The sequence below is a fragment of the Burkholderia reimsis genome, assembly GCF_003294055.1.
Classification (GTDB): domain Bacteria; phylum Pseudomonadota; class Gammaproteobacteria; order Burkholderiales; family Burkholderiaceae; genus Burkholderia; species Burkholderia cepacia.
The window spans coordinates 1-49,802 of the sequence record NZ_QMFZ01000051.1 but is presented as its reverse complement, the minus strand read 5'-3'; the positions used below and the strand labels follow the sequence as shown (position 1 = coordinate 49,802).

Genomic DNA, 49,802 nt, shown 5'->3' with positions numbered 1-49,802 from the left:
CCCCCGCCTCGCCCGCCCTGAACCGGCCGATGCTGACCCTGTCGATCATGCTCGCCACGCTGATCCAGACTCTCGACAGCACGATCGCGAACGTCGCGCTGCCGCACATGCAAGGCACGCTGTCCGCGTCGCAGGACGAGATCACGTGGGTGCTGACCTCCTACATCGTCGCGGCGGCGATCGCGACACCGCTCACCGGTTGGTTGTCCGACCGGCTCAGCGTGAAGCGGCTGCTGATCGTGTCGATCGCGGGCTTCACGGTCGCATCCGCGCTGTGCGGGCTGTCCGAGACACTCGTGCAGATCGTCGGCGCCCGCCTGCTGCAGGGTGTGTTCGGCGCCGCGCTGGTGCCGCTGTCGCAGTCGATCCTGCTCGACATCAACCCGCGCGAGAAGCAAGGCCAGGCGATGGCGATCTGGGGGATGGGCGTGATGGTCGGCCCGATCCTCGGCCCGACGCTCGGCGGCTGGCTCACCGACAGCTACAACTGGCGCTGGGTGTTCTTCATCAACGTGCCGATCGGCGCATTTGCGCTGGCCGGCGTGATGACCTTCCTGCCCGCCCGCGCGCCGCGCCCGCACGTGAAATTCGACGCGTTCGGCTTCGCGACGCTGGCGCTCGCGATCGGCGCGTTCCAGGCGATGCTCGACCGCGGCGAACAGCTCGACTGGTTCGGCTCGTACGAGATCCGCATCGAGGCGATCGTCGCGGCGCTCAGCTTCGCGTTCTTCCTCGTGCATACCGCGACCGTCGGCAAGGCGTCGTTCTTCAAGTCGGAACTGCTGCGCGACCCGAACTTCGCGACGGGCACGCTGTTCATCTTCGTGGTCGGCGCGGTGCTGTACGCGACGCGCGCGCTGCTGCCGCCGATGCTGCAGAACCTGATGGGCTATCCGGTCGCGACGACGGGCCTCGTCACCGCGCCGAGCGGCGCCGGCACGATGATCGCGATGCTGTTCGTCGGCAGGCTGCTGAAATACGTGGATGCGCGGATGCTGCTGCTCGCGGGGCTGTCGATTTCCGCGCTCGCGCTATGGCAGATGATGCAGTACACGGTCGTGCTGTCCGAAGCGGACATCGTGTGGCCGGGCGTGGTGCAGGGCTTCGGGCTGGGGCTCGTGTTCGTGCCGCTGAGCGCGCTGTCGTTCTCGACGTTGCCGCCCGACCTGCGTGCGGACGGCACGGCCACCTACAGCCTGATGCGCAACATCGGCAGCAGTATCGGCATCTCGATCGTGCAGACGCTGATGACGCGCAACACGCAGGTGTCGCACGCCGATCTCGCCGCGCAGATCACGCCGTTCAACCCGGCCGTGCAGGCGATGGCCGGCAGCCGTCTCGACATCGCGCTGCTCGACCGCACGATCAACCAGCAGGCATCGATGATCGCCTACCTGAACGACTTCAAGCTGATGTTCGTCGCGACGCTGCTGATGATTCCGCTGTTGCTGCTGATCCGCCCGCCGCAGAAAACGGCGAGCGTGGAGATCGCGCACGCGGCGATGGATTGACGATGCGACGGGCGCGCGCCCGTCGCAGGCCGAACCGTCAGGCCTTCATCGTTCCCGTACGCACGTAACGCTCGTGCCACGACAGCGCCTCGGCGAGCAGGTGCGGCGTGTGCTTGCCGAAGCTCTCGCGCGACGCACGCTCGAAGTAATCCTCGAGCATCGGCCGGTAGTCGGGATGCGCGCAGGTCGCGATGACCTTGCGTGCACGCTGCTTCGGCGACAGGCCGCGCAGGTCGGCGAGGCCCTGCTCGGTGACGACCACCGCGACGTCGTGCTCGGTATGGTCGACGTGGCTCGCCATCGGCACGATCCGCGAGATCGCGCCGCCCTTCGCGGTACTCGCCGACATGAAGCACGACAGGTAGCCGTTGCGCGCGAAGTCGCCCGAGCCGCCGATGCCGTTCTGGATCTTCGTGCCCATCACGTGCGTCGAGTTCACGTTGCCGTAGATGTCGGCCTCGATCATCCCGTTCATCGCGATGCAGCCGAGACGGCGCACGAGTTCCGGATGGTTGCTGATCTCCTGCGGGCGCAGCACGATCTTCTCGCGGAACGTCGCGATTTCGTCGGCGAAGCGCTGCACGGCGGCCGGGCTCAGCGACAGCGCGGTGGCCGACGCGAAGCTCAGCGTGCCGTCCTGGAGCAGGTCGAGCATGCCGTCCTGGATCACCTCGGTGTACGCGGTCAGGTTCGAGAAGCCGGCCGAGCTGAGCTCCGCGAGCACCGCGTTCGTGATGTTGCCGACGCCCGACTGCAGCGGCAGCAGGTTTTCCGGCAGGCGGCCGCGCTTCACTTCGTGGCGCAGGAAATCGATCAGCTGGTGCGCAATCTGCTTCGACGTCGCGTCCGGCGCGGAGAACGCGTTGCTGCGATCCGGCGCGTCGGTCTCGACGATCGCGACGATCTTCTCGGCTGGGCAGCGCAGGTACGGCTCGCCGATCCGGTCGTCGCTTTTCGTCAGCGGAATCGGCTTGCGGTGCGGCGGCAGCGCGGTGCCGTAATAGACGTCGTGCATCCCGTCGAGGCCGAGCGGCTGGCGCGAGTTGACTTCGAGGATCACGTGCTTCGCGCGTTCGAGCCATGTCTTGTTGTTGCCGATCGAGGCGGACGGAATCAGCAGCCCGTCCTCGCGGATGCCCGCGACTTCGACGATCGCGACATCGAGATCGCCGTACAGCCCGAACCATGCGTATTGCGCGACGTGGCTCAGGTGGACGTCCTGGTAGTCGACTTCGCCGCCGTTGATCTTGTCGCGCAGCGTCGGGTCGGACTGGTACGGCAGGCGCATCGAGATGCCGTTGGTGCGGGCAAGCGCGCCGTCGAGTTCCGGTGCGGTCGACGCGCCCGTCAGCACGTTGATCCGGAAGTCCTCGCCGCGCGCGTGGGCCGCGTCGATGTGGGCGGCGAGCGCGGCCGGAACGGCCTTCGGATAGCCCGACCCCGTGAAGCCGCTCATGGCGACGGTCATGCCGGGACGGATCAGCGCGGCGGCTTCGTCGGCGGTGCGGACGAGCGAACGCAGGGCGGGAGCGAGGATGCGTGATGAAGACATGGCTGGATTTCTGATGCTCTGGTCTGTCGTTGACGTCGCTGGGGGTGTCTCCTGAGCGACATGAAGCCCTTGTGGCCGCGACGGGCGGCCGGCACCACGGGCATGGTCGGAGTATCTCAGAGGCGGTCGCCGCGAAATGTCCACCGTATGAAAAAGATCGTTGCCGGATTTGCCGCGTATCGAACGGCCGTTCTGTGACAGGCGCCCCGTTCAATTCGAATGCACATGAAAGGTGCACGAAAGCATCAGACACAACGACCGGTCGACGATCACCAATCCGCACACGTCAATCGACGGATTTCCATTGCGATTCATCGCCTGTCGATCGGCAATGGTCGATGCCGTATCCGGCGCGGCCAATTGTCACCTGATGCCGGTTGTGCCGGACTGACGCACGTCAAGCTCGCACGCGCCGCGCATCCCCCGCCGGGATGCGCGAAAAACACCGCCGCACCGGCCTCCGAGGCCCGTCCGTCCTTGACAGGCACGCCATGCGAACCACACTGGAATACGGATCCCGCAGCCCCGTTCGGCCGCCCTTTCGCGCACGCGTTTTTCGGTCGGCCGATCGTCGCAAGACGCGGTAACACTCGCTCATGTCAGGACATTGATCGAATAAAAAGCAACAAATTACAATTCCGTATATATTTCGCCGATGGACCAAAGAAAAACCGCCACACGTTCCGAACCGCCCCTGCCACGCACCTGGGATGCGCGGCTCGCGCGCTCGCTTGTCCGACCGCTCGTCGACACGCCCGTCACCCCGAATCACCTCACCACCGTTCGTCTGCTGATCGGCCTCGCCGGCGCCTGGTGCCTCGCGCACGGCGGCTTCGGCTGGAGCAATGCAGGCGCGTTCCTGATCGTGCTGTCGAACTTCGTCGACCACACCGACGGCGAGCTCGCCCGCATCAGCGGGAAATCCAGCAAGATCGGTCATTTTTACGACCTCGCGGCGGACGCGCTCGTCACGATCGCGCTGTTCGTCAGCATGGGCCTCGGCATCGTCGCCCAGGGCGGCCAGATGGCCGCGTCGCCGGTGCTGCTCGGCGCGGTGGCCGGCGCCGCCGTCGCGCTGATCTTCTTCCTGCGCATGCGGATCGAATCGATCGCCGGCAAGGCCGGCACCAAGCAGGCGTTCGCCGGCGGCTTCGAAACCGAAGACGTGCTGTACCTGCTGCCGCTCGTGACGCTCTTCGACGGCGTCGAGCCGTTCCTGCTCGCGGCGTCGATCGGCGCCCCGCTCTTCGCCGCATGGGTCGTGATCGACTGGTGGCGCATCGTCCGGCGCGGCAACGTCGCGCAGAATCCAACTGAAATCCAGGCTTCCAAATGACTCCTAGCACGCGCGACGACTCCGTGCTGAGCCCGGCACGCCCCGCGCCTGCGCGCGCGGCCGCCGCCGATCCCGATCGCACCGTGGCCGACTGCGTCGGTTCGCTCGACCTCGACCGCCTGCGCGGCGACTACACGCGCCAGGGCTCGTTCCTGTACCTCGACGCCTTCCTGCCGGCCGACGCGCACGCGAAGCTCGCGGCGGCCGCCCGCGCGATGCAGGCCGGCCTGAACCGCAATTACCTGCCCGGCCACAAGCAGGGCGGCAGCGTCAGCCGCCATACGATCGACGAGCAGGCGCCGTACATCGCCGAACTGTATCGCTCGAAGGCACTCATCTCCTTCCTCGAGAAGATCACCGGCGACAAGCTGATGCTGTCGCCGGACGACGATCCGCACGCGTATGCGCTGTATTACTACACGAAGCCCGGCGACCACATCGGCTGGCACTACGACACGTCGTACTACGACGGCCGCCGCTATACGCTGCTGATCGGCGTGATCGACGAATCGTCGTGCCGGCTCGACTACGAACTGCACACGCGCAATCCGGACGTGGCCGACGAACCGGGCTCCGTCCAGATCGCCGACGGCGGCATCGTGCTGTTCGACGGCGACAAGCTGCGGCACCGCATCACGCCGCTGGGCCAGAACGAGATGCGTGTGTCGCTCACCTTCGAATACGTGACGAACCCCGGCATGCGCCCGTGGAAGCGCTTCATCTCGAACATGAAGGACGCGATCGCGTATTTCGGCTTCCGCCAGGTGTTCAAGCAACTGGCGACGCGACGCCCGACCGGGTCATGACACGCGCCGGCCTGATCCTGCTGTCCCTCGGGACCGCACTCTTCGTCGCGCTCCTGGCCTGGCAGGGCGTCGGCGCGGTCGCGTCCACGTTCCTCGCGGCCGGCTGGGGGCTCGCGCTCGTCGCGGCGTTCCACGTCGTGCCGCTCGTGATCGACGCGATGGCGATCTCCGTGATGTTCCGCCACGGCCAGCCCGGCGCCGAACTCGGCAATGCGCTGCGTGCGCGCTGGGTCGGCGAATCGGTGAACAGCCTGCTGCCCGCCGGGCAGATTGGCGGCCCCGTGCTGATGGTGCGCCACCTCGCGCAGCGCGGCACGCGGATGGCCGACGCGGCGGCCGCCGTCACCGTCAGCACGACGATGCAGGCGCTCTCGCAAATGGCGTTCGCGCTGATCGGCATCGCCGCGTTCAGCCTGTACGCCACGCACGAATCGGTCGCGCACCTGCGCACGCCCGCGCTGATCGCCACCGGCGTGCTCGGCGCCCTCGCCGCGCTGTTCTACGTCGCGCAGCGGCGCGGGCTGTTCGGCCGCGGCCTGCGCCTCGCGTCGAAGCTGCTCGGCCCGCGCGACTGGTCGTCGCTGGCGACCCGCGCCGACGCGATCGACGACGCGGTCGGCGCGCTGTACCGCGATCGTGCGAAGGTCGCGAAGACGTTCGCATTGAGTCTCGTCGGCTGGATCGTCGGCACCGCGGAAGTGTGGCTCGCGCTGCACTTCCTCGGGCACCCGGTGAGCTGGCTCGACGCGCTGCTGCTCGAGAGCGTCGGCCAGGCCATTCGTGGCGCGGCCTTCGCGATCCCGGGCTCGCTCGGCGCGCAGGAAGGCGGCTACCTGCTGCTCGCGCCGCTGGTCGGACTGCCGCCCGACGCGGCGCTCGCGCTGTCGCTCGCGAAGCGCGCGCGCGAACTCGCGCTCGGCCTGCCCGGCCTGCTCTACCTGCATTTCAGTGAAAGAAACTGGCAGCGGCGCCGTGCGCCGCAGCCGCTCGCCGACTGATCGTTCAGATCCGCCGGCTTTTTGGTTGGAGAACCCATGCGAGCCATCATTCTTGCGGCAGGCCTCGGCTTGCGCCTGCAACAACCGCCCGAGGCACAGTTCCCGAAGTGCCTGCTGCGCTTCGACGACGTGTCGCTGCTCGAGCGCCATCTGCGCGTGCTCGATGCCGCGGGCGTCGACGAAATCGTGCTCGGGCTCGGCTTCCAGGCCGAGAAGGTCGAGCAGGAATTGAAGCGCCTCGGCCGCCAGGCCGAGATCGTGGTCAACGAACGCTACGACCTCGGCAGCGTGCTGACCGTGCATACCGTCGCCGACGCGATGACGCGCGGCGGCGACGTGCTGCTGATGGACGCCGACGTGCTGTATGACGAGAACATCCTGCACGCGCTGGTGGCCGATGCCGACAAGGCGGTCGATCGCCTGTTGATCGACCGCGACTTCGAGGCCGGCGACGAACCCGTCAAGCTGTGCCTGAAGAACGGCGTGCCGGTCGAGCTGCGCAAGCAGCTCGCGGTCGATCTCGAATACGACACGATCGGCGAATCGGTCGGCTTCTTCCGCTTCACCGAAGGCACCGCGCGCCGCCTCGCGACGATCGTCGCGGGCTACGTCGACAGCGGCCGCGCGAACATGCCGCACGAGGAAGCCGTGCGCGACCTGCTGCTCGAAGGCGGTCATTCGTTCGACGTCGCCGACGTCACCGGCTCGCCGTGGATCGAGATCGACTTCCCGAACGACGTCGCCCGCGCCACCCAAGAAATCCTCCCCCTGATTCAACGCACCACCGCAGGAGTCGCACGATGAACGCACGCGAACCCAACTTCACCGAATCGCGCAGCGCCCGCCTGCGCCGAATGCTCGTCAGCAGCGATCTCGAATTCCTGATGGAAGCGCACAACGGCCTGTCCGCGCGGATCGTCCGCGAGGCCGGCTTCAAGGGCATCTGGGCATCGGGCCTCGCGATCTCCGCGCAGTTCGGCGTGCGCGACAACAACGAAGCGAGCTGGACGCAGGTCGTCGACGTGCTCGAATTCATGGCCGACGCAAGCGACCTGCCGATCCTGCTCGACGGCGACACCGGCTACGGCAACTTCAACAACGTGCGCCGCCTCGTGAAGAAGCTCGAGCAGCGCGGCATCGCCGGCGTCTGTATCGAAGACAAGCAGTTCCCGAAGACCAACAGCTTCATCGGCGGCGAGCGCCAGCCGCTCGCGGAAATCGACGAGTTCTGCGGCAAGATCAAGGCCGGCAAGGATTCGCAGACCGATCCCGACTTCTCGATCGTCGCGCGTGTCGAGGCGCTGATCGCAGGCTGGGGGATGGACGAGGCACTGCGTCGCGCGAACGCGTACGCGGAAGCCGGCGCCGACGCGATTCTGATCCACAGCAAGCTGTCGCGCCCGGACGAGATCCTGCAGTTCGCGCGCGAATGGAGCGGCAAGGCGCCGCTCGTGATCGTGCCGACCAAGTACTACAGCACGCCGACCGACGTGTTCCGCCAGGCCGGCATCAGCACCGTGATCTGGGCGAACCACCTGATCCGCGCGTCGGCATCCGCGATGCAGGCGACCGCGCGCGAGATCCACGAGAGCGAAACGCTGATCAACGTCGAGGACCGCGTGGCATCGGTAAACGAGATCTTCCGCCTGCAGGACGCTGACGAATACTCGGCGGCCGAGCGCATCTACCTGTCGTCGTCGTCGCGCGCGTCGAACGCGGCGATCGTGCTCGCCGCGAGCCGCGGCAAGGGCCTCGAAGCCGTGACCGAAGACAAGCCGAAGGTCATGCTGCCGGTCGCCGGCAAGCCGCTGCTGCGCTGGCTCGTCGACGGCTTCAAGACGCACGGCGTCAACGACATCACCGTGGTCGGCGGTTATCGCGCCGACGCGATCGACACGTCGGGCATCAAGCTCGTGGTCAACGAGCGCCATGCGCAGACGGGCGAACTCGCATCGCTCGCATGCGCGGCCGAACGCCTGACCGGCGACACCGTGATCTCGTACGGCGACCTGCTGTTCCGCAGCTACATCGTGCGCGACCTCGCGGAGAGCGAGGCCGAGTTCAGCGTGGTGGTCGATTCGTCGCTGACGGAAACCAACCAGAGCGTGCGCGATTTCGCGCTGTGCTCGGCGGCCGACGATCGCGGCCTGTTCGGCCAGAAGACCTACCTGCAACGCGTATCGAGCGACGTCGCCACGGGCACGCCGCACGGCCGCTGGATCGGCCTGCTGAACGTGCGCGGTGCCGGTGTCGAGCGGCTGAAGGCGATGCTCGCGACGCTGCAGGCGCGCGACGATTTCGACACGCTCGACATCCCGTCGCTGCTCAACGAACTGATCGCCGCCGGCGAGAAGATCGAGGTGCAGTACGTGCACGGCCACTGGCGCGGTGTGAACGACCTCGAAGACTTCCGCCGCGCGGGCGACTTCGCGCACGGCCAGACGCCGCTGTCCGAACCGGGCACCGGCAACGGGGGCGCGCAATGATCGAAGCGGCACAGTTCGTCGAGGCCGCGCGCGAGCGCGGTTTCGACTGGTACGCGGGGGTGCCCTGCTCGTACCTGACGCCGTTCATCAATTACGTGCTGCAGGACCCGACGCTGAATTACGTGTCGGCCGCGAACGAAGGCGACGCGGTCGCGCTGATCGCGGGCGCGACGCTCGGCGGCAAGCGCGGCATCGCGATGATGCAGAACTCGGGGCTCGGCAACGCGGTGAGCCCGCTCACGTCGCTGACCTGGACGTTCCGCCTGCCGCAGCTGCTGATCGTCACGTGGCGCGGCCAGCCGGGCGTATCCGACGAGCCCCAGCACGCGCTGATGGGCCCGATCACGCCCGCGATGCTCGACACGATGGAGATCCCGTGGGAGACGTTCCCGACCGACCCCGAACAGGTCGGCCCGGCACTCGACCGCGCGATCGCGCACATGGACGCGACGGGCCGCCCGTACGCGCTCGTGATGCAGAAAGGCAGCGTCGCGCCGTATGAGCTGAAGGCAAACCCGGCGGCCAAGCCGCGCGCGCATGTCGCCGCGCAATCGTCGTCGCGCGCCGCGTCGGCCGAAGCCTGGCCGACCCGCCAGGACGCGCTGCAGCGCGTGATCGCGCACACGCCGGTCGATTCGACCGTCGTGCTCGCATCGACCGGCTTCTGCGGCCGCGAACTCTACGCAATCGACGATCGCCCGAACCAGTTGTACATGGTCGGTTCGATGGGCTGCGTGACGCCGCTCGCGCTCGGCCTCGCGCTCGCGCGCCCCGACCTGAAGGTCGTTGCGGTCGACGGCGACGGCGCCGCGCTGATGCGCATGGGCGCGTTCGCGACGCTCGGCACCTACGGCCCGGCGAACCTCACGCACGTGCTGCTCGACAACGGCGCGCACGAATCGACGGGCGGCCAGGCAACGGTGTCGCAGCACGTGTCGTTCGCGGGTGTCGCGGCGGCATGCGGCTACGCGTCGGCGGTCGAAGGCGACACGCTCGACGTGCTCGATACGGCGCTGGCCGGGTCGAGCGACGGTGCGCAGTTCGTGCGCCTGGCGATCCGCACCGGCGTACCCGACGGCCTGCCCCGCCCGACCGTCACGCCGGTCGAGGTCAAGACCCGTCTGATGCGGCACATCGGCGCCGCGCAGACCGAAGCCCACGTTGAAGGAGCCCATTGATGCTGCTGCTGAACCCCGGCCCGGTCACGCTCACCGAACGCGTGCGCCGCAGCCTGCTGCAACCTGACCTGTGCCATCGCGAAAGCGAATTCTTCGATCTGCAGGACGAAGCACGTGCGCGCCTCGTTGCCGCGTACGAGCTCGATCCGGCCGAATGGGCCGCCGTGCTGATGACGGGTTCGGGCACGGCCGCCGTGGAAAGCATGATCGCGGCACTCGTGCCGCAGGACGGCAAGCTGCTGGTGATCGAGAACGGCGTGTACGGCGAGCGGATCACGCAGATCGCGACGCAGTACGGGATCGCGCATGAGGTGCTGAGGCATGAGTGGATGCAGGCGCCCGATCTCGCGCAGATCGCCGCACGGCTCGATGCGGGTGGGTACTCGCATGTCGCCGTGATTCATCACGAAACGACGACGGGCCGGCTGAACGATCTCGGCGCGATTGCCGGGGTGTGCCGTTCGCGCGGCGTGAAGATGCTCGTCGATGGCGTCAGCAGCTTCGGCGCGGAAGCGATCGACTTCGCCGGCGGCGACATCGACGCGGTTGCCGCGACCGCGAACAAGTGCCTGCACGGCGTGCCGGGCGCGGCGTTCGTGATCGTGCGCCGCAGCGCGCTCGCGAAGGCTGCAAGCCGCACTTACTACCTCGATCTCGGTCGCCTGGCAAAGCTGCAGGATCAGCGCAATACGCCGTTCACGCCTTCCGTGCACGCGTATTACGCGCTCGTCGAGGCGCTGCGCGAGTTCGATGAAGCTGGCGGCTGGCGTGCGCGTCATGCGCATTACAAGGCGCTCGCCGATCAGGCTCAGGCCGGGCTGGCGGCGCGCGGGATGCCGCTCGTGCTGCCGGAAGGTGAATCGTCGGTCGTGCTGCGCGCGTATCGGCTGCCGCAGGGTGTGACGTACGAGACGTTGCATGATGGCTTGAAGGCGCGTGGTTTCGTGATCTACGCAGGGCAAGGCGGGCTGTCGAAGGAACTGTTCCGGATTTCGACGATGGGCGCGATTCAGGCGGCTGATGTCGAGCGGTTGCTGGAAGGGTTCACGGCGCTGACGCGGTAAGCGTTGGTCGTAGCTTCGTCCATGAAAGGCCCTTCTCGGAAGGGCCTTTTTTATTCTTTGCGGATTTTTCGGAAACGCTGGACGGTTGAGTCCGCAACCATTACGAGGCTTGAGCCGAGCGACTGCCTCAAAGGCGCACGCGCGGTAAAAACCCGACCTCGACGCAGAGGATTGTCCGCCGACGTTCTGTCAAAATACCCGCTTGATCCTCCTGACCGAGCGCGGAATGGAACTCAGACAACTACGCTATTTTCTCAGCGTCGTGGAACATGGAAGCATGGGCAAGGCAGCGCTGGAACTCGGCGTGGTGACTTCGGCATTGAGTCAGCAGATCAGCCGTCTCGAAGGCGAGCTGTCCACGCGCCTGCTGCAACGCACCTCGTCGGGCGTCGTCCCGACCGACGCAGGTTTGGCGTTCTGGCGTCAGGCGCAACTCGCGCTGCGTCATATCGACGACGCCGCGCTTGCTGCACGCTCAGCCCGCCTGTCGGGCCATGTCAGCGTCGGCATGGCACCGAGCACGGCGAGCGTGATGGGTGTCGCATTCATGCAGGCCATGCGCGCGCGCTATCCCGACGTACGGCTGCACATGGTCGAAAGTCTCTCCGGCTATCTGGCGTCCATGTTGAGCGCGCGTCAGATCGATCTCGCCGTGCTGTTCCGCGAGGAGTCCGCGCAACGCTGGAGCGTGATGCCGCTGCTGGACGAGCGGCTGTTCCTGATCGGCGCGGGCGATCTCGATGGCATGCCGACGAGCGCATCCGTCCGGCTGAAAAATCTCGGCAGGCTTCCGCTGATTCTCCCCAGCGGCACGCACGGGCTGCGTTCGCTGTTGTTGTCCGCATTCAGGCGCGCCGAGTACGAGCCGAACATCGTCGCCGAAGTCGACGGCCTCGCGCTCCTGATGGACTTCGTCCGCGCCGGCATCGGCGCGACGATACAGCCGGGCGCGGCGCTCGCAAGGCCCGAGAACGTGATACTGACGAGCGTGCCCGTCGCCGAGAAATACGCCACGCGGCCCAACATGCTCGCCAGCATCTCCGATGACGAACTGTCTCCCGCCGGTCTCGCCGCGCGCGTGGTGCTCGCCGATGTCGCCCGTCAACTGGTGCGGGAAGGCCGCTGGCCCGGCGCACGGCTGCGGGAACCCCAGCCTTCACAAAAAGTGAACACCCGTTGACGGCTGGCTGGTAGCGGCGCGGACACGAGGCCTTTACGATTTGCCCAAAAGGAGGCAAGTCTGATGGTCGATGTGCTCGTAATCGGAGGAGGCAATGCCGCGCTGTGTGCCGCATTGATGGCGCGCGAAGCAGGCGCCTCGGTCCTGCTTCTCGAATCCGCGCCGCGCGAATGGCGCGGCGGCAACTCGCAACACACGCGCAATCTGCGCTGCATGCACGATGCGCCCCAGGACGTTCTCGTCGAGGCCTATCCGGAAGAGGAATTCTGGCAGGACCTGTTGAAAGTCACCGGCGGCATCACGAACGAACATCTCGCGCGGCTGACGATCCGCGCGTCGTCGTCATGCCGGCCGTGGATGCGGAAGCACGGCGTGCGCTTCCAGCCGCCGCTGTCCGGTGCGCTGCACGTGGCACGCACCAATGCGTTCTTCATGGGCGGCGGCAAGGCGCTCGTCAACGCGTATTACCGCAGCGCCGAAGCACTCGGCGTCGATATCCGCTATGAAACACCCGTCGATTCGCTTGAACTCGACGGCAGCCGCTTCATCGCAGCGCGCAGCGGCCGCCAGCGCTTCGAGGCGCGCGCCTGCGTGCTGGCGGCAGGCGGCTTTGAATCAAATCGCGAATGGCTGCGCGAAGCGTGGGGGCAAAACGAGCGCGGCGAATGGCCCGCCGACAACTTCCTGATTCGCGGCACGCGCTTCAACCAGGGTGTGCTCATCAAGCATATGGCCGACGCCGGTGCCGACATGATCGGCGACCCGTCGCAGTCGCATTGCGTCGCCATCGATGCACGCGCCCCGCTGTATGACGGCGGCATCTGCACGCGCATCGACTGCGTGTCGCTGGGCGTCGTGGTGAATCGCGACGCCGAGCGCTTCTACGACGAAGGCGAGGATTTCTGGCCGAAGCGCTATGCAATCTGGGGACGGCTCGTTGCGCACCAGCCGGGGCAGATCGGCTATTCGATCATCGACTCGAAAGCAATCGGCCGCTTCATGCCGCCGGTGTTTCCGGGCGAAAAGGCCGACACGCTGCCGGAACTCGCGCGCAAGCTCGGGCTGCCGGAAGCGCGCTTCATGGAAACGCTCACGCGCTACAACGATTCGTGCCGCGACGGCACCTTCGATCACACCGCACTCGACGACTGCCACACCGAAGGTCTCGAGCCGCCCAAGACGCACTGGGCGCGTCGCGTCGAGACGCCGCCGTTCTACGGTTATGCGTTGCGGCCAGGCATCACGTTCACGTATCTCGGACTGAAGACCAACGACCGCGCACAGGTTCACTTCGGCGGCACCGCCAGTGAGAACCTGTTCGTGGCCGGCGAAATGATGGCCGGCAACGTGCTCGGCAAGGGCTATACAGCGGGCGTCGGCATGTCGATCGGCACGGCCTTCGGGCGCATTGCCGGGACGCAGGCCGCGCGCGCCGCACTCAAAACAACGGAGGCAACCCGTGCAGCAGTCTGACCCGCTCGCGCCCGAACACACGCGCACGGCCTTTTCGGTCGATACGAAAAAAACGCCACGCGACAGCACGGCGCGCGTGATTCCCATTGTGCCGATGAGCGCCAGCGAAACCGAAGTCGCCCGGCAGATGCAGATCTGCAACGCCTGCCGCTATTGCGAGGGCTTCTGCGCCGTGTTCCCTGCCATGACGCGCCGCCTGGAATTCGGCAAGGCGGACGTCAACTATCTGGCGAATCTCTGCCACAACTGCGGAGCGTGCTATCACGCGTGCCAATACGCGCCGCCGCACGAGTTCGGCGTGAACGTGCCGAAAGCGATGGCCGAAGTCCGGCTCGAAACCTACACCGGGTACGCGTTTCCCGCGTCGTTCGGCGCGCTGTACAAGCGCAACGGCTTGACTGTGTCGGTCGCGCTGGCGGCCGGACTCGCGCTGTTTCTGCTGCTCGGTACGGCATTGCACGGCGGCTTGTCCGGCGATGTCGCGCCCGCGAACTTCTACGCGATCTTCCCGCACAACCTGCTCGCGGCGATGTTCGGCATCGTTTTCCTGTTCGCCATTCTCGCGCTCGGTATCGGCGTCACGCGCTTCTGGCGCGACGTGTCGGCAGGAACGGCGAGCGCGAGCGCGCCGGCCGTCGCGGAAGCGGCCAGGAACGCGCTGACGCTCAAGTACCTGGACGGCGGCCACGGCGACGGCTGCAACGAAGAGAACGATACGTTCACGCTGGCGCGGCGCCGTTTCCATCACCTGACGTTCTACGGCTTCGTACTGTGCTTTGCGGCGACCGCCGTCGCGACGCTCTATCACTACGCCTTCGGCCTGGAAGCGCCGTATCCGTTTCTGAGCGTGCCGGTGCTGCTGGGAACCGCAGGCGGCATCGGACTGATCGCGGGGCCGGCGGGACTGCTGTGGCTGAACCTGAAACGCGTTCCGGAGCGCGGCGATGCCCGTCAGCGTCCGATGGACCGCGGCTTCATCGCGCTCCTGCTTCTGACGAGCACATCCGGTCTCGCGCTGCTCGCGCTCCGCACGACCTCGGCGATGCCGTCGCTGCTCGCCATTCATCTCGGCATCGTGATGGCGCTGTTCGCCACGCTGCCTTACGGCAAGTTCGCGCACGGCATCTTCCGATCGGCGGCGCTGCTCAAATCGTCGATCGAGAAGCGTCAACGCAACACACTGAGCCTCGGTTCGGATTAGCCCGTTACCCGGGTGCGCGTGCGCGCCCATCACTATAGACAAGAAGCAGGAGACGCAATGAACCGTACCGAACCGATCGCCGCTACGCCCGGCGTTTCGCGCACGACAAGGGCCGCCGCCGTGTTGCGTGTGACGAGCGGCAATTTCATCGAACAGTTCGATTTCTTTCTGTTCGGTTTCTACGCGACCTCGATCTCGAAGATCTTCTTTCCGTCTACCAGCGAGTTCGCGTCGCTGATGCTGACCTTCGCCGTGTTCGGCGCGGGCTTTCTGATGCGTCCGCTCGGTGCGATCTTTCTCGGCGCGTATATCGACAAGGTCGGACGGCGCACCGGGCTGATCGTTACGCTGTCGATCATGGCGAGCGGTACGATTCTGATTGCCTGTGTGCCCGGGTACGCGACCATCGGCCTGCTCGCGCCGGCGCTCGTGCTGCTCGGGCGTCTGTTGCAGGGTTTTTCCGCAGGAGCCGAACTCGGCGGCGTATCCGTCTATCTCGCGGAAATGGCAACGCCCGGCAACAAAGGTTTCTACACGAGCTGGCAGTCGGCGAGCCAGCAGGTGGCGATCGTCGTGGCGGCGGCCATCGGTTACAGCCTGAACGAATGGTTGTCCGCACAGCAGATCGCCGCATGGGGCTGGCGCGTACCGTTCTTTATCGGCTGTGCGATCGTGCCGTTCCTGTTCGTGTTGCGTCGCTCGCTGCAGGAAACCGCAGCGTTCGAAGCGCGGCGGCATCATCCGCAGGCACGCGAAATTCTTGCGATGCTGCTCGGCAACTGGCGCACCGTGATCGGCGGCATGCTGCTGACCGCCATGACCACCACCACCTTCTATCTCATCACGGTCTATACGCCGACCTTCGGCAAGTCAGTACTGAAGCTGTCCACCTCGGACAGCTTGATCGTGACGCTGCTGGTGGCCGCCTCGAATTTCATCTGGCTTCCGATCGGCGGCACGATCTCCGACCGCATCGGCCGCAAGCCGTTGCTGCTCGCCATTTCCGTACTGGCGATCTTCACCGCTTATCCGGCGCTGTCCTGGCTTGCCGATGCGCCGAGCTTTGCGCGCATGCTGATCGTGCTGCTGTGGTTCTCGTTCTTCTTCGGCATGTATAACGGCGCGATGGTCGCCGCGCTCACCGAAGTGATGCCGGTCGAAGTGCGCGTCGCGGGTTTCTCGCTGGCGTTCAGTCTCGCGACGGCGCTGTTCGGCGGCTTTACGCCGGCGGTATCGACGTATCTGATTCAGGTTCTGCACGACAAGGCCGCACCCGGCTACTGGCTGAGCTTCGCCGCGCTTTGCGGCTTGTGCGCGACGCTCGGGCTGTACCGTCGCCGCGCGGACAGCAACGCGTCGGCGGCATCGTCGGCCTGATAGCGATTGCATCGGCGCGAGTCGGTCACCCCGGCTTCGCGCCGGACTTTCGTTTTTCCAGCGGCGGCAAGAACGGGTGACGCGGGCCGGCTTGCGCAGCAACACAGGCCACTCCGTCTTGCCGTAAGAGCGGCGCCGGTCAAACGTCCGAATCCCCGCTCTCGTACTGATGCGGGGGGCTATTTCCGAGGGTCCAGTGCTCGTCCGTCAACGGCGCTGGTTCGAATACGCCGAGGTCTTCGAGCACGGCCGCCAGGCGGCTCGCATTCGGCGGGTTTTTTCGGGTCGCCTCAAAGTAAGCGGTACCCAGGCCGAAAGGCACTGTTTTTTTACGAACGCCCGTCGCGCTATTGGACAACGGAAACGGACCCGTGCCGAAATGGGCTGCCAGTCTCCGCAGGGTTTCGTCAATTTCGGAATGCGGAAAACGGATGACGCTCCCTCCACCCGGTTTCCGGGTATCGATGGCATCCTGCCCGAGGCGATACTCGAATTGACGCCCTCGCTTCCGCGTCTCACATTCAATCCATTCATACACCTCTCCGCCCCCCGGCCGCCGGGTCTGTGGGCCGACGGGTTCGTGCCGCTGCGGCGCTCTGCCCCCCGCGTCGCTGTCGCCGCCCAGGTCATAGCCGATCATGAACAATGCTGCCTCCAGGGCGCGCAGACGCCGCGTTCTGGATTCGATCCGCGCCACGAATGCACTCCTGCGTGTGCATTCGTGATCGGCAATTGCCGTCAGCAGCCAACTCGCGAGCATGTTCCATTTTGCGTAGACTCGCCCGCTGGCCAGCCGAGGGAAAGTCAATCGAGCTTGACCCGCGTAGCGCTCGGGCGGGCTTATTGCGTTCGGTGCGCTTTTGGCCGGCGCCCACGCAAGGTCCAGCCCTTCCGGCACATCCGTCAGGCCCTTCGCCTGGCAGAACTGCACGACCGCTCGCCCCAGCGCAGCCGCCACGCGGCTGTCATAGATTACGAAGTCGTCGCATACCAGTGAATAGACCTTGCTCATACCCGACGTGAAGCGCAAATCCCCGTCTGCAAGCAACGGATTCTCCGTGTCGCCCGCGTTGATCGCGTCACGCGTTCTGCTGACGATGTGACACAGCTCGCTTTTATGGTCGTTGAGCCATTTCCTGTTGCCGTTCGTGACACCACCCCAAATCATCACACCGAGCGCCGCGCGGTGAACACGCTCGTTGTTGCCGACGGCCAGCCCCGCATTGAGTTCCTTTTGCAGTGTCTCGAGCGCATGCAGGCTCGAATCGAACGAACTGCCGGCAGGAATGCCATACCCGGACAGGTCGCCATACGTCCAGTGATAGCGCTCGTACGCATCAAACAGGTTTTCACAGGCCCAGTGCGTCCTGGTACGGCGCGATGTATAAGCGTGCTTAAAGGTGTCGTCGTCCAGACGCCTACTCATCCACGTCACGAATTTCCCGACTTGCCCCCGGATGTAATCGTTTTGTTTCATCTTGTTGGTCCTGTTGAGTGATGGCTGCCGCCGCCCACGGCGCGATTCGAGTGTGCAAAAAAAACCCTTCGGTAATAACGGCAGCGGATACGCGATCCTGAATACGTCATCGCGCAACGGTCCGCACGTCGCCGTCCACGTGAAAGGGTCTGCGCTACACTTGCGAAGCTTTCGGCGGAACGCAGAAAAATGACAATCCAGAATCACCCGCCAGCCATACTGACCTATGTCGATGATCCGGAGGACAAGCAGCGAGCGGCCTCCAGATTGGCGATATCCACGCTCGGATTTGCGCACGTCTGAACGCGCAGTCGCCGCGCCGCAGTGTCCGCCGCGCGATGAGCAAGAAGCCGGACTACGTCGAGCACGTGGGCCACACGCAGGGCGCCCGCTGGTTCAAAGTCCGAGATACGGTCATGCTGTGCAGCGAGGAACGCATGTATGTCAACACCGCGATTGCCCTGTGCGCATTGCAGCGCGTTGCGGCACATCAGTTGCCGGACGTCGTCTTCGCAGAATTGGAGCACAAGTTCGCGCAGGCCCGAACGACGCTCGACCTCAGCACCGACGACCTTGCGCGGCAAGGAGGGTCATGGGAAGCGAAGTCCATGAAGATCGAGAGCACGCAGCCGTTGATTTTTCCGTCGATCGGCCCCGAAATCCATCGATGTCTGACGGACGCCCTGCTGCATGACAGGAAGGACCGCCACCCCATTCCCAAATAAAGGAAACCATGGAAGCCAGGCGCATATTTGAAGGCAAGACTCTGCCTACCGTGGAGCAGGGTGTTGGCATGATCTCGATCGACACCATTGAACGCCAGTGGGATCTTGTCCACTGCGAACCGGAGACTAACCGTATGGTTTTAGTCTCCCGTTCCAGGGAGGTCGGGATCGTCGGCAAAATGGCCATCCGCGATGACGGGAAGTTCTGTCTTGTGTTTGAAATCTGGGCGACGATTGATCCCAATTTCGGTCTCTGCGAGATACAACAGTGGCATATCGATCGTTCCGAATATCAGGCACGCTTGGCCGAGCTGCAGCACGCACTCAAGGCCAACGGTTATCTGGCCTGTTCGCAGGCCAAGCTCAACGCTGTAGCCAGGCGGTTCAACGAGCCGTCCGCGGGACGCTAGACTTCGATACACCGGCTGAGCGAGTTCATATTCGTTGCATCGACGGGTTGAATCCGCCGTCGGTAAGCGACATCCACGACATCAATGAAGAACCTCTTTCCATCGTGACCGTGAGAATCCTCCATTTCGCCCCGTTGCTGGCGCTCGCCGCCTCCCCCATCGTTCACGCCGCCGGCAGCCAGCCTTGCGACGACGACACCGTAACTGCCGTCGCCCGCTGGGCCGGTATCGCGAGCGCCCGCATCGCGACGCGCGATGCAGACCGGCTGGTCGTCGCGGCGGCCTGCAAGGTCATGCCGAATGCGCCCGGAACGACGATCGCGGCCGTCGCGTTCGATTCGCTGCCGAAGAGCAGGAACCCGGACGAAAGCAGGAAGTTGCAGGTCGTCGCGCTCGTTGAAGGCGGCAAGGTTGCGGCGGCCGAAAAATCGCAAATCGAAGAAGATGCCGCGACGGAGGTCGGCGAGAACAGCTATCGCATCGATACGGCACCGTACCGGCTGTCGCCCGATGTGCGGGCGTTTGGTGTCGTGTTCAGCAGCACCGCGCACGGACCGAGCTGCCCGGATGCCTACATGGAGAACGAACTGACCCTGTGGATTCGCGAAGGCGCTCGCATCCGCCCCGTGTTTGGCACCAATCTCAATGGCTGGGTCGCTACCACAGGTACCGCGTGCGGCCCCGATACCAGTGACCTGCGCAGCGAGTCCGCCCGCATGACGATTGCGGTCGAGAAGACGTCGCACAACGGCTTTGCGGACCTGTCGATTACGGCACACGTGATGAACGCGGAAAGCAACGACGATAAGCAACCGGACGCGGGAAAACGCACCGTGCGCACGGTCGTCAAATACGACGGCAAATCATACGGAAGCGATATGTACCGGGACTTCTGGTATTCGCCTGCCTCAAAGAAGCGATTCAAATAACGGTAAGCGGGGCCGCAGTAACACCGCCCCACCCATCTACTCCACCACCTTCGCCCCGATCGCCTCGCCCGACGCCGGCATCCGCCGCACATCCTCCCGCCCCCGCCGCATCTCACGCGCCGTATACCGATCCTTCAGCCGCAGGAACGGTTTCTCGACGAGGAAATAACTGGCCGTCGCCGCCATCAGCGCCCACACGATCCCAAGCGGAAACGCATGCGCAACCGGCAAATCCGGATTCGCGAACGGCTGCTGCCACAGATAGAGGCTGAACGAGATCGTGCCGACGAACACGACAGGCTGCGCACGCAACCATCGCGCGCACCAGAATTCGCTGCTGAAATTCAGCACGACGATCACGATCGCGATCAGCGCGGCCTCGAGCGTCACGCCGTACGTCGCATTCCAGAAGCCACCGAACCGATGTTCGGCGAGCGGCCCGCCGATCAGCACGACCACGATGATCGCCGTCACGATGCGCGTCCCGCCGCGCCACGAGCGAATCCACGCTTCGAGCCGTTCGCGGTTGAGCGACGCATAACAACCGATCAGGATCGGATCGACGCCCGTGTGAAGCATCATCCCGAGTTGCCCGCGCAGCGCGGGCGCCACGAAGTACGTGACGGCGCGCACGAGCGGCACGACCAGGATCAGCGCGGCCAGCCAGCGCGTTCCGCTGCGGCGCATGCCGTACACGAACAGCAGCGGCCAGAACCAGTAGAACTGTTCCTCGAGCGCGAGCGACCAGAAATGGCCGAGATACCACGCACCGTCCGGATGCAGCGTGTTGTCGCCGGTCAGCCCGAACCACGCCGAGTAGTTCCACAGGTGCAGCGCCGCATACAGCCATTGCCGGCGGTCGACGTCGAACCAGCCGGCGAAGGCCACGATCGCGACCGCAGCGAGATAGACGTAGCAGGCCGGCCAGATCCGCAGCGCGCGACGCACGTAGAACGACGTCAGCGCGATGCCGCCCGTGCGCGCGAATTCGGCGCGCAACACGTTGGTGATCAGGAAGCCGCTGAGGACGAAGAAGATCAGCACGCCGAGCCGGCCGTCGGCGATCAGCCGCAACGGCGCGTACCAGCCCGTGTAGCCGCCGGGCAGCACGTGCTCGGCGTGTCCGACCACGACCATCGCCACCGCGACGGCGCGCAATCCGGTCAACTGCGTGACGCGATGGTTCATCGGCTGGTTTCCGTCGGCACGGTGGATGGGCAGCAGACCGGCGCCGCCCCCGCTTCGGCACGCCGATATGCCGCCGGGATTTTGTATGAAAAATATCGGAATGAAATTGCTTCAAAAATCCGGGGGCACCACGCTGCCTGAACGCCGTTCCATCACCCGGCCGCCCACCGCCCGAAAACCGGGCGGTTGAACGTTCTGCTCCAGCAATGGCTGCGCAACCTCGAAATGCCGCTTCTCTCCCCAAAGCACACGATCACCGACGACATAAAGGTATTTCTTCGCGCGCGTAACGGCGACGTTCAACAAGTTCGCCTCCGCCGATGCCCAGTTCATCGCACCTTCGTGCCGCGAATCGCAACCGAGCACGAAAAAGACCACTTCGCTTTCCTTCCCCTGAAACGTGTGTACCGTTCCCACACACTTCCTGATCCATTCCGCCAGGTCGGTCGGCACGGGTTTTCTGGTGCCTGCCAGCGCACGCTCCCAACGTTCGCGGTCGCTCAATAGATCAACGAGCCCGTGCTTGACCTGCCTGAACGGGGTGATGATGAACACGTCGGGCATCGTACTCGCACCCGCTTCATCCATCGCTTGCCGGTAAAGTCGCGTCAGCGCGTCGAATACCCGCTCGCCCTGTTCCGCGACGTACTTCGATCCCGCCTCCGCCGCGCCACGCACGTCCCACCAGGCGCTGGCGCCCAGTACGGGATGCGGCGCAGGCAGATACGCATCGGTCGACCACGTCTTCTGCTCATGCAACATGCGCCCGCCATATGCGATCGCATTCGCGATGTTGAACATAGGATCGTGGCAGCGCCGATGGATAATCAACGGCACACCGATGAACTGTTCGGGTATCGTCGGATTTCTCACGCCGAATGCACACACACGGTCCGCCAGTGTCTGGACGGAATGATGGTCAACCGCGTAGCGCGCGCGGCGCGTGCCGAGCCAGTGGTCGCCGAGGTTCGCGAGTAATTGCGTCGACTGCGTGACGACCGGCGGAATTTGCTGCGGATCGCCAACGACCACGACCCGTTGCGCGCGCATCAACGCCCCTACGGCAGCCTGTGGCACCGCTTGCCCGGCCTCGTCGATCACCAGCCAGCCCAGCCCTTCAGGCCCGACACCGGCAAATTGCTTGCGAATCGACGCGAACGTGCTTGACACGACTGGCGTCAGCATGAAAAACCACTGCCATAGTGTGCTCGCACCGCTTATTGGCGGACGCGACAGCAGGTTCGACAATGCGTAAACGAGTTCATTGAAGCGTGGCTGTTCCGCGTGAACGGTCAGGAAAAACGCCTCGTGCAATGCCATCGCCGAAGCAAATAGTTCGTTTCTCAGTGCATTGAGGGCTTCCGTTTGCCAGAACGCACGTTTCTGACTACGGGCCCGCTCGATTTCCGCGCCGAATGCGAGGTCTTCACCGCTCCAGAGCGGAACATCGTATTTCGCTTGTATCTGCTCGGCTTCCCTGAAATCGTCGCTGACCCTGCGCAATACGGTCGCGGCTTGGGTCGCCGCGATCCAGCCGCGATACGCGTCGCGCCGGAGCCATTTTGACGCCCAGCGCAGCCACGACGGGCCAAGCCGACGCTCGAACTGCCGCGCATCCTCGTGGAACCGATCGATGTGCGTGTCGAGCATCCGGCGCTGCCGCTCCAGCCCGCACCGGCTGAACGGCGCGATGGCCGGGCAGCATTCAACGACCTGCGGCCACGCCTCTTCAATCGCGTTCAGATACGCATCAAGCTGATCGAGCTCATGCTGTGCGAACTCGAATTGTTTCAGCGCAGCGTCGAAATTGCGCTGGGCAGTCTGGAACGGAACGCGTTCGACGCCCCCCTTGCGCCAGTGATGCAAGTAGCGCCAGTAAGTCGTCGCACCGACCGCATCCCAACTCGAAAAATCGACGTCGCTGTTGGAAAGGAACAAGTCGCCAGGCTTGTCGTCGGGCGTTGCCGCATAGTTGTTGAAGATGTTGCTGAACAACCAGCGATTGGCGCGCTTGCCGAGCGCAGCCGCAACCAGCCCCCACACCGGCTCCTTGAGCTTCCACGGCTTCGACGTGTGACTGCCCGCGTATTTCGTCGCAACCGGGCCGAAGTAGGACAGCCGGCTTCGCAAGCCCGCATCGACGTGACGGCTCTGCGGCAATTCGAGCGACAGATTCTCGACCGCCCCGTTGTTGGTGGATGCAACGACGATTTCAAAGCCCGTCAACGCGGGCAAAAGCGCGGGAACCTGATAGGCTTTCCCGCCGAAATCGACTGTGACGCTTTCCCCCGACAGGCCGGCCCGCCAATCCGGCAATGCGGCCAGCGCGGACGCGCGCTCGACGACCAGATGCGCGATCAGATCGCGCAACAGCGTTGTCTTGCCGGTTCCAGGCGGACCGTTGACGGCAAGGATGTCGCCGACGCGCAGCATCTTCATCTTGTTCAGCGAATACTGCTGCATCAGCGACTGCACGTGTGCGGGCGCCGACGGCCAGCGCCCGGCGATACCATGCATTGGACGCAGTGAATCGGCGATTTCCCGCTGGCCGGCCGGATACGCATCGAGGTCCGTCTTCGATGAATCTCGAGCAGCCAAATAAGCAAGCAACGCACGCGGCGGCGATTCGGAATCGAGCGTTCGCCGCGCGTCTGCCAGATCCCGCACGTAAAAACTGTTCAGGATAGGCAGGACGTCGCCCGGGTCGTCCTCTTGCGCATCGCCCTCTGCCGCATCCGGCTCGTCGGGCACGGCTTGCGGTACCGCGCAGTCCGTGCGAGGCACCGCAAGCCGCTCTCGCACCGGCCTGCCGTGGTTGCCAGCCTTGATCGCCATCCATGCGACCAGCCCGTCGCCCGGCTCCAAGCCGGCCCATGTTTGCAGACGCCGCGCCATCTCGATCAGCATGTCGCAGTCGATCTCGGTCATACCGCCACCGAGCAGCATGTCGAACTCCCGCTTGAGCATTGCGGCGTCCGCGTCGAATGCGACCGCGGTGAGATCCGTCAATTCGCCCTCACGCAGCCGTCCGAGGGCCCACGGCAACGCAGAGACGCTCAACGCGTCGCCGCTCGATCTCCCGCCTGCTCCGATCGATAATTTGGCGAAGCATGTCAGCCCCTCGGGCGCCATCTCTTCGTCGCGGATCCGTTCGATGACAGTCCGCGCCGTCGCGCGCTCGGCCACATGCGCTTCGATCAGACGTGTCGCGAGCGATACGTCGAACGGCACGAGGTACAGTTCACCTGGTTGTCCGATCGCGGCGTCCCAGCACTCGCGCGCGGTCTCGTCGGCATGTATGCAGATCGTATCCTGGCGACGCCTGCGTGCCTGTTCAAGTTGATCGTCGAGATCGTAGCTATTGAAAAATTCGACGCTATGCCAGTAGTCGAGCACCGCCTCCATTTCGCGAATCATTTCGGCCCTGTTATGTATTTTTTTGACAGAACCCGCAGATTAGCGCAAACGCTCGGATCCACGCACGGCGCCGGCCAGCATGCAATCCGGCGCCAGCGCATCGCCCCGCCTGTCGCCGCGGCACCGCATCAAAACGACGAAACGACCGGTATGCCGCATCACCCGCAGAATATTTCGCGCATAATTCCTGCCACCCTTCCTTACGGTCCCCTCCCATGTACCCACCGATCGAACCCTACGCCCACGGCCATCTCGACACCGGCGACGGCCACCGCATCTACTGGGAGCGCTGCGGCAACCCCGCCGGCAAGCCCGCCGTGTTCCTGCACGGCGGCCCCGGCGCCGGCTGCAGCGCCGACCATCGCCGCCTGTTCGATCCGGAGCGCTACGACATCCTGCTGTTCGACCAGCGCGGCTGCGGGCGCTCGACGCCGCATGCGAGCCTCGAGAACAACACGACGTGGCATCTGGTTGCCGACATCGAGCGCCTGCGCGAGATGGTCGGCGCGGAAAAGTGGCTCGTGTTCGGCGGCTCGTGGGGCAGCGCACTGTCGATCGCGTATGCGGAAACGCACCCGGAGCGCGTGAGTGCTCTGGTCGTGCGCGGCATCTTCACGATGCGCCGCGCGGAAGTGCTGTGGTACTACCAGGAAGGCGCGTCGTGGCTGTTCCCCGACCTGTGGGAAGCCTTCCTTGCACCGATTCCGGAAGCGGAGCGCGGCGACCTGGTGGCCGCCTACCATCGCCGGCTGACCGGCAACGACGAAGCCGCGAAGCTCGAAGCCGCGCGCGCATGGAGCATCTGGGAAGGCCGCACGATCACGCTGCTGCCCGACCCCGCACTCGCCGCGCACTTCGCGGACGGCCACTACGCACTCGCGTTCGCGCGCATCGAGAATCATTACTTCGTGAACCAGGGCTTCGTCGAGGAAGGCCAGCTGCTGCGTGACGCGCATCGCCTCGCCGGCATTCCGGGCGTGATCGTGCAGGGCCGCTATGACGTCGCGACGCCTGCTCGCACCGCATGGGAGCTGTCGAAGGCCTGGCCGGATGCGACGTTCGAGATCGTGCCCGGCGCCGGGCATGCGTACAACGAACCGGGGATCCTGGAGGCGCTGATCGCGGCCACGGACCGGTTCGCGGACTAAGGCACGCCATCGGGCAACGTCGCGCGCGCGCCGATTGATCCGCGTCGAGCCTCCAACCATTGCGCGGGCCGGATGTCTGCCGGCCGAGAAGTTGGAGGCCGTTCCGTCATCGCGAGTCGCTGCGGTTTGCCGGATGGCACGCACACCGGCCACTCTTTCCACTTCGAAGGCTGATTCATGGCGTTGACCCCGACCGAACCCCGTTCCGAGCGTCTCGACCTCCCTGCGGTCAAGTCGCTTGCCGTCCGCGTGAACGGCTTGCGCATTCACACGAAAGTGGCCGGAGCCGGCCGGGCCGTCGTGCTGCTGCACGGCTGGCCGCAAACGTCGTATGCGTGGCGGAAGCTGGTGCCGTTGCTTTCGCCTCACTGCATGGTCATCGCCCCCGACCTGCGCGGATTCGGCCACTCCAGCAAGCCCGCGGCAGGCTATGACAAGAAGACCGTCGCAGGCGACATCGCCGCGTTGCTGCATGCGCTGCAGATCGAAAAGGCCTGCATCGTCGGACACGACATGGGCGGCCAGGTGGGCTACGCGTTCGCGGCGCTGTATCCGCAACTCACGGAGCGGTTCGTGTTCATCGAGAGCGGCTTGCCGGGCTTCGGCCAGGAAAAGGCGATGAACGTGGCCACGGGCGGCAGCTGGCACTTCGGCTTCAACATGGCGGGGGATATTTCGGAAGAGCTGGTGCGCGGCCGTGAAGCACTGTTCGTGCGTCACTTCATCCGGCGCGACACGGTAGGCACCGTCGATCCCGAGTCCATCACCGAAGCGGACATCGACGTCTACGCGACCGCGCTCACGCAGCCCGGCGCCCTGCGTGCGAGCTTCAGCTACTACCGCACCCTGTTCGTGGATCTCGACGACAACAAGACGTTCGGCACGAAGAAACTCGACATGCCTGTCCTCGCCATCGGATGCGAATTCGGGTACGGCGAAGGATCGAAGGCCACCATGGCGCAGGTCGCGTCCGATGTGCACGGGATCGTGCTGCGCGACTCCGGCCACTATCCCGCCGAAGAGCAGCCGGAACAGCTTGCGTCCGTCCTTCTCGACTTTCTCGCGCGATGATCTCCGCCGGTTGCCGACGATCGCCGCAAGCCGCCGGGATGTGCCGTCAGCAGCTTGATCCTGCCCGGGGGTTCACAGTGCGGTTTCGACGATCGCCCTGCCGCTGATCGCCCGCTCGACGAGCTGCTCGTCGCCGACCTTGCGGATCGCGTCGTCGAGCAGCCCCTCCGGCGCTTCGGTCGCCACCTTCAGCAAGCCCGACAGGCCGCGCGCGTCGAGCACCACCAGCGTCTCCATCGAATCCGCACGGCTCACGAGCACGCGGCGCCACGCCGGCCCCGCGCCGAAGCTCGCACAAAGCGCAATCGTCTCGCTGCCGAGCGTGTAGTCGAAAGTCTTGATCATGATCCGCCGCCGTTGCAAGGGAATGGCGCTACGCGACGGTGCGGCGCCGTGACGCCGACGCACCCGCGCGTGCCGCCGGCGCCCGAATCAACCAAGATCCGTTCGCCGGCATGGCCATGCTAGGCGTGCAGTATTAACGAAGACTTAAGCCGCCATGCGCGCGGGCACGCGGCATCGGGCGACATTACGGCGTGTCGAGCGGCTCCACCGTCACACCGACCTTCAGCTCCTGATCCGCACCACCGCCGCGGATCACACCGCGCAGCGGCGTCACGTCCGCGTAGTCGCGGCCGATCGACAGCATCACGTAGTCGTCGCCCGGCGCGCGATCGTTGGTCGGATCGAGCTGCAGCCAGCCGTTGTCCTCGGGCCATGCCGGGTCGTACACCTCGACCCACGCATGCGACGCATCGGCGCCGATCAGCCGCGGCTGCCCGGGGGGCGGCTGCGTCAGCAGGTAGCCGCTCACGTAACGCGCGGCCAGCCCGAGCGAGCGCAGCGCGCCGATCATCACATGCGCGAAATCCTGGCACACGCCCTTGCGCAAGCGCAGCGCATCGAGCGCCGACGTCGTGATGTCGGTGCTGTTCGGCGTATAGGCGAAATCGGCATGCACGCGCCGCATCAGGTCCCAGGCAGCCTGCACGAGCGGCCGTTGCGGCGTGAAGCTCGCGGCCGCATACGCGGCGAGTTCGGCGTCGCACGCGACATGCGGCGACGTGAACACGAATTCGCTCGCGGCATCGTAAGGCTGCCCTGCGCGAAACCGCAGGCGGTCGCGCACGGCTTCCCACGCAGTCGCCTGTTTCGCGTCGGGATGCGCGATGGCGGGCGGTGGCGCGCCGCGCGCACCGCGCGACCACACGGGCGGCGTCACGCGTACCGTGCTGCGGCTGCGCACGAGCAGCGCGTCATGTGGCAGGTTCAACGCAAACGATGCGCGCGCGTTGCCGAATGCATCGATCTCGGTACAGACCGATTCCGGCGCGGGATCGATGTCGAGCGCGAACGACAGCACTTGCTGGCGCGGCGTCGCGAGCGGTTGCAGCCGTGCCTGGTGCTGCGCCGATTCGACGCGCGCCGCGTAACGGTATTCGGTGTCGTGCGTGACGCGCAGCAACCGGCCCGGCGCGACCTCGGCGGTCGTTGCTTTAGCGGCCGATGCCGATGCCGATGCGTTCCGTGCATCGCCGGAACCGGGTGGCGCTTTCCCCGCGCCCTTCGTCGTCACCATAACGTCCTGCCCGCCTCGCGTACGTGGCTGAAATAGCGCTCGCCGATCCGGTTCGACAGTTCCCAGACCGCCTTCGCCGTCGTGTCGAGCGCTTCGAGCAGCTTGCCGTGCCGGCCACCGTCGGTGGTTTCGCACAGCTCGTGCAGCGACCACGCGGGCACGTCCGGAACCGTCTCGGCCAGTTCGGACAGCGCATAACCTTCGCTGCGCTCGACCTTCGTCAGCCGGCCCCGCAGCGCCTGCACGACCCAGCCGAGCGAGCGCGGATTGTCGGTATCGAGCACGACGAGCGACAGCAGCGGCGCGACATCGAAGCCGCGCTGGAAACGCGAACGGAACGTGATCGTGCTGTCAAACAGCTCCAGCACAAGCTCGAAGCCGTCCTGCCGGTGCACCGCGCCTTCGTCGAACGCGCACTTCAGCACGCTGCACAGGAAGTCCAGCCGGTCGATCTGCCGGCCGATCGACAGCAGCCGCCAGCCGTCGTCGCGCGTCATGTTGTCGGTCTGCGCGCCCGTGATCGCGCCGAGCAGCAGGCCGAGGCGCTCCAGCAACTGCAGCGCGTCGTTGCCGATCTGCTCCTCGGCTTCCGGCTGGCCCGCGCTGTCCGCGAACAGCTGGGTCGCATCGTCGATCAGGCGCCACTGGTCGCTCGACAGGCGTTCGCGAATCGCGGCAGCCGCGCCACGCATCCCGAACAGGCACGACGCAATGCCCGACGTGCGATCCGCGCCGCGCGTGAGCGACGTCGCGAGCGCATGCTGGAACGCACGCGGCGCATCGACGGCGTTCGGTGCATCGGCCGCGATCAGGCCCGTGTCGCGGCACAGCGTGTCGAGCAGCTCCAGGTGCGCGGGGCTGTCGACGTCGTCCTCGCCGCGCAGCCGTTCGAGCGCCGCGCGCGCGAGCCGCATCAGGTTGGTCGCGCGCTCGGTGTAACGGCCCAGCCAGAACAGGTTCTCGGCCGCGCGGCTCGCGATCGCGCGCGGCCGTTCGACGAGGTCGTCGGGGCCGAGATGCGTCTGCAGCAGCGTCGTCGAATCGACAATGCCTTCGGTCATCACCCATGTATCGACGGTGCTGCCGCCGCGCGGCATCGGCGCATTGAACAGCGTGTCGCGCGTGCCGACCCGGGACAGCCCGCCCGGCAGGAGCCGCCAGCGCTGCGCACCGTCGGCGAGCGCGAAGACGCGCAGCAGCACCGGCTTCGGCACGATGCGCGCGCCGCCGTGGCCGTCGGGCGCGTCCTGACGCGGCCAGGTCGGCGCCTGCGACAGCGGCAGGTCGGCCTGCACCGTGTAGTGTTCGGGCCGCGCGAGGATCCGCGCGCGCCACTCGGCCAGCTGCGCCTGCGTGAGCCGCGCGCCGATCACCGGCTCGAGCGGGCCGCCGGGCTGCACCTCGGGTGGATAGGATGCCTTCACGATGGCGCGCGCGAGTTGCGGCAACGCGTCGTCGCACGCGGCCGCCTCGCCGCACCACCACGAATGCACGGCCGGCAGCGTCAGCGTTTCGCCGAGCAGCCCTTCCGCGAGACGCGGCATGAAGCCGAGCATCGCCGGCGATTCGAGGAAGCCCGAGCCCGGCGCGTTCGCGAGCAGCACGTTGCCCGCGCGCACGGCCTGCAGCAGCCCCGGCACGCCGAGCATCGAATCGGGCCGCAGCTCGAGCGGATCGAGCCAGGCGTCGTCGACACGCCGCAGGATGCCGTGCACGGGTTCGAGGCCGCTCAGCGTCTTCAGGAATACGCGGTTGTCTCGCGCGGTCAGGTCGCCGCCCTCGACGAGCGTGAGGCCGAGGTAACGCGCGAGATACGCGTGCTCGAAATACGTAGCGCTGTGCGGCCCCGGCGTCAGCAGCACGATCCGCGAGTTCTTGCGGGCCGGGCTGAGCGCCTGCATGCTCTGCAGCAGCGCGCGGTACGCGGACGCGAGCCGCTGCACGCGCAGCCCGCGAAACCCGCGCGGAAAGAGCCGCGACACGATCAGCCGGTTTTCGAGCAGGTAGCCGAGGCCGGCCGCGCCCTGCGTGTGCTGCGCGACGATCCGCCACTGCCCGTCCGGGCCACGCGCGAGATCGAACGCGACCACGTGCAGCCAGGTGTCGCCCGGCACGCTCGCGCCGCGCATCGCGCGCAGGTAGCCGGGGTGCCCGGTGACGAGCGCGGGCGGCAGCAGCCCGCGCTCGAGGATCGTCTGCGGCCCGTACAGGTCGGCCAGCGTCGCGTTGAGCAGCCGCACGCGCTGCAGCACGCCGCGCTCGATCGCGACCCAATCCTCGGGCGTGACGATCAGCGGCAGCAGGTCGAGCGACCACGGGCCGGCCGCGCCGTCGCCGGCACGCTGCTCGTGCAGCTGGTAGAACAGGCCGTTCTCGCGCATGCGCCGGTGCAGCGCGTCGGCGCGGCGATCGAGGTCGGCCACGCCGTCGCTGCCGATCGATGTGAAGAAACTGCGCCACGCGGGCGCGAGCGCAGGCGCGTTCAGGCCGGCCGCGCTGCCACGCAGTTCGTCGTAGCGGCCGGCGGCCGCCGGCGCCGCGAGCGCGGCGGCCAGTTCCGCGGCATCCGGCTGCGCGCCGGTATCGAAAAGCGTGGGCATCGCGTCGAGGGCGGCGAGATGGTCGATGTTTATGGGCGGCACGGTGTCGTTCCGTCTTCAGGGTGCAACCGGGCATGCGCACGGCCGCACCAGCGGCAGGCTGCTGCGGCGCGTGGCCGCGATCTGCCCGCATCCTAGCATTCCGGCGGGGCGGCCATCACCCCATTCGCCGGGAGACCGCCCACCGCGCCTCGTCGTCCGCCTCGTCATCGTCCGGTCACGGCCGCCGCAAATCGAGCGTGAACGGGAACTCGCGGCTCGGCGCGGCGGACGCGACCTCCATCCGCCCCGGCGTATGCCCCATCTCGACGAAGCGTGCGAGCCGGCGGCTCTCCGCTTCATAGGCATTGACCGGGAACGTCGCGTAGTTGCGTCCGCCCGGATGCGCGACGTGGTAGCGGCAACCGCCGAGCGAGCGCTGCAGCCACGTATCGACGATGTCGAACGTGAGCGGCGCGTGCACGCCGATGGTCGGATGCAGCGCAGACGGCGGCGACCACGCCTTGTAGCGCACGCCCGCGACGTATTCGCCGACGGTGCCGGTAGGCTGCAGCGGCAACGCGCGGCCGTTGACGGTCACGACGTGGCGGTTGTCGTTCAGCCCCGTCACGCGCACTTCGAGCCGTTCGACCGACGAATCGACGTAGCGCACCGTGCCGCCGGGCGCCCCCTCCTCGCCCATCACGTGCCACGGTTCCAGCGCGCCGCGCAGCGACAGCTGCATGCCGTTCACCGCGATCTGGCCGAACAGCGGGAAGCGGAATTCGAAGTGCGGCGCGAACCACGCCGGATCGAACGCGAAACCGGCGTCGCGCAGTTCGGCCAGCACGTCGTCGAAATCCATCTGAAGAAACTCGGGCAGCATGAAGCGGTCGTGCAGCGCGGTGCCCCAGCGCGTGAGCGGCGTCGTGTACGGCGCGGCCCAGAAACGCGCGACCAGCGCGCGCAGCAGCAATTGCTGCACGATGCTCATCCGCGCATGCGGCGGCATCTCGAACGCACGCAGTTCGAGCAGGCCGAGCCGGCCGGTCGACGAGTCGGGCGAATACAGCTTGTCGATACAGAATTCGCTGCGGTGCGTGTTGCCTGTCACGTCGATCAGCAGGTTGCGCAGCACGCGGTCGACCAGCCAAGGCGGCATGTCCTGCCCGAACAGCAGCTTGTTGCGCTGGATCTCGGCGAACGCGATGTCGAGCTCGTAGAGCTGGTCGTTGCGCGCCTCGTCGACGCGCGGCGCCTGGCTGGTCGGCCCGATGAACAGCCCGGAGAACAGGTAGGACAGCGACGGATGGTTGTGCCAGTACGCGATCAGGCTCGCGAGCAGGTCCGGGCGGCGCAGGAACGGGCTGTCGGCCGGCGTCGCGCCGCCGAGCACGAAGTGGTTGCCGCCGCCGGTGCCGACGTGGCGGCCGTCGACCATGAATTTCTCGCTGCACAGCCGCGACTGCCACGCGGCGTCGTACAGGAATTCGGTGTGGTCGACGAGCTCGTCGAAGTTGGCGGCCGGATGGATGTTCACCTCGATCACGCCGGGATCGGGCGTGACCTGCAGCAGCTTCAGCCGCGCGTCGCGCGGCGGCGGATAGCCTTCGAGCACGAGCTTCACGCCCAGCGCGTGCGCGGTCAGCTCGATCGCGCCGAGCAGGTCGAGATAATCCTCGAGCGCGGCAAGCGGCGGCATGAACAGGTACAGGATGCCGTTGCGCACTTCGACGCACAGCGCGGTACGCGTGATCCACGCGGCCGATTCGAAGCGCTCGGGTACGCGACCCGGGTCGCGCGCGGCAGGCCGACCGTTCCCGGCCGTACCGTCGTCGCGCCACTGCATCACGGTATGCGCGGACGCCTCGCGATGCACGCCGGACAGGTAGCGCGGCGCATCGGCGGGCCCCGCGTAGCGCGCGCGGATCGCGGCGGCTTCCGGCAGCGCGTCGCGCGGCGCGAACGGATCGCGCTCGACGAGATACGGATAGTCGGCACGGCTGGCCCACGGCAGCGAATCGAGCGGCAGCCGATAACCCATCGGCGAATCGCCGGGCACGAGGTACATCCGCTCGTCGCGGAAGAACCACGGCCCCGTCTGCCAGCGCGGCCCGTCGAGGCCCGGCGCCGTGTCCACGCGCTTGACCGGCAGCACGTAGCCGACCACGCTGTCGAGCTGCTGCTCGAACACCTTGCGCAGCCGCGCGCGTTCGAGCTCGTCGTCGAGGCGCGAGTCGAACGGGTCGACGTTGACCGGCAGCCGGCGCTCGCGCCACAGGTAGTACCAGACGTCCTCGTAGCCGGGCCGGATGAATTCGCCGGTCAGGTTCAGCCGCGCGGCCAGCGCATCGATGAAGCGCTTCGCGTCGTCGGTCGTATACGCGGACGGCTCGCGCTCGTCGGCGAACAGCGACGGGTCGTGCCACACGGGCTGGCCGTCGGCACGCCAGAAGATCGACAGCGCCCAGCGCGGCAGCTGCTCGCCCGGATACCACTTGCCCTGCCCGAAATGCAGGAAGCCGCCGTCGCCGTACTCGGCGCGCAGCCGCTGCACGAGTTCGGTCGCGTAACCGCGCTTGGTCGGGCCGAGCGCGTCGGTGTTCCACTCGGCACCGTCGCGATCGTCGATCGACACGAAGGTCGGCTCGCCGCCCTGGGTGAGCCGCACGTCGCCAGCCGCGAGTGCGCCGTCGACCTGCGAACCGAGCGTCAGCACGGCGTCCCATTGCGAATCCGTATACGGCTTCGTCACGCGCGGCGATTCGTACACGCGCGTCACGGTCATCTCGTGCTCGAACGACACCTCGCACTCGTCGATCAGCCCCTCGACCGGCGCGGCGCTCGTCGGCTGCGGCGTGCAGGCCAGCGGAATGTGGCCCTCGCCCGCGAGCAGGCCCGAGGTCGGGTCGAAGCCGATCCAGCCGGCGCCCGGCAGGTACACCTCGCACCATGCGTGGAGGTCGGTGAAGTCGACCGACGTGCCGCTCGGGCCGTCGAGCGACTTCACGTCGGGCGTGAGCTGGATCAGGTAGCCCGACACGAAACGCGCGGCGATGCCGAGATGGCGGCACAGCTGCACGAGCAGCCACGCGCTGTCGCGGCACGAGCCGGACGCCAGCTCGAGCGTCTGCTCGGGCGTCTGCACGCCCGGCTCCATCCGCACGAGATAACCGATGTCGCGTTGCAGCTCCTGGTTCAGCGCGACGAGGAAGTTCACGGTGCCGGCCGGCGTGCGATCGACGCCTTCGACGTACGCGCGGAACAGCGGCGCCGCGCTCGTCTGCGGGTCGCACACGAGATACGGCGCGAGTTCGGTCTTCAGCGCATCGTCATAGCTGAACGGGAATTGCTCCGCGCTCGCCTCCAGAAAGAAGTCGAACGGGTTGTACACCGACATCTCGGCGACGAGATCGATCGTGATCTCGAAGTGCTCGGTGCGCTCCGGAAACACGAGCCGCGCGAGATAGTTCGAGAACGGGTCCTGCTGCCAGTTGATGAAGTGCTGCGCGGGCTCGACCGTCATCGAATACGCGAGGATCGGCGTCCGGCAGTGCGGCGCGGGCCGCAGCCGCACGACCTGCGGGCCGAGGTTGACGAGCCGGTCGTAGCGATAGCGGGTGGTGTGATGCAGCGCGACGTGGATGGACATGGGAGCTCGGTTCGGGTTGGGCCGGCCGCGCGCCGCGTCGCGTTCAACGCGACGCGGCGGCCCGGCCTGGCGGATTCGGCGAAAGCGCGCGTCGGGTCAGACGAGCTCGGGTGTCTGCACGACGCTGATCTCCACGCCGACGGCCGTCGCGCCGAGCCCCGTCACCGGCTGCGCGTCGCGAAAGTCGAGGCCGACCGCGATGCGCACGTAGCGCTCGTCCGGGCAGCGATTCATGAACGGATCGAACCCGACCCAGCCGAGCCCTTCGACATAGGCCTCGGCCCACGCATGGCCGGCCGGCTGCTGCATCAGCCCGGCCGCTTGCGGCTGCGCACCGAGCGACGGCTGCGGCAGCCCCTGCGATTGCGCGGCGTGCGACGCGCCGAGCACCTGCTGCATGCCCTCGCCGCTCTGCAGCGCGAGCGCTTCTTCCGCCTCGTCGTCACCCAGGTTCTGCTTCGCGTCGGCGATGCGCTGCATCGCGCTGTCCGCCAGCACGTAGCCCGAGATATAGCGGGCGGGAATCTTCAGCACGCGTGCGGCCGCGATGAACGCATGCGCATGGTCTCGGCTCGTGCCCTCGCCGCTTTGCAGCGCGGTTTCCGCGTCGACGGGCGCGTCGGCGGCCAGGTTCGGCGCATACGCGATGCGGTCATGCACTTCCGTCATCAGCCAGTGCAATGCGTCGAGGCCGCGCGGGTCGATGGGCAGCGCTTCCGTGAGCTCGCGCACGGTGTCGCCGGCCTTCGTGAGCGCGGTCTCGCGCTCGAAGATCCACGGCGGCGCATAGCCTTCGGGATTGCCGAGAATGCCGGCGCGGTCCTGCGTCTCGACGACGCCGGCCGCGATGACGACGATCTCGGCCTTCGCGCCGCGCTCGTGCCGCACGAGGTCGATGCGGTTGCCGAGCCCGTCGGCATAGGACAGCGACGGCTCGACGCCGTCGATCGTGACCTGCCATGCGCGCACCGTCTGCCCGGGGCCTGATTGCGGGCGCAGCCGCAGCCGTTGCAGCGCATGGGTGGCTTGATCGTCGAACTGATAACGCGAGATGTGTCGAATGGCGAGTCGCATGGCAAGTCTCAGTCGAAGTTGTAAGCCTGGGCGATTTCGATCCCGAGGCTGTTGTTGCGGCCGATGAAGTCGGTCAGGAATTCGTGCAGGCCGCTCTTGAAGATCCGCTCGACCGACGTATCGGACAGCATCTGCAGGATCTTCGTGGCCGTGTCGTGACACGGGTGTGTCACGCCGTAATCCTTTGCGAGCAGGTTCAGGCTCGACACGACGCGCCCGTAGCAATAACGCAGCGAACGCGGCATGCGGCCGTTCAGGATCAGGTAGTCGGCGATGTTCATCGGCTTGTACTGCACGTCGTACACCCAGCGGTACGAACGGTGCGCGGCGACGCAGCGCAGGATCGTCTCCCACTGGTAGTTGTCGAGGATCGTGCCGACGTGCGACACCGACGGCAGCAGCAGGTGGTATTTCACGTCGATGATGCGCGCGGTGTTGTCGGCGCGCTCGACGAACGCGCCGATCTGCGCGAAATCGAAGATCTCGTTGCGCAGCATCGTGCTGTAGAAGCTGCCGAGGATCAGCGCGGTTTCGCGCTTCACCTGGTCGAGCACGGCCGGCAGCTCGCTTTCCGGCACCGGCTGCGCGAGCGCGCGGCGCAGCGCGAGCCAAGCGCCGTTCACGCTCTCCCATGCCTCGCGCGTAAGCGCCGTGCGCACCATCCGCGCATTCGAGCGCGCCGCCTCGATGCACGACAACACGCTCGACGGGTTGTCGCGGTCGCGCAGCAGGTAGTCGGTCACGGTATCGGCCGCATACGCGTCGTATTTCTGCCGGTAACCTTCATCCGTGCCCGAGCTGACGAGCACCGACGACCATTCGGCCGGCGCGTCGGACGTGCGCGTGAGCGCCATCCGCAGCCCGGCATCGACGATGCGCGCGATGTTCTCCGCGCGCTCGATATAGCGGTACATCCAGTAGAGACCGCTTGCAGTACGTCCCAGAAGCATCTCGTGTCCACTCCGTCTTCGTTCGGTTCGCGCGCCGGCTCCGGCGCGCGCAGTAGCATCCGGCTCAGTCGGCCAGCACCCAGGTGTCCTTGGTGCCGCCGCCCTGGCTCGAGTTGACGACGAGCGATCCCTCCTTCAGCGCGACCCGCGTGAGCCCGCCCGGGGTGATGCGGATCCGGTCCGACACCAGCACGAACGGCCGCAGGTCGACGTGGCGCGGCGCCAGGCCGGCGTCGGTCAGGATCGGCGTCGTGGACAGCGCGAGCGTCGGTTGCGCGATGTAGTTCGCGGGGCGCGCGCGCAGCTTCGCGGCGAACGCCTCGAGCTCGGCCTTCGACGCGCACGGCCCGACCAGCATCCCGTAGCCGCCCGAGCCGTGCACTTCCTTCACGACCAGTTCGTCGAGATGGTCGAGCACGTACTTCAGGCTGTCGGCCTCGCCGCAGCGCCAGGTCGGCACGTTCTCCAGCAGCGCCTTGCGGCCCGTGTAGAACTCGACGATCTCCGGCATGTACGAGTAGATCGCCTTGTCGTCGGCGATGCCCGTGCCGGGCGCGTTCGCGATCGTGATGTTGCCCGCGCGGTAGACGTCCATGATCCCCGCGACGCCGAGCACCGAATCGGGGCGGAACGTGAGCGGATCGAGGAACGCGTCGTCGACGCGGCGGTACAGCACGTCGATCGGCTGGAAACCTTCGGTCGTGCGCATCGCGACGCGGCCGTCGATCACCTGCAGGTCGCTGCCTTCGACGAGATGCACGCCCATCTGGTCGGCGAGGAACGAATGTTCGTAGTACGCGGAGTTGTGGATGCCCGGCGTGAGCACGGCGACGGTCGGGTTGTCGGCGTTGCCGCCCGGCGGGCATACGGCCGCGAGCGACTGGCGCAGCATCTGCGGATAGGTTTCGACCGGGCGCACCTTCACCTGCTGGAACAGCTCCGGGAAGAGCTGCATCATCGTCTCGCGGTTTTCCAGCATGTACGACACGCCGGACGGCGTGCGCGCGTTGTCTTCCAGCACGTAGAACTCGTTTTCGCCGGTGCGCACGATGTCGACGCCGATGATGTGCGTGTAAACGTTGCCGGGGGGCCGGAAGTCGATCATCTCCGGGATGAACGCTTCGTTGTGCGCGATCAGGTGCTTCGGCACGATACCGGCGCGCACGATTTCCTGACGATGGTAGATGTCGTCGAGGAAGGCGTTGAGCGCCATCACGCGCTGCTCGATGCCGAGCGACAGCCGGCTCCATTCCGTGCCCGAGATGATGCGCGGGACGATGTCGAACGGAATCAGCCGCTCGGCGGCCTCCGCGTCGCCGTAGACGGCGAACGTGATGCCCGTCTTGCGGAACACGCCTTCCGCGTCGTGGGCTTTCTGGGCGAGGCTCGCGGGATTCTGCGTGTCGAGCCACTGCTTCAGGCGCGCGTAAGGCGCCCTTACCATGTCGCCGGATTGCAGCATTTCATCGAATGGCTTCATCGATCTTTTTCTCCATCGATCGTTTCCCCGGCATTGCGCATGCCGGACCGGCGTAACGACTGCGTTGCAAGGAACGTGCCTTGCGGGCTCCCTCGATAATCCCCCCTTTTTGCGCCGTGCCAGGCACGCCCGGCCGACATTGCGCACCACGGTGGTGCAGCGCCCGGCGCGACGTGCGACGACGGTGCGTCGCAGGCGCGCACGGCCGATGCTGCGCCGCGACTTCCGAACATAGTTCCCCCGCGTGTCACGAATGTGCAATCTGCACTGCACAAAAAACGGCGCGACCCGGCACCGGGCCGCCACAATGGAGGCGGGCCGGCACGCACACGGCGCAACCGGCCCTGGGGGGAAGTACCGTCTGCGGCGCGCCGGCAGTTCGATGCTGTGAACTGTCCGGTTAGCCGGATCCGGCACCTCAACGCTATGCAGCCGTAATCCCGCCGACAACGCCCATGCATATTTCGACTGACACCGATCGAAAAAAAACATCGGGCCGACCCACGCGAGGCGCGGTACGCTAGAAAATTGGTGCAGCACGGGGTGCCGCCCTTCAGGCGCCCGACTATAAAAAGCGAAGATCGAAATGGAAGCAAAGTGGCTGGAAGATTTCCTGAGCCTTGCGGATACCAAGAGTTTTTCCCGGGCCGCACGTCACCGGCACCTCACGCAGTCGGCATTCAGCAGACGAATTGCCGCACTCGAAACCTGGATGGACGCGAAGCTGGTCGACCGGAGCATCAACCCGATCACGCTGACGCCGGCCGGCCAGATGTTCCGCGGGCTCGCCGCGGACATCCTGCGCAGCATGTATGCGGCGCGCAATCTCGTGAACGGCTACGACCAGTTCGCGGCCAGCGATCAGGTCGTGCGTTTCGCGGTCGCGCATACGCTCGTCTTCACGCTGTTCCCCGAATGGCTCAAGCAGCTCAACGGCGAAGTCGGCCACGTGACCGCGCGCGTGAACGCGGTGAACGTGCCGGAAGGCGTGCAGCAGCTCGTCGAAGGTGAATGCGACCTGCTGCTCGGCTATCACCATCCGCAGTTGCCGATCGTGCTCGACCCGAACCACTTCCCGTTCGTCAGCCTCGGCGTCGAACGGATCCTGCCCGTATCGACGCCCGATGCGCGCGGCAAGCCCGTGTTCCAGCTGCCGGGCACACCCGACGCACCGCTGCCGCTGCTCGCGTATTCGTCGGGCGCGTTCCTCGGCAACATCGTCGAGATGCTGCTGCTGAACGCAACCGAACCGTACGTGGTGCACCGGTGCTTCGAGACGCACATGTCCGAGGCGTTGAAGGGCATGGTCGTGGCCGGGCACGGGATCGGCTGGCTGCCGGAAAGCTGTGTTGCGAAGGAGCTCGCGGAAGGCACGCTCGTATGCGCGGGTTCCGGCGACTGGATCACCGAACTCGAGATCCGCCTGTATCGGTCGGCCCGCAAGCGCGGGCTCGCGGCCGAGCAACTGTGGACATACATCATGAACCGGCCGCGCGCAGCGGTCGAAGGTGCCGTCGCCGCGGACGAACAGGCATCCGCGCCGGCGACGCGGATCGCGCGGCGCAGCGCGGGCGCCGGCCGCTGATCTTCGCGATGGTGATTGCGTTCGCGTTCGCGTCGTGTCCGGCGACGACGCGAACGCAACCGCGAATTTCAACCACGCGGTGCGCGCATGTATCCGCGTCGCTTCCCGTCGAACGCGACCCGCTTTTCCAATAGCAAACTGCGATCCCGCCGCCGCCCGAAAAATAACGCGACAGACCGGTAATCGTTATCAGTGGAATCGCAAACGTTTGCAATTCACGACTTGATTTTTTTACATCCGGCACGATGCCCGGATATATTCCGTCTTATTATCAGGACAGAAATAACCTGTTACAGAACTAATTAAAAGTTTCGATTCAGCCGCAACAATCTAAAATACCAGCAGCGTCACGCCGCCCTTTTATTTCGCTCGACCTGTACCCGAATCGACCTCGATTCGCCGCAAACACAGCCGCAAACATTTCTTTTATCAGTCGTTATTTTTCGGCACGAATGTCGATACAACAGACGTGATTCAATGCGTGCTGGATCATCGCTACCGAATAGCAATATTCATATTCGGCAATATCGACTTTCCTCAGTATTAAGAGAGTCAAACAAATCCGTCCTTATCCTATGTAAATAGGATAATTCACCGCCGCCCCATTCGGGCCACACGCGATTGTTGGTTCGTAATCCATCGTGTATCAATAGCGTGTCGCAAAAAGAACGCTGGCAGATTTGACTCGAAATAAATACTCGTCATTGATTCCGGAACGGAGGTTGCAATGCCTTCCTCGATTCGACAGCACGCTCGCCCTTTCCTGAGTGCCGCCCTCTCCGCGCTCTGCATGAATGCAACGGCCCAGACGCCTGCGTCGGGTCCGGGCGACGGACGCTACGTGATCTCGTATATCTGCGGCGACGCGCAGATCGACGGCACGGCGCCGCTGCCTCCCGACGGCCGGCCGTACAACCTGGGCGTGTCGTTTGCTTCGGCCGGCACCGGGCAGCCGCTTGCGAATGTGCAGGTGCGCCTGCGGCGCCACGGGCGCGTGCTCGTCGAATTCAACGCGTCCGGGTCGCGCTGCCTGTTCAGCGTGCCCGACGCCAGTTACCGGATCGAGGGGACGTACCGGGGAGCCACCCAGTTCGCGATCGTGGAAACGGGGGCACTCACCACGCAGTTGCGATGGTAAGTCCCGCCTGACCCCGCCCCGATCACGCCATTCACCGCCGCGCATCGAATCGAGGAGCATTGCATGCTTCCTGCCGAACGACCGGACCGCTCGCCCGCCCCCCAGCCGAAACCCTCCTGGGGCCCGGGAAAGAATGCAGCACTCAGCTTCGTCGCGTTTGCCACGATCTTCGGCCTCTTCGCGTATGCCGAACGAGACACGACAGTCGGCCACCCGAGCGTGGCGCACGACATTTCCGGCGCAATCGGAACCGCGGTCGGGAAGTATCGCAACGCGATCGTGACCCTGGCCTCCCGCGCGAGCGCGTCGTCCGGCACATCCGTCGCGCCCGTGCCGGCGTCGACACGCGCGCAGGCCACACCGCCCGCGCCGCGATGGCGGGCAGCGTCGGCGTCGGCGTCGGCAGCACCCTCGATATCGAGCGTGCCGCCCGCCACGCTCGCGGTCGCACCGGAAACCGCGCTGCGCCCCGCTTCCCGCGCCGTCGCGACGCACCGGCGGCCGTCGCATGCGCCACCCGTGACACTCGCGGCCGGTACGCAGCAGGCAACCGCCTCCGGTCGCGCCGCCACGCGGCACGGCGTCACGCATCGGCCGCCGCATGCGGACACGCTGGCAGGCACGGACAAGCGGATGGACTTCGCGCCCAAACCCCGGACGTACCGCACCGCCCCCACGCGCATGCAGACGGCGAGTGTCACGCACGCGGAGCTGGAAAGCGCGCGTGCGCTGGCGAAGGCGCGCTCGTGCGCGGTGATCGACGAATGGAACTGTGTCGAGCAAAACGCGAGCCGGGCGCTCGCGATCGACCCGACGAACAGCGAATCGCGTGCGTTGCTCGGCCAGGCGATCCGTAACCGGCTGTGAGCCGGCGCCGCATTGCCGGGCACGCGCAGCCCGGCCGCGCGACACGCGACGACGTGCGTCGTCACGCGTGTCACCGATGTGATCGTTTCGAAAGGAGGACACCTCGTGGCCAACAATCATCAACAATCCTGCACGGCCGTCGCTCCGTCCAACCGGCGGATCCTCCTGCATGCGCCGCTGGTATTGCTGCTCGTCGCGTCCGGCCCCTGCTTCTCCGCCGAAGGCGATACGGAGTCGGGCCGCATCAGTGAAATCGCCGGGTCCGCCGGCGCACCGGATCGGGGGCCGCCCGACGCGTCGGCACAGGGTTCGCCCGCGCCGGATGCGCAACCGCCGAATGCGCGGACGCTGATCGCGCAGGCATCGAGTGCGCAGATGCCCGACGCGTCAACGCCTGCCGCTTCACAGCCCGATCCGCAGCCCGGTTCGCAAACGCCCGGGGCGCCGACGTCGAGCCCGTCGACACCCGGCATGCCGGCGCAGAATGCACAGGCCCCCGACGCGCAGCCGCCCGCCTCCCAGGTACCCGAAGCCCAGGCGCCGAACGCGCAGATACCCGACCTCCGCACCGCCGATCCGGCCACGGTCCGCAACGACGTGTTCGGTCTCGCGTCGAGCGGCGGCGCGGTCAAGGCGCTGGAGGAAGCGAAAGCGCGCCCCGACGTGTTCTCCGCGGTCGATCTCGCGCGGCTCGAGGAACTGTCGATCCGCCAGCAGGTGCGCGGCGGACGCGACAAGTCGCGCTCGATGACGAGCCCCGACCGCTTCGACGGGATCGACAGCGCGCTCGCCGCCGCGAACGACCTCGACAAGCGGATGCCGTCCACGCCCGAGTATTCGCCGGTCAGGACGGCGCTCGCCGGCGACCGGACGGTAGCGCTGGCGGCACGCGGCGAGATGAAGCAGGCCGTCGCGACGTTCGAGACGATTCCGCCGGACGCGGAGATCTCGATCGACGCACTGGCGGCCGTCGGCGATGCGTACCTGTACCTGAGCGAACCGGGCAAGGCCAACGCGGTATACCAGCGCGCGCTGAAGCAGGCGACCGCGCCGCAGGCCGACATCGCGACGCGCGGCTTCCAGTACGGCGCACGCACGCGCCCGATCGAATTGCGCGAGGGGCTGTTCTGGTCGTACGTCGACCAGGGACGCGCGGCCGATGCGAACCAGGTGCTCGAGGACATGGGCAAATCGCTGCCGCCGGCCAAGGACGTGCGCACCTGGGGGCCGGAAAACGACGACTACCTGCGCTACTACCGGCTGCGCGCGCAATACCTGATCTATACGGGCCGGGTGGACGAAGGGATCGCCTCGCTGGAAAAGCTCGAGAAGGAAGTGCCGTTCAACGCGGAAGTCCGCGCCGCGCACGCCGACGCCGTCTCGGGCCAGTCGCATCCGCGCCAGGCGATCGCGATGTATCGTGCGTCGCTGACCGACCACCCGGACAGCGTCGAGATGCTCGCGGGGCTCGGCCGCGCATCGCTTACGGCGGACGATTACGCGAGCGCGAGGAACGTCGACCAGACCCTGGGCAACACGTTCCCGGACAGCGGCGCCGTGCGCGGGTTCAAGCGCGACTACAAGGCGTACCGCAGCCCCGTGTTCACGACCGACCTGAGCTTCGAGCACGGCAACAGCGCACTGGCCGACAACAGCTTCACGTCGGACAGCTATGTGTATTCCCAACCGTTCGGCGACAACTGGCGTGTCTTCTCGCATACGTTCTTCGGCCATGCCCAGACCGACGGCGGCAGCGTCAGCCGCACGCGCACGGGCGTCGGCGGCGACTACCGGCACGGGCCGCTCACCGTGCTGGGCGAAGTCACGCGCTCGTTCGGCTCGGACGGCCGAACCGGCGGCCGCGGGTCGATCGCGTACGCGCTGAACGACTACTGGACGGTCGGCGCCGGGCTCGACACCAACGACAACTCGCTGCCGTGGAAGGCGTATGCCGCGCACATCTGGGGCCGCTCCGCGAACGTCTCGATCGTGTATCGGCAGAGCGACCGCCGCGAAGTCAAGCTGAGCTACGGCGTGAGCCGCTACAGCGATTCGAACCTGCACCAGGAGATTTCCGCGACGGGCACGCAGCGCGTGTACACGTCCGCGAACCAGCTCGTCAACGTGTCGCTGGACCTCGGCACCGACAGCAACACGCGCCAGGACGCCCCCTACTTCAACCCGGGCCGCGACTATGCGGCCGCGGCGACCGTCATGCACCAGCTGACGCTGTGGAAGAAGGGCGACATGTCGCTGCAGCAGCGCCTGTCGGCGTCAGGCGGTGTGTACAACGAGCGCGGCTTCGGCACGAGCCCGCTGTGGACCGCGCGCCTCGAGCACGCGTGGACGTTCAAGCACGACATCACGCTGACCTACGGCGTCGAAATCAGCAGTCATGCGTACGACGGCCAGCGCGAGCGCTCCGAAACCGGCTTCCTGTCGGTCAACCTGCCGTTCTAGCAAGGAGATCGCACAATGCAATCCAGACGGACCTTCATGTGCGGATGCCTCGGTACGTTTGCGGCCTGTTCGTTGTTCCCCGGCGTGGCGAACGCCAGGATGATCGACCTGCTGCCGCCGTCCGATCCGGTCGACGGCAAGACGTTCCGCGTGATCTGCCTGCATGACGTGCGCGACAACCTGCTCGCGACGTTCTCGTCGTCGACGATGGTCGATCCGTACGCGGTCGACACCGGCACGCTGACGGCCATCTTCTCGTGGCTGCAGACCAACAACTATCACACCATCACGGTCAAGCAGATCGAAGCGTCGCGGCACGGCGGCAAGCCGCTGCCGCCGCGCGCGGTGTTGCTCACGTTCGACGACGGCTACAGCAGCCACTACACGAAAGTCCTGCCGCTGCTCGAGCGCTTCAAGTATCCGGCCGTGATGGGCATCGTCACCGCCTGGATCGACGCGCCGCTGGATACGCCGATCAGGATCAGCGACAAGATCCAGATGCCGCGCGACTACTTCATGACGTGGGACCAGGTGAAGAAGGTCGGCCAGTCGGAATTCGTTGAGCTCGGCTGCCACACGCACAACCTTCATCACGGCGCGGTCGCGAATCCGCAAGGCAACGAATTGCCGGCGACCACGTCGCACCTCTACCTGCAGGACCAGAAACGCTATGAAACCGACGCCGAATTCGAAGCGCGCGTGCACGACGACCTGCAGACGTGCGTGCGGCAGATCCGTGAACGCACCGGCATCGTCGCACGCTCGATGGTCTGGCCATACGGCGCGGAAAACCAGCCCGTGCGCAAGATCTCGACGTCGCTCGGCATGGACGTCCAGTTCAGCCTCGATGCCGGCCCGAATACGCCGGACGTGCCGCTCGACCGGTTGCGGCGGATCCTGATGATGTACGACGTCGACATCGGCGGGTTCGAGCGGTCGATGCGCGAGCCGGCCTCCAACCGCGGCGACGTCGACATTCCCGAGCGCGTCGTGCAGGTCGATCTCGACCAGGTCTACGATCCCGATCCGGCGCGCCAGGAAGCGAATCTCGGCAAGCTGATCGAGCGCATCTACCGGATGCAGCCGAAATCGGTGTACCTGCAGGCATTCGCCGACCCGAAGGGCACGGGTGTCGCGGAATCGCTGTATTTCCCGAACCGGCACCTGCCGATGCGCGGCGACCTGTTCTCGCGCGCCGCCTGGCAGCTCAGCACGCGCTCGAACGTGCAGGTGTATGCGTGGATGCCGGTGCTCGCGTTCCGGCCGCGGGCGGACCAGCATCGCGGCCTCGAGGCCGTCAGCGCCTACGGCGGCGCGCCGGCGCGCGAGAACGGCTCGCGCGTGTACCGCCTGAGCCCGTTCGACCCCGAAGCGCGGCTGTTCATCGAGCAGATCTACGAGGATCTCGGCAAGTACGCGTCGTTCAGCGGCATCCTGTTCAGCGACGACGCCGTGCTCGACGATTACGAGGACGCCGGCCGGCACGCGCTGAGCACGTATGCGCAATGGGGCCTGCCGGCCGACATCGGCAAGATCCGCGCGACACCCGACCTGATGAAGCGCTGGACGCGGCAGAAAAGCCGCTACCTGATCGACCTGACGCGCCAGCTGGAACAGATCGTGCTCGCGAACCAGAACGCCGGCGACGTGCTGACGGCGCGCAACATCTTCGCGCTGCCGGTGCTGAAGCCGGAATCGGAAGCGTGGTTCGCGCAGAACTACGACGATTTCCTCGCCACCTACGACTTCGTCGCGCTGATGGCGATGCCGTACATGGAACAGGCGCAGGACCCCGAGCGCTGGATGGACCAGCTCGTCGACGCCGTCCGCGCGAAACAGCTCGGCACCAGGCGCACCGTGTTCGAACTGCAGTCGTACGACTGGCACGCGCACGAGGACATCGGCGGCATCGCGCTGCTCGCGCAGATGCGGCGCCTGCGCAGCAAGGGCGCGGTGAACTTCGGCTACTACCCGGACAACTTCCTGAACAACCAGCCGGATCTCGACACGATGCGCGACGTGATGTCGCTGAAGTCGCGCCTCGATCCGACCTCGATCAACGCGCTGATGCAGATGCAGAAGACACAGGGGACGAAGACGCCATGACCAGCCACAGCATCATCCAGCGCCTGCAGGATTTCGTCTTCTACTACCCGTTCTTCATGTCGTATCTGTGGATGATCGGCGGTGTCGTCCATTACTTCCTGCTCGAGGAAGGGCGCGTGCTGTCGACGCGCACGATCGCGGCGAGCGGCATCCCGAAGATCTCGATCGTCGTGCCCTGCTTCAACGAAGCCGCGAACGCGCACAGCGTGATCCGACACCTGGACGGGATGCAGTATCCGAACTACGACATCATCGCGGTCAACGACGGCAGCCGGGATCGCACCGGCGAGATCCTCAACGAGCTGGCCGTCGAGATCCCGCGGCTGCTCGTGATCCATCACGCGCGCAACGAAGGCAAGGCGGTCGGGCTCACGACCGCGGCCGCGGTATCGAACGCGGAATACCTGCTGTGCATCGACGGCGATTCGCTACTCGCGCACGATGCGATCGGCTGGATGCTCGAGCACTTCCTGACCGACCCGGGCGTCGGCGCCGTGACCGGCAACCCGCGCATCCGCACGCGCACGTCGCTGCTCGGCCGCATGCAGGTCGGCGAATTCTCGTCGATCGTCGGGCTGATCAAGCGCACGCAGCAGGTGTACGGCCGCATCTTCACGGTGTCGGGCGTCGTCACGATGTTCCGCAAGACCGCGCTCGCCGACGTCGGCTACTGGAGCTCGGACATGCTGACCGAGGACATCGACATCAGCTGGAAGCTGCAATGCCGCGACTGGCGCGTCGTATACGAGCCGCACGCGCTCAGCTGGATCCTGATGCCCGAGACGCTGATGGGGCTCTACCGGCAGCGGCTGCGCTGGTCGAAAGGCGGCATCCAGGTGCTGCTGAAATACGCGGGCACGCTCGCGCGGCCGACGCAGATGATGATGTGGCCGCTGTTCGCCGAGTACCTGATCGGCATCGCGTGGGCCTATTCGATGTCGTTCATCCTGCTGCTCGCGCTGGTGAACGTCGTCCATCCGCTGCCGCTGAGCTGGCACGTATCGGTCGTGCCGCACTGGCACGGGATGTTGCTGGTTGCGACCTGCATCCTGCAACTGATCATCGGCAGCATGATCGATCGTCAGTATGACGAAAAACTCCTGATGTACTTCCTGGACACCATCTGGTACCCCGTTGCTTTCTGGCTGATCAGCATGATCACTACCGTCGTCGCCCTGCCGGCCGTCGTGCTGCGGCGCCGCGGCAAGCGGGCCGTGTGGGTCAGCCCCGACCGAGGCATTCAACATGAAGAACGCGCCGATTATTGACCTCTCCCTGCGCACGCCGCGCGAAATGATCGCCGAACGCGGCCGCGTCGCCGGGCTCGCGCAGGTCGTCTGGTTCCGTCTCGTGCGGCCCGCGCTGGTGGGCGCCGTATGGGCGTCGATCTGCATCTATACGTATCGCTACCTGCTGCCGTTCAACCCGGCCGAGATGCCGATCGAACAGATGGTGTTCTACGCGACCAGCATCGCGATCATCGCGGGCACCATCGTCATGTGGCTGATCGCCGGGCGCGTCGTGCATCCGCTGGCCTTCCGGCTGCGCGTGTCGAAGATGCTGCGGCGTTCGGCCAGCGCAAAGGTGCGCTCGGTGCCGCCGACCGTGCTGGCCAGCGCCCGTCGGCGCGGCGCGCGCCGCACGACGCGCATTCTCGTCGCGTCGCACGACGCGAACGGCTCGATTTCAGGCATCGAATGGGTCGCCCACGCGGGGCCGCCGCCCCGCGAGTAGGTCAGCGGAGCCGCGCCGCGCACGGGACCGCATCGGTGCCGCGCGGCGCCACTCCTGAAGCCGCACTGCCGCGCTGTGCCGGCAGGCCGGCAACCTTTTGCTGTTTTTGCGGACGAGGTGAATCATGTGCGGAATCGTCGGAGCAAGCGGCCTGAACAATCAGGTGCCGCAACTGGTCAATGCGCTGAGCCGGCTCGAGTATCGCGGCTACGATTCGTGCGGCATCGCCGTGCAGGACGACGGCCGCCTGCGCAGCGAGCGCACGCTGCGGCGCGTGACCGACCTGCAGGCCCGCGTGCTGACGCTGGGCCTCGAGGCGCAGACCTGCATCGCGCATACGCGCTGGGCGACACACGGCGCACCGTCGGAAATGAACGCGCATCCGATCATGTCCGGCGACACGATCGCGGTCGTGCACAACGGCATCATCGAGAACCACGACGCGCTGCGCGCGGAGCTGCGCGAGCGCGGCTACACGTTTCGCGGCCAGACCGACACCGAGGTGATCGCGCACCTGATCCACAGCCTCTATCGCGACGACCTGTTCGACGCGGTCGTGCGCGCGGTGAAGCGCCTGCACGGCGCATACGCGATCGCCGTGCTCAGCGCGCGCGAGCCGCAGCGCCTCGTCGCCGCGCGCGCGGGCTCGCCGCTCGTGATCGGCATCGGTGCCGAACAGAACTACCTCGCGTCGGATTGCGCGGCGCTCGGCGACCTGACCGACCGCTTCGTTTACCTGGAGGACGGCGACGTCGCGCTGATCACGCCGGAGCGCATCGCCGTGGTCGACTCGGGCGGGCACGACGCCCAGCGCCCGCTGTGCCAGGTGAAGGCGCGCGAAGGCGACGCCGCGCTCGGCCCGTACCAGCACTTCATGCAGAAGGAGATCTTCGAGCAGCCGAAGGCGATCGACAACACGCTCGACGGCATCGACACGATCTCGCCGGCGCTGTTCGACGCGACCGACGGCGCACGCGCGCGACTGTCGAGAGTCAGGAGCGTGCTGCTGCTCGGCTGCGGCACCAGCTACTACGCGGGCCTGACCGCGAAATACTGGCTCGAGTCGATCGCGGGCGTGCCTGCCCAGGTCGAGATCGCCAGCGAGTTCCGCTACCGCGACACGGTGGCCGATCCGCGCACGCTCGTCGTCGGCATTTCGCAATCGGGCGAAACCGCCGACACGATCGGCGCGATCGAGCGTGCGCGCGACATGGGCCAGGAACTGTCGATGGCGATCTGCAACGTGGCGACCAGCACGATCGCGCGCAACGCGCCGCTGCGGTTCCTGACACGGGCCGGCATCGAGCTCGGCGTCGCGTCGACCAAGGCGTTCACGACGCAGCTCGTCGCGCTGTTCGTGCTGACGCTGACGCTCGCGCAGCTGCGCGGCCGGCTCGACGCGGCGCAGGTCGCGCTGCACCTGAAGCAGTTGCGTGCGCTGCCCGAGCGCATCGGCCACGCGCTCGCGCTCGAAACGCAGATCATGGGCTGGGCCGCGAAGTTCGCGCGTACCGAAAACGCGCTGTTCCTCGGGCGCGGCATTCATTTTCCGATCGCGCTGGAAGGCGCACTGAAGCTCAAGGAGGTGTCGTACATCCACGCCGAAGGCTACGCGGCCGGCGAACTGAAGCACGGCCCGCTCGCGCTCGTCACGAGCGCGATGCCGGTCGTCACGATCGCGCCGGACGACCGCCTGTTCCAGAAGCTGAAGTCCAACATGGCCGAGGTGCGCGCGCGCGGCGGGCGGCTCTACGTGCTGGCGGGCAGCGCACTCGACATCGACGCCGACCGCGACACGCACCTGATCCGCGTGCGCGAATCGAGCGACCTGCTGTCGCCGATCGTCAACGTGATCCCGCTGCAACTGCTCGCGTATCACGTCGGCTGCGCGCGCGGCGCCGACGTCGACAAGCCGCGCAACCTCGCGAAATCGGTGACCGTCGAATGAGGTGGCGAGCGCGCCCGGCGCAGGCGGTCGCGCGGTGCGTCGCGGCCGCGCTGTGCGGCGCAAACTGCATCGTCACGGCGCCGCCGGCCGTCGCCGCCACGCCGGCCGTGCATACGGTCGCCG

At 66.4% G+C, this 49,802-nt stretch carries 36 protein-coding genes; 25 read left to right on the top strand and 11 right to left on the bottom strand.

Annotated elements, in window-relative coordinates; genetic code table 11:
• The coding region (locus DPV79_RS36765; protein ID WP_341867651.1) for a DHA2 family efflux MFS transporter permease subunit at positions 1-1,511 on the top strand (1,511 nt) is incomplete at its 5' end.
• A 37-nt stretch (positions 1,512-1,548) separates the two neighbouring features.
• Here DPV79_RS36765 and DPV79_RS36760 read toward each other — a convergent pair.
• The gene (locus DPV79_RS36760; RefSeq protein WP_021162078.1) at positions 1,549-3,063 is read right to left on the bottom strand and encodes an acetyl-CoA hydrolase/transferase family protein; all 1,515 of its coding nucleotides are present in this window, start codon (positions 3,061-3,063) and stop codon (positions 1,549-1,551) included.
• A gap of 655 nt (positions 3,064-3,718) precedes the next feature.
• On the opposite strand from DPV79_RS36760, the gene DPV79_RS36750 reads away from it, so the two are divergent.
• From DPV79_RS36750 to tcuC, 11 genes are all read left to right on the top strand, one after another.
• Positions 3,719-4,399, top strand: coding sequence for a CDP-alcohol phosphatidyltransferase family protein (locus tag DPV79_RS36750; RefSeq protein ID WP_021162080.1), 681 nt, complete (start codon positions 3,719-3,721; stop codon positions 4,397-4,399).
• On the top strand, positions 4,396-5,205 hold the full coding sequence (locus DPV79_RS36745) for a HalD/BesD family halogenase (protein WP_060309089.1): 810 nt from the start codon (positions 4,396-4,398) through the stop codon (positions 5,203-5,205). The genes DPV79_RS36750 and DPV79_RS36745 overlap by 4 nt, the downstream gene beginning before the upstream one ends.
• Entirely contained in the window at positions 5,202-6,203 is a 1,002-nt protein-coding gene (locus DPV79_RS36740; protein WP_021162082.1) for an HpnL family protein, read from the top strand. The genes DPV79_RS36745 and DPV79_RS36740 overlap by 4 nt, the downstream gene beginning before the upstream one ends.
• A 36-nt stretch (positions 6,204-6,239) precedes the next feature.
• Entirely contained in the window at positions 6,240-7,007 is a 768-nt protein-coding gene (locus tag DPV79_RS36735) for a phosphocholine cytidylyltransferase family protein (RefSeq protein ID WP_021162083.1), read from the top strand.
• Positions 7,004-8,689 carry a phosphoenolpyruvate mutase gene (gene aepX, locus DPV79_RS36730; protein WP_021162084.1) on the top strand — a complete coding sequence of 562 codons (1,686 nt, stop codon included), beginning with the start codon at positions 7,004-7,006 and terminating at the stop codon, positions 8,687-8,689. The genes DPV79_RS36735 and aepX overlap by 4 nt, the downstream gene beginning before the upstream one ends.
• Positions 8,686-9,867, top strand: a complete 1,182-nt coding sequence (gene aepY / locus DPV79_RS36725; RefSeq protein WP_111942055.1) for a phosphonopyruvate decarboxylase — start codon at positions 8,686-8,688, stop codon at positions 9,865-9,867. Before aepX ends, aepY begins: the two co-directional genes overlap by 4 nt.
• Positions 9,867-10,931 carry a 2-aminoethylphosphonate aminotransferase gene (locus DPV79_RS36720; protein ID WP_113047726.1) on the top strand — a complete coding sequence of 355 codons (1,065 nt, stop codon included), beginning with the start codon at positions 9,867-9,869 and terminating at the stop codon, positions 10,929-10,931. The genes aepY and DPV79_RS36720 overlap by 1 nt, the downstream gene beginning before the upstream one ends.
• A 226-nt stretch (positions 10,932-11,157) precedes the next feature.
• Complete coding sequence (locus DPV79_RS36715; protein ID WP_059485101.1) at positions 11,158-12,111, top strand: LysR family transcriptional regulator; 954 nt, start codon at positions 11,158-11,160, stop codon at positions 12,109-12,111.
• 63 nt (positions 12,112-12,174) lie between these two features.
• A complete protein-coding gene (gene tcuA / locus DPV79_RS36710) occupies positions 12,175-13,584 on the top strand; it encodes an FAD-dependent tricarballylate dehydrogenase TcuA (protein WP_113047725.1) in 1,410 nt (469 codons plus the stop codon).
• A complete protein-coding gene (gene tcuB, locus DPV79_RS36705; protein ID WP_059650975.1) occupies positions 13,571-14,785 on the top strand; it encodes a tricarballylate utilization 4Fe-4S protein TcuB in 1,215 nt (404 codons plus the stop codon). The genes tcuA and tcuB overlap by 14 nt, the downstream gene beginning before the upstream one ends.
• Before the next feature lie 57 nt (positions 14,786-14,842).
• Complete coding sequence (gene tcuC, locus DPV79_RS36700) at positions 14,843-16,162, top strand: MFS transporter (RefSeq protein WP_059623272.1); 1,320 nt, start codon at positions 14,843-14,845, stop codon at positions 16,160-16,162.
• Between the two features lie 139 nt (positions 16,163-16,301).
• Here tcuC and DPV79_RS36695 read toward each other — a convergent pair whose 3' ends face one another.
• Positions 16,302-17,639: a hypothetical protein gene (locus tag DPV79_RS36695; RefSeq protein WP_113047724.1), complete on the bottom strand. Its 1,338-nt coding sequence runs from the start codon at positions 17,637-17,639 to the stop codon at positions 16,302-16,304.
• 338 nt (positions 17,640-17,977) lie between these two features.
• On the opposite strand from DPV79_RS36695, the gene DPV79_RS36690 reads away from it, so the two are divergent.
• The 3 genes from DPV79_RS36690 (at position 17,978) to DPV79_RS36680 (ending at position 19,703) form a co-directional block, all read left to right on the top strand.
• Complete coding sequence (locus DPV79_RS36690) at positions 17,978-18,364, top strand: hypothetical protein (protein WP_113047723.1); 387 nt, start codon at positions 17,978-17,980, stop codon at positions 18,362-18,364.
• Between the two features lie 8 nt (positions 18,365-18,372).
• Positions 18,373-18,774: a hypothetical protein gene (locus DPV79_RS36685; protein ID WP_111942069.1), complete on the top strand. Its 402-nt coding sequence runs from the start codon at positions 18,373-18,375 to the stop codon at positions 18,772-18,774.
• 110 nt (positions 18,775-18,884) lie between these two features.
• On the top strand, positions 18,885-19,703 hold the full coding sequence (locus tag DPV79_RS36680) for a PA3715 family protein (RefSeq protein ID WP_113047728.1): 819 nt from the start codon (positions 18,885-18,887) through the stop codon (positions 19,701-19,703).
• Positions 19,704-19,739: 36 nt separating this feature from the next.
• Here the strand turns inward: DPV79_RS36680 and DPV79_RS36675 are convergent, their stop codons facing one another.
• Together DPV79_RS36675 and DPV79_RS36670 are read right to left on the bottom strand one after the other, a co-directional pair.
• Positions 19,740-20,891, bottom strand: a complete 1,152-nt coding sequence (locus DPV79_RS36675) for an acyltransferase family protein (protein WP_113047722.1) — start codon at positions 20,889-20,891, stop codon at positions 19,740-19,742.
• A gap of 111 nt (positions 20,892-21,002) precedes the next feature.
• Positions 21,003-24,296 carry a DEAD/DEAH box helicase gene (locus tag DPV79_RS36670; protein WP_208866769.1) on the bottom strand — a complete coding sequence of 1,098 codons (3,294 nt, stop codon included), beginning with the start codon at positions 24,294-24,296 and terminating at the stop codon, positions 21,003-21,005.
• A 227-nt stretch (positions 24,297-24,523) separates the two neighbouring features.
• Between DPV79_RS36670 and pip the strand changes: the two genes are divergently transcribed.
• On the top strand, positions 24,524-25,456 hold the full coding sequence (gene pip / locus DPV79_RS36665; protein ID WP_113047721.1) for a prolyl aminopeptidase: 933 nt from the start codon (positions 24,524-24,526) through the stop codon (positions 25,454-25,456).
• A 183-nt stretch (positions 25,457-25,639) separates the two neighbouring features.
• Positions 25,640-26,527 carry an alpha/beta fold hydrolase gene (locus tag DPV79_RS36660; RefSeq protein WP_208866768.1) on the top strand — a complete coding sequence of 296 codons (888 nt, stop codon included), beginning with the start codon at positions 25,640-25,642 and terminating at the stop codon, positions 26,525-26,527.
• 72 nt (positions 26,528-26,599) lie between these two features.
• Here DPV79_RS36660 and DPV79_RS36655 read toward each other — a convergent pair whose 3' ends face one another.
• The 7 genes from DPV79_RS36655 to DPV79_RS36625 all read right to left on the bottom strand — a co-directional run bounded on the left by DPV79_RS36655 (position 26,600) and on the right by DPV79_RS36625 (position 37,841).
• Positions 26,600-26,872, bottom strand: coding sequence for a hypothetical protein (locus tag DPV79_RS36655; protein ID WP_027791308.1), 273 nt, complete (start codon positions 26,870-26,872; stop codon positions 26,600-26,602).
• Between the two features lie 184 nt (positions 26,873-27,056).
• The gene (locus DPV79_RS36650; RefSeq protein WP_021162093.1) at positions 27,057-28,106 is read right to left on the bottom strand and encodes a transglutaminase family protein; all 1,050 of its coding nucleotides are present in this window, start codon (positions 28,104-28,106) and stop codon (positions 27,057-27,059) included.
• On the bottom strand, positions 28,100-30,706 hold the full coding sequence (locus DPV79_RS36645) for a circularly permuted type 2 ATP-grasp protein (protein ID WP_048026059.1): 2,607 nt from the start codon (positions 30,704-30,706) through the stop codon (positions 28,100-28,102). Before DPV79_RS36645 ends, DPV79_RS36650 begins: the two co-directional genes overlap by 7 nt.
• A 217-nt stretch (positions 30,707-30,923) precedes the next feature.
• Positions 30,924-34,337 carry a transglutaminase family protein gene (locus tag DPV79_RS36640; RefSeq protein WP_113047719.1) on the bottom strand — a complete coding sequence of 1,138 codons (3,414 nt, stop codon included), beginning with the start codon at positions 34,335-34,337 and terminating at the stop codon, positions 30,924-30,926.
• A gap of 96 nt (positions 34,338-34,433) precedes the next feature.
• Positions 34,434-35,411, bottom strand: coding sequence for a transglutaminase family protein (locus tag DPV79_RS36635; RefSeq protein ID WP_113047718.1), 978 nt, complete (start codon positions 35,409-35,411; stop codon positions 34,434-34,436).
• Positions 35,412-35,419: 8 nt separating this feature from the next.
• Positions 35,420-36,361 carry an alpha-E domain-containing protein gene (locus tag DPV79_RS36630; RefSeq protein ID WP_021162096.1) on the bottom strand — a complete coding sequence of 314 codons (942 nt, stop codon included), beginning with the start codon at positions 36,359-36,361 and terminating at the stop codon, positions 35,420-35,422.
• Between the two features lie 64 nt (positions 36,362-36,425).
• Entirely contained in the window at positions 36,426-37,841 is a 1,416-nt protein-coding gene (locus DPV79_RS36625) for a circularly permuted type 2 ATP-grasp protein (protein WP_059683130.1), read from the bottom strand.
• Between the two features lie 586 nt (positions 37,842-38,427).
• On the opposite strand from DPV79_RS36625, the gene DPV79_RS36615 reads away from it, so the two are divergent.
• The 8 genes from DPV79_RS36615 to glmS all read left to right on the top strand — a co-directional run bounded on the left by DPV79_RS36615 (position 38,428) and on the right by glmS (position 49,679).
• Entirely contained in the window at positions 38,428-39,426 is a 999-nt protein-coding gene (locus tag DPV79_RS36615; RefSeq protein WP_113047717.1) for a LysR substrate-binding domain-containing protein, read from the top strand.
• Between the two features lie 727 nt (positions 39,427-40,153).
• Entirely contained in the window at positions 40,154-40,564 is a 411-nt protein-coding gene (locus DPV79_RS36610; RefSeq protein WP_113047716.1) for a hypothetical protein, read from the top strand.
• A 63-nt stretch (positions 40,565-40,627) separates the two neighbouring features.
• On the top strand, positions 40,628-41,431 hold the full coding sequence (locus DPV79_RS36605) for a hypothetical protein (RefSeq protein ID WP_113047715.1): 804 nt from the start codon (positions 40,628-40,630) through the stop codon (positions 41,429-41,431).
• Between the two features lie 105 nt (positions 41,432-41,536).
• On the top strand, positions 41,537-43,891 hold the full coding sequence (gene pgaA, locus DPV79_RS36600) for a poly-beta-1,6 N-acetyl-D-glucosamine export porin PgaA (RefSeq protein WP_113047714.1): 2,355 nt from the start codon (positions 41,537-41,539) through the stop codon (positions 43,889-43,891).
• Positions 43,892-43,906: 15 nt separating this feature from the next.
• Positions 43,907-45,997 (top strand): poly-beta-1,6-N-acetyl-D-glucosamine N-deacetylase PgaB, encoded by a 2,091-nt coding sequence (gene pgaB, locus DPV79_RS36595; protein WP_113047713.1) that lies wholly within the window; start codon positions 43,907-43,909, stop codon positions 45,995-45,997.
• Complete coding sequence (pgaC, locus tag DPV79_RS36590; RefSeq protein ID WP_113047712.1) at positions 45,994-47,265, top strand: poly-beta-1,6-N-acetyl-D-glucosamine synthase; 1,272 nt, start codon at positions 45,994-45,996, stop codon at positions 47,263-47,265. Before pgaB ends, pgaC begins: the two co-directional genes overlap by 4 nt.
• Positions 47,243-47,731 carry a hypothetical protein gene (locus DPV79_RS36585; protein ID WP_059683115.1) on the top strand — a complete coding sequence of 163 codons (489 nt, stop codon included), beginning with the start codon at positions 47,243-47,245 and terminating at the stop codon, positions 47,729-47,731. Before pgaC ends, DPV79_RS36585 begins: the two co-directional genes overlap by 23 nt.
• Positions 47,732-47,855: 124 nt before the next feature.
• Positions 47,856-49,679 carry a glutamine--fructose-6-phosphate transaminase (isomerizing) gene (gene glmS, locus DPV79_RS36580; protein WP_113047711.1) on the top strand — a complete coding sequence of 608 codons (1,824 nt, stop codon included), beginning with the start codon at positions 47,856-47,858 and terminating at the stop codon, positions 49,677-49,679.
• Positions 49,680-49,802 lie beyond the last annotated feature (123 nt).

Excerpts from the sequence above, each read along its gene's own strand:
- DPV79_RS36760 (WP_021162078.1), bottom strand. The coding sequence starts at position 3,063 with ATGTCTTCATCACGCATCCTCGCTCCCGCCCTGCGTTCGCTCGTCCGC.
- DPV79_RS36750 (WP_021162080.1), top strand. The coding sequence starts at position 3,719 with ATGGACCAAAGAAAAACCGCCACACGTTCCGAACCGCCCCTGCCACGC.
- DPV79_RS36745 (WP_060309089.1), top strand. The coding sequence starts at position 4,396 with ATGACTCCTAGCACGCGCGACGACTCCGTGCTGAGCCCGGCACGCCCC.
- DPV79_RS36740 (WP_021162082.1), top strand. The coding sequence starts at position 5,202 with ATGACACGCGCCGGCCTGATCCTGCTGTCCCTCGGGACCGCACTCTTC.
- DPV79_RS36735 (WP_021162083.1), top strand. The coding sequence starts at position 6,240 with ATGCGAGCCATCATTCTTGCGGCAGGCCTCGGCTTGCGCCTGCAACAA.
- aepX (WP_021162084.1), top strand. The coding sequence starts at position 7,004 with ATGAACGCACGCGAACCCAACTTCACCGAATCGCGCAGCGCCCGCCTG.
- aepY (WP_111942055.1), top strand. The coding sequence starts at position 8,686 with ATGATCGAAGCGGCACAGTTCGTCGAGGCCGCGCGCGAGCGCGGTTTC.
- DPV79_RS36720 (WP_113047726.1), top strand. The coding sequence starts at position 9,867 with ATGCTGCTGCTGAACCCCGGCCCGGTCACGCTCACCGAACGCGTGCGC.
- DPV79_RS36715 (WP_059485101.1), top strand. The coding sequence starts at position 11,158 with ATGGAACTCAGACAACTACGCTATTTTCTCAGCGTCGTGGAACATGGA.
- tcuA (WP_113047725.1), top strand. The coding sequence starts at position 12,175 with ATGGTCGATGTGCTCGTAATCGGAGGAGGCAATGCCGCGCTGTGTGCC.
- tcuC (WP_059623272.1), top strand. The coding sequence starts at position 14,843 with ATGAACCGTACCGAACCGATCGCCGCTACGCCCGGCGTTTCGCGCACG.
- DPV79_RS36695 (WP_113047724.1), bottom strand. The coding sequence starts at position 17,639 with ATGAAACAAAACGATTACATCCGGGGGCAAGTCGGGAAATTCGTGACG.
- DPV79_RS36690 (WP_113047723.1), top strand. The coding sequence starts at position 17,978 with ATGAGCAAGAAGCCGGACTACGTCGAGCACGTGGGCCACACGCAGGGC.
- DPV79_RS36685 (WP_111942069.1), top strand. The coding sequence starts at position 18,373 with ATGGAAGCCAGGCGCATATTTGAAGGCAAGACTCTGCCTACCGTGGAG.
- DPV79_RS36675 (WP_113047722.1), bottom strand. The coding sequence starts at position 20,891 with ATGAACCATCGCGTCACGCAGTTGACCGGATTGCGCGCCGTCGCGGTG.
- DPV79_RS36670 (WP_208866769.1), bottom strand. The coding sequence starts at position 24,296 with ATGGAGGCGGTGCTCGACTACTGGCATAGCGTCGAATTTTTCAATAGC.
- pip (WP_113047721.1), top strand. The coding sequence starts at position 24,524 with ATGTACCCACCGATCGAACCCTACGCCCACGGCCATCTCGACACCGGC.
- DPV79_RS36655 (WP_027791308.1), bottom strand. The coding sequence starts at position 26,872 with ATGATCAAGACTTTCGACTACACGCTCGGCAGCGAGACGATTGCGCTT.
- DPV79_RS36650 (WP_021162093.1), bottom strand. The coding sequence starts at position 28,106 with ATGGTGACGACGAAGGGCGCGGGGAAAGCGCCACCCGGTTCCGGCGAT.
- DPV79_RS36645 (WP_048026059.1), bottom strand. The coding sequence starts at position 30,706 with ATGCCCACGCTTTTCGATACCGGCGCGCAGCCGGATGCCGCGGAACTG.
- DPV79_RS36640 (WP_113047719.1), bottom strand. The coding sequence starts at position 34,337 with ATGTCCATCCACGTCGCGCTGCATCACACCACCCGCTATCGCTACGAC.
- DPV79_RS36635 (WP_113047718.1), bottom strand. The coding sequence starts at position 35,411 with ATGCGACTCGCCATTCGACACATCTCGCGTTATCAGTTCGACGATCAA.
- DPV79_RS36630 (WP_021162096.1), bottom strand. The coding sequence starts at position 36,361 with ATGCTTCTGGGACGTACTGCAAGCGGTCTCTACTGGATGTACCGCTAT.
- DPV79_RS36625 (WP_059683130.1), bottom strand. The coding sequence starts at position 37,841 with ATGAAGCCATTCGATGAAATGCTGCAATCCGGCGACATGGTAAGGGCG.
- DPV79_RS36615 (WP_113047717.1), top strand. The coding sequence starts at position 38,428 with ATGGAAGCAAAGTGGCTGGAAGATTTCCTGAGCCTTGCGGATACCAAG.
- DPV79_RS36610 (WP_113047716.1), top strand. The coding sequence starts at position 40,154 with ATGCCTTCCTCGATTCGACAGCACGCTCGCCCTTTCCTGAGTGCCGCC.
- DPV79_RS36605 (WP_113047715.1), top strand. The coding sequence starts at position 40,628 with ATGCTTCCTGCCGAACGACCGGACCGCTCGCCCGCCCCCCAGCCGAAA.
- pgaB (WP_113047713.1), top strand. The coding sequence starts at position 43,907 with ATGCAATCCAGACGGACCTTCATGTGCGGATGCCTCGGTACGTTTGCG.
- pgaC (WP_113047712.1), top strand. The coding sequence starts at position 45,994 with ATGACCAGCCACAGCATCATCCAGCGCCTGCAGGATTTCGTCTTCTAC.
- DPV79_RS36585 (WP_059683115.1), top strand. The coding sequence starts at position 47,243 with ATGAAGAACGCGCCGATTATTGACCTCTCCCTGCGCACGCCGCGCGAA.
- glmS (WP_113047711.1), top strand. The coding sequence starts at position 47,856 with ATGTGCGGAATCGTCGGAGCAAGCGGCCTGAACAATCAGGTGCCGCAA.